Annotated in this window: 54 protein-coding genes and 1 pseudogene (1 of these 55 cut by a window edge); 21 read left to right on the top strand and 34 right to left on the bottom strand. The window is 41.9% G+C overall.

Features of this window, described 5'->3' with window-relative positions; all coding sequences use genetic code 11:
* On the bottom strand, positions 1-196 hold the 5' portion of the coding sequence (locus tag EGC86_RS02040; protein ID WP_123776470.1) for a peptidylprolyl isomerase. The gene continues 389 nt to the left of window position 1, outside the view; 196 of the gene's 585 nt are visible here — the first part of the coding sequence; the start codon lies at positions 194-196; the stop codon falls past the left edge of the window.
* Between the two features lie 59 nt (positions 197-255).
* Positions 256-822: a YajG family lipoprotein gene (locus EGC86_RS02035; RefSeq protein WP_011638554.1), complete on the bottom strand. Its 567-nt coding sequence runs from the start codon at positions 820-822 to the stop codon at positions 256-258.
* Positions 823-1051: 229 nt separating this feature from the next.
* Here EGC86_RS02035 and EGC86_RS02030 point away from each other — a divergent pair, with 229 nt between their 5' ends.
* On the top strand, positions 1052-2119 hold the full coding sequence (locus tag EGC86_RS02030; protein ID WP_123776469.1) for a DUF2804 domain-containing protein: 1068 nt from the start codon (positions 1052-1054) through the stop codon (positions 2117-2119).
* A gap of 235 nt (positions 2120-2354) precedes the next feature.
* Entirely contained in the window at positions 2355-3233 is an 879-nt protein-coding gene (locus EGC86_RS02025) for a sterol desaturase family protein (protein WP_123776468.1), read from the top strand.
* Positions 3234-3263: 30 nt separating this feature from the next.
* Here the strand turns inward: EGC86_RS02025 and EGC86_RS02020 are convergent, their stop codons facing one another.
* The gene (locus EGC86_RS02020) at positions 3264-4037 is read right to left on the bottom strand and encodes a class I SAM-dependent methyltransferase (RefSeq protein ID WP_123776467.1); all 774 of its coding nucleotides are present in this window, start codon (positions 4035-4037) and stop codon (positions 3264-3266) included.
* A gap of 187 nt (positions 4038-4224) precedes the next feature.
* Positions 4225-4479 (bottom strand): annotated as a pseudogene (locus EGC86_RS02015) (carbohydrate kinase family protein); the annotation flags it as partial.
* A gap of 488 nt (positions 4480-4967) precedes the next feature.
* On the opposite strand from EGC86_RS02015, the gene EGC86_RS02010 reads away from it, so the two are divergent.
* Complete coding sequence (locus EGC86_RS02010) at positions 4968-5735, top strand: FadR/GntR family transcriptional regulator (protein ID WP_123776466.1); 768 nt, start codon at positions 4968-4970, stop codon at positions 5733-5735.
* Between the two features lie 966 nt (positions 5736-6701).
* Here the strand turns inward: EGC86_RS02010 and EGC86_RS02005 are convergent.
* Positions 6702-7880, bottom strand: coding sequence for a methyltransferase (locus tag EGC86_RS02005; RefSeq protein ID WP_011638544.1), 1179 nt, complete (start codon positions 7878-7880; stop codon positions 6702-6704).
* Between the two features lie 331 nt (positions 7881-8211).
* Here EGC86_RS02005 and EGC86_RS02000 point away from each other — a divergent pair, with 331 nt between their 5' ends.
* Positions 8212-8622 (top strand): hypothetical protein, encoded by a 411-nt coding sequence (locus EGC86_RS02000; RefSeq protein ID WP_123776465.1) that lies wholly within the window; start codon positions 8212-8214, stop codon positions 8620-8622.
* Between the two features lie 28 nt (positions 8623-8650).
* Here the strand turns inward: EGC86_RS02000 and EGC86_RS01995 are convergent, their stop codons facing one another.
* Complete coding sequence (locus EGC86_RS01995) at positions 8651-9133, bottom strand: pilus assembly FimT family protein (RefSeq protein ID WP_165872321.1); 483 nt, start codon at positions 9131-9133, stop codon at positions 8651-8653.
* A 161-nt stretch (positions 9134-9294) separates the two neighbouring features.
* Between EGC86_RS01995 and EGC86_RS01990 the strand changes: the two genes are divergently transcribed.
* A complete protein-coding gene (locus EGC86_RS01990; protein WP_011638541.1) occupies positions 9295-11115 on the top strand; it encodes an ABC transporter transmembrane domain-containing protein in 1821 nt (606 codons plus the stop codon).
* 232 nt (positions 11116-11347) lie between these two features.
* Here EGC86_RS01990 and EGC86_RS01985 read toward each other — a convergent pair whose 3' ends face one another.
* A complete protein-coding gene (locus EGC86_RS01985) occupies positions 11348-12946 on the bottom strand; it encodes an AMP-binding protein (RefSeq protein WP_123776463.1) in 1599 nt (532 codons plus the stop codon).
* 459 nt (positions 12947-13405) lie between these two features.
* Between EGC86_RS01985 and EGC86_RS01980 the strand changes: the two genes are divergently transcribed.
* Positions 13406-16012 (top strand): TonB-dependent receptor plug domain-containing protein, encoded by a 2607-nt coding sequence (locus EGC86_RS01980; RefSeq protein ID WP_123776462.1) that lies wholly within the window; start codon positions 13406-13408, stop codon positions 16010-16012.
* A gap of 122 nt (positions 16013-16134) precedes the next feature.
* Here the strand turns inward: EGC86_RS01980 and EGC86_RS01975 are convergent, their stop codons facing one another.
* The gene (locus EGC86_RS01975; RefSeq protein ID WP_123776461.1) at positions 16135-16668 is read right to left on the bottom strand and encodes a thioredoxin family protein; all 534 of its coding nucleotides are present in this window, start codon (positions 16666-16668) and stop codon (positions 16135-16137) included.
* Positions 16669-16805: 137 nt separating this feature from the next.
* On the opposite strand from EGC86_RS01975, the gene EGC86_RS01970 reads away from it, so the two are divergent.
* The gene (locus EGC86_RS01970) at positions 16806-17423 is read left to right on the top strand and encodes a LysE family translocator (RefSeq protein WP_102037814.1); all 618 of its coding nucleotides are present in this window, start codon (positions 16806-16808) and stop codon (positions 17421-17423) included.
* Positions 17424-17619: 196 nt separating this feature from the next.
* Here EGC86_RS01970 and EGC86_RS01965 read toward each other — a convergent pair whose 3' ends face one another.
* Positions 17620-17946: a DUF3144 domain-containing protein gene (locus tag EGC86_RS01965; RefSeq protein ID WP_011638536.1), complete on the bottom strand. Its 327-nt coding sequence runs from the start codon at positions 17944-17946 to the stop codon at positions 17620-17622.
* A gap of 70 nt (positions 17947-18016) precedes the next feature.
* Complete coding sequence (locus EGC86_RS01960; RefSeq protein WP_123776460.1) at positions 18017-18568, bottom strand: prepilin-type N-terminal cleavage/methylation domain-containing protein; 552 nt, start codon at positions 18566-18568, stop codon at positions 18017-18019.
* Between the two features lie 88 nt (positions 18569-18656).
* Here EGC86_RS01960 and ung point away from each other — a divergent pair, with 88 nt between their 5' ends.
* Complete coding sequence (gene ung / locus EGC86_RS01955) at positions 18657-19319, top strand: uracil-DNA glycosylase (RefSeq protein ID WP_123776459.1); 663 nt, start codon at positions 18657-18659, stop codon at positions 19317-19319.
* Between the two features lie 117 nt (positions 19320-19436).
* Here the strand turns inward: ung and ispB are convergent, their stop codons facing one another.
* Positions 19437-20408 carry an octaprenyl diphosphate synthase gene (gene ispB / locus EGC86_RS01950; protein WP_011638533.1) on the bottom strand — a complete coding sequence of 324 codons (972 nt, stop codon included), beginning with the start codon at positions 20406-20408 and terminating at the stop codon, positions 19437-19439.
* A 403-nt stretch (positions 20409-20811) separates the two neighbouring features.
* Between ispB and rplU the strand changes: the two genes are divergently transcribed.
* The 7 genes from rplU to EGC86_RS01915 all read left to right on the top strand — a co-directional run bounded on the left by rplU (position 20812) and on the right by EGC86_RS01915 (position 24996).
* Positions 20812-21123 (top strand): 50S ribosomal protein L21, encoded by a 312-nt coding sequence (gene rplU, locus EGC86_RS01945; protein ID WP_011638532.1) that lies wholly within the window; start codon positions 20812-20814, stop codon positions 21121-21123.
* Positions 21124-21139: 16 nt separating this feature from the next.
* Complete coding sequence (gene rpmA, locus EGC86_RS01940; RefSeq protein ID WP_011638531.1) at positions 21140-21394, top strand: 50S ribosomal protein L27; 255 nt, start codon at positions 21140-21142, stop codon at positions 21392-21394.
* Between the two features lie 200 nt (positions 21395-21594).
* Positions 21595-22761: an Obg family GTPase CgtA gene (gene cgtA / locus EGC86_RS01935; RefSeq protein WP_011638530.1), complete on the top strand. Its 1167-nt coding sequence runs from the start codon at positions 21595-21597 to the stop codon at positions 22759-22761.
* Positions 22762-22781: 20 nt separating this feature from the next.
* Positions 22782-23540 carry a threonine/serine exporter family protein gene (locus EGC86_RS01930; protein WP_011638529.1) on the top strand — a complete coding sequence of 253 codons (759 nt, stop codon included), beginning with the start codon at positions 22782-22784 and terminating at the stop codon, positions 23538-23540.
* Positions 23540-24010, top strand: a complete 471-nt coding sequence (locus EGC86_RS01925; protein WP_011638528.1) for a threonine/serine exporter family protein — start codon at positions 23540-23542, stop codon at positions 24008-24010. The genes EGC86_RS01930 and EGC86_RS01925 overlap by 1 nt, the downstream gene beginning before the upstream one ends.
* A 19-nt stretch (positions 24011-24029) precedes the next feature.
* Positions 24030-24512, top strand: a complete 483-nt coding sequence (folA, locus tag EGC86_RS01920) for a type 3 dihydrofolate reductase (RefSeq protein WP_123776458.1) — start codon at positions 24030-24032, stop codon at positions 24510-24512.
* Between the two features lie 97 nt (positions 24513-24609).
* Positions 24610-24996, top strand: coding sequence for a DUF3718 domain-containing protein (locus EGC86_RS01915; protein ID WP_123776457.1), 387 nt, complete (start codon positions 24610-24612; stop codon positions 24994-24996).
* A gap of 473 nt (positions 24997-25469) precedes the next feature.
* On the opposite strand, the gene EGC86_RS01910 is transcribed toward EGC86_RS01915, so the two are convergent.
* The 7 genes from EGC86_RS01910 to lptD all read right to left on the bottom strand — a co-directional run bounded on the left by EGC86_RS01910 (position 25470) and on the right by lptD (position 34455).
* On the bottom strand, positions 25470-27491 hold the full coding sequence (locus EGC86_RS01910; RefSeq protein WP_011638525.1) for a HAMP domain-containing methyl-accepting chemotaxis protein: 2022 nt from the start codon (positions 27489-27491) through the stop codon (positions 25470-25472).
* Positions 27492-27645: 154 nt separating this feature from the next.
* Positions 27646-28464: a symmetrical bis(5'-nucleosyl)-tetraphosphatase gene (locus EGC86_RS01905; RefSeq protein WP_123776456.1), complete on the bottom strand. Its 819-nt coding sequence runs from the start codon at positions 28462-28464 to the stop codon at positions 27646-27648.
* 3 nt (positions 28465-28467) lie between these two features.
* On the bottom strand, positions 28468-28848 hold the full coding sequence (apaG, locus tag EGC86_RS01900) for a Co2+/Mg2+ efflux protein ApaG (RefSeq protein WP_102036413.1): 381 nt from the start codon (positions 28846-28848) through the stop codon (positions 28468-28470).
* A 48-nt stretch (positions 28849-28896) separates the two neighbouring features.
* Positions 28897-29703: a 16S rRNA (adenine(1518)-N(6)/adenine(1519)-N(6))-dimethyltransferase RsmA gene (gene rsmA / locus EGC86_RS01895; RefSeq protein WP_102036414.1), complete on the bottom strand. Its 807-nt coding sequence runs from the start codon at positions 29701-29703 to the stop codon at positions 28897-28899.
* Positions 29704-29712: 9 nt separating this feature from the next.
* On the bottom strand, positions 29713-30696 hold the full coding sequence (pdxA, locus tag EGC86_RS01890; protein WP_123776455.1) for a 4-hydroxythreonine-4-phosphate dehydrogenase PdxA: 984 nt from the start codon (positions 30694-30696) through the stop codon (positions 29713-29715).
* 9 nt (positions 30697-30705) lie between these two features.
* Complete coding sequence (gene surA, locus EGC86_RS01885) at positions 30706-32010, bottom strand: peptidylprolyl isomerase SurA (RefSeq protein WP_011638520.1); 1305 nt, start codon at positions 32008-32010, stop codon at positions 30706-30708.
* 144 nt (positions 32011-32154) lie between these two features.
* The gene (gene lptD / locus EGC86_RS01880; RefSeq protein WP_011638519.1) at positions 32155-34455 is read right to left on the bottom strand and encodes an LPS assembly protein LptD; all 2301 of its coding nucleotides are present in this window, start codon (positions 34453-34455) and stop codon (positions 32155-32157) included.
* 143 nt (positions 34456-34598) lie between these two features.
* Between lptD and EGC86_RS01875 the strand changes: the two genes are divergently transcribed.
* From EGC86_RS01875 to EGC86_RS01855, 5 genes are all read left to right on the top strand, one after another.
* Positions 34599-35627: an aminoglycoside phosphotransferase family protein gene (locus EGC86_RS01875; protein ID WP_123776454.1), complete on the top strand. Its 1029-nt coding sequence runs from the start codon at positions 34599-34601 to the stop codon at positions 35625-35627.
* A complete protein-coding gene (murU, locus tag EGC86_RS01870; RefSeq protein ID WP_123776453.1) occupies positions 35624-36322 on the top strand; it encodes an N-acetylmuramate alpha-1-phosphate uridylyltransferase MurU in 699 nt (232 codons plus the stop codon). The genes EGC86_RS01875 and murU overlap by 4 nt, the downstream gene beginning before the upstream one ends.
* A 59-nt stretch (positions 36323-36381) precedes the next feature.
* Positions 36382-37155 (top strand): co-chaperone DjlA, encoded by a 774-nt coding sequence (djlA, locus tag EGC86_RS01865; RefSeq protein ID WP_011638516.1) that lies wholly within the window; start codon positions 36382-36384, stop codon positions 37153-37155.
* Between the two features lie 46 nt (positions 37156-37201).
* Positions 37202-38155 carry a D-2-hydroxyacid dehydrogenase gene (locus EGC86_RS01860; RefSeq protein ID WP_123776452.1) on the top strand — a complete coding sequence of 318 codons (954 nt, stop codon included), beginning with the start codon at positions 37202-37204 and terminating at the stop codon, positions 38153-38155.
* A 272-nt stretch (positions 38156-38427) separates the two neighbouring features.
* Positions 38428-38694 (top strand): hypothetical protein, encoded by a 267-nt coding sequence (locus EGC86_RS01855; RefSeq protein ID WP_123776451.1) that lies wholly within the window; start codon positions 38428-38430, stop codon positions 38692-38694.
* 84 nt (positions 38695-38778) lie between these two features.
* On the opposite strand, the gene purT is transcribed toward EGC86_RS01855, so the two are convergent.
* The 14 genes from purT to EGC86_RS01785 form a co-directional block, all read right to left on the bottom strand.
* A complete protein-coding gene (purT, locus tag EGC86_RS01850; protein WP_123776450.1) occupies positions 38779-39969 on the bottom strand; it encodes a formate-dependent phosphoribosylglycinamide formyltransferase in 1191 nt (396 codons plus the stop codon).
* A 325-nt stretch (positions 39970-40294) separates the two neighbouring features.
* Complete coding sequence (locus EGC86_RS01845; RefSeq protein WP_123776449.1) at positions 40295-40930, bottom strand: peroxiredoxin-like family protein; 636 nt, start codon at positions 40928-40930, stop codon at positions 40295-40297.
* A gap of 125 nt (positions 40931-41055) precedes the next feature.
* Complete coding sequence (locus EGC86_RS01840; RefSeq protein ID WP_059744719.1) at positions 41056-42357, bottom strand: DEAD/DEAH box helicase; 1302 nt, start codon at positions 42355-42357, stop codon at positions 41056-41058.
* A 570-nt stretch (positions 42358-42927) separates the two neighbouring features.
* Positions 42928-43806 (bottom strand): F0F1 ATP synthase subunit gamma, encoded by an 879-nt coding sequence (locus EGC86_RS01835; protein WP_123776448.1) that lies wholly within the window; start codon positions 43804-43806, stop codon positions 42928-42930.
* The gene (locus EGC86_RS01830) at positions 43803-45356 is read right to left on the bottom strand and encodes an alternate F1F0 ATPase, F1 subunit alpha (protein ID WP_123776447.1); all 1554 of its coding nucleotides are present in this window, start codon (positions 45354-45356) and stop codon (positions 43803-43805) included. The genes EGC86_RS01835 and EGC86_RS01830 overlap by 4 nt, the downstream gene beginning before the upstream one ends.
* Entirely contained in the window at positions 45340-46176 is an 837-nt protein-coding gene (locus EGC86_RS01825) for a F0F1 ATP synthase subunit B family protein (protein ID WP_123776446.1), read from the bottom strand. The genes EGC86_RS01830 and EGC86_RS01825 overlap by 17 nt, the downstream gene beginning before the upstream one ends.
* A gap of 3 nt (positions 46177-46179) precedes the next feature.
* Positions 46180-46461, bottom strand: coding sequence for a F0F1 ATP synthase subunit C (locus tag EGC86_RS01820; protein ID WP_011638498.1), 282 nt, complete (start codon positions 46459-46461; stop codon positions 46180-46182).
* Positions 46462-46492: 31 nt separating this feature from the next.
* Positions 46493-47233, bottom strand: a complete 741-nt coding sequence (locus EGC86_RS01815) for a F0F1 ATP synthase subunit A (protein ID WP_123776445.1) — start codon at positions 47231-47233, stop codon at positions 46493-46495.
* Positions 47230-47574 (bottom strand): ATP synthase subunit I, encoded by a 345-nt coding sequence (locus EGC86_RS01810; protein ID WP_123776444.1) that lies wholly within the window; start codon positions 47572-47574, stop codon positions 47230-47232. Before EGC86_RS01810 ends, EGC86_RS01815 begins: the two co-directional genes overlap by 4 nt.
* A gap of 92 nt (positions 47575-47666) precedes the next feature.
* Entirely contained in the window at positions 47667-48044 is a 378-nt protein-coding gene (locus EGC86_RS01805; protein WP_123776443.1) for an AtpZ/AtpI family protein, read from the bottom strand.
* Between the two features lie 196 nt (positions 48045-48240).
* Positions 48241-48651, bottom strand: a complete 411-nt coding sequence (locus EGC86_RS01800) for a F0F1 ATP synthase subunit epsilon (protein WP_123776442.1) — start codon at positions 48649-48651, stop codon at positions 48241-48243.
* A gap of 36 nt (positions 48652-48687) precedes the next feature.
* Positions 48688-50112 (bottom strand): F0F1 ATP synthase subunit beta, encoded by a 1425-nt coding sequence (atpD, locus tag EGC86_RS01795; RefSeq protein ID WP_123776441.1) that lies wholly within the window; start codon positions 50110-50112, stop codon positions 48688-48690.
* Between the two features lie 669 nt (positions 50113-50781).
* Positions 50782-52137, bottom strand: coding sequence for an NCS2 family permease (locus tag EGC86_RS01790; protein WP_123776440.1), 1356 nt, complete (start codon positions 52135-52137; stop codon positions 50782-50784).
* Positions 52138-52906: 769 nt separating this feature from the next.
* Positions 52907-54694 (bottom strand): aminopeptidase P family protein, encoded by a 1788-nt coding sequence (locus EGC86_RS01785; RefSeq protein WP_123776439.1) that lies wholly within the window; start codon positions 54692-54694, stop codon positions 52907-52909.
* A gap of 271 nt (positions 54695-54965) precedes the next feature.
* Here EGC86_RS01785 and EGC86_RS01780 point away from each other — a divergent pair, with 271 nt between their 5' ends.
* A complete protein-coding gene (locus tag EGC86_RS01780; RefSeq protein WP_123776438.1) occupies positions 54966-56180 on the top strand; it encodes a M24 family metallopeptidase in 1215 nt (404 codons plus the stop codon).
* Positions 56181-56713: 533 nt separating this feature from the next.
* Here the strand turns inward: EGC86_RS01780 and bamJ are convergent.
* Positions 56714-57184 (bottom strand): BamJ family beta-barrel-assembly machinery protein, encoded by a 471-nt coding sequence (bamJ, locus tag EGC86_RS01775; RefSeq protein WP_123776437.1) that lies wholly within the window; start codon positions 57182-57184, stop codon positions 56714-56716.
* A gap of 104 nt (positions 57185-57288) precedes the next feature.
* Entirely contained in the window at positions 57289-57639 is a 351-nt protein-coding gene (locus EGC86_RS01770) for a DUF1294 domain-containing protein (RefSeq protein ID WP_123776436.1), read from the bottom strand.
* Between the last annotated feature and the right edge of the window lie 32 nt (positions 57640-57671).

Genomic DNA, 57671 nt, shown 5'->3' with positions numbered 1-57671 from the left:
ATTCGCCTTTAACCACATAGGTTAAAAAATTATCTACGGTAAGTGGTGCACGAGTGCGATCTAACTCAACCACTATTTTCCCCATAGAGGTGTCAAACTCTACTTGTGGATATAAAGTGTCTTTTTGAATGTCGACCGCAGCGCTGGAACTTAAACTGGTCAATAACAGTAGGCAAGTGGATAACCATTTCATCATAATGTGACGTCCTTTTTTATTGGCATCTCTCGATGCCAATACCTGATAAAGCGGGGAGATTAACGTTGAATAAATTGGTGTAACTCTTCATCGTTAAGAATTTCAGTGGTGAGCTTATCAACGAGTTTGGTGATATCTAATTCAAGAGTGGCAAAATCTGGGCTTAACGGGCCTTTTAAATAGCCGTTAGCGTTATAGGATTTGGTGAACTCTTGTTGTGAGTTTTTAGCCAGTACATTGATAACTAGACGTGTTTTTGATTCGTAACTGAACGTGGTGTCCGTGACGTCAGCTAACAAGTAATTTAGCTGAAACTGCACTGAATTGCGTGCGGCAGGGTCAATAACATAACCCGCTTTGTTCATACCATTACGGAACAGTGTATCTAACTGTTGGCGGATAGGCTCACTGGCGCTGACTAATCTTGGTGATTTGCCTTCTTCATTAAAACGCACCACAAAGCTTGCTTCGCGAGTATCGATTGTGTCGACCAGTACAGGGAAATCGACTTCAGTTTGTAACTGAATCGGACCCAGTGTGGGATTAAGACCAACATGAGTCGGCTCATAACTTGCGCAAGCCGATAACAATAATGTAGACAGTAAAATAGGGATCAATAACTTCATGAGACAACAATAACCAGCAAAAGGTAGATAAATGATACCAGAATTTGTCTGGGTTTCCAGTATCGCTAAGGTTATGTTGCTATAAAGATAACGAGAGTGATATGCATCACTCTGTGTGCAGGTGTTGTCACTCATCAATATGTGTTTTTAACGCCATTTTAGCTCCGATTAACGGCAACAATATTACTTGGTTGTTGACATTAATGGCTGATCAATTCAGGTTAGTGTTATGCAACTTAAGTTTGATAAACAACATGATGTAGGTAATGTAATGCAACATAAACAGCCGCAGTTGGCTCCTGACAAATTGATTAATGCCAATGGCCAGCCAGTATTTGGTATTTTTGATGGGATTGTTGATTCACTCAATGTTAATCAGTTTGCTTATTCGACGGTAATGGACAAACCTGCGTCGGCAATGGCTAAGCATTTTGATTTTAAGCAGTTCCAATTCGTTAGCATCATCACTCCTCATTATATTATCGCCCTGGCGATAGCCGATATTCGTTATGTCGCCAATGGTTTTTGCTACCTTTATGACATTAAAACCAACAAGTTGACCCAAACGCAATGGCTAACACCATTCGGATTTGGCTGCCAACTAAGTGACTCTCCTAAGCGTGGTCGCGCCGACATTGGCCGTAAACACAAAGGTATTGTTATCGATATTGTCGACGGACAATGGCAAGTCGAGATTAACCTTGCAGACATACAAGCCAATCTACGTATTCTGCCTGCACCGTTGAGTTTACCCATCAGTTTGTGTACTCCAACGGGTTATAACGGTTGGACCTATACACAAAAGCACAATGGCTTAGCCGTAACAGGGCAATTAACCATTCATCATGAACCGCAACCTTTACAATATGCGTTGGCGGGTTATGACTTTTCTGCCGGATTTATGCGCCGAGAAACCAGTTGGCGTTGGGCTTCAATTAATGCCCAAACTGACGATGGAGTTATTGGGCTGAATTTAGCTGCAGGCGTTAATGAAACCGGTCAGACAGAAAATGTGATGTGGATAAATGGCGAACGTCATCTATTAGGCGGCGCACAGTTTGATTTTAAACGGCACTCACAACAAGATGTGTGGCATATCACCACTAATGATGGCAATGTTGATTTGCATTTTAGACCATTGAATCAACGTAGCGAAAAGCTTAATTTAATTTGGTTAAAAAATAATTTTAGACAATATATTGGCTATTTTAGCGGTGTGATTTGCGACAACAATGGTAATCAATATAAATTAACCAATCAGTTAGGCTTAACTGAAGATCATTTTGCCAAATGGTGATGAATACCAACCGTGCCTTATAGGTGAGTAATTTTCAGCCTATGGTCTATTAAAAAAGAATTACTAAAAACGAATTATTAACAACTGATTATTAACGACAGATTATTAAAATGACCTATTAAAAGCGGTTTACTCAAATGGGTTTCGCCAAAAGAGCACTTTGATTAGGAACCAGAAATAGTGAACCACTAGTACAAACATTGACTCAATAATAATAAATAGAAATGGATAACATATGGACATGGATTTACTGATAGCTCACCCAGAGTGGTTATTACTGGTGTTAGCCCCGATTTTTTTCGGCTGCATTTTACTGGAATGGTGGTTTGGTGTTCGCGCCCAGCGATTACCGAGTAATGCTCAATATCGCCCTGCCGAAGTATTGTGTAATTTTGTATTAGCAGGCATGCATCAAGTGGCGGACATCATCGCTGGCTTATTGATTGCGAAGATATATTTACACTTTTTCGGTTGGCGCTTATTTGATATTGAAATGACATTATTCACTTTTGGTTTATTGCTCATTGCTCAAGACTTTTGTTATTACTGGTTCCATCGTGCTAGCCATCGTATTCGCTGGATGTGGGCTGCGCATGTGGTGCATCACAGCTCAGAAAACATGAACTTCAGCACCGCCTTTAGACAAAGCTTAATGTACCCGTTGGCAGGCATGTGGTTGTTTTGGTTACCGCTGGTGGTGATTGGCTTTGATCCTAACTGGGTGGTGTTTGCGGTGTTGCTCAACCTTGGATTGCAGTTCTTTGTTCACACCCAAGCGATTAAATCGTTAGGACCGTTAGAATTGATTTTCAATACACCGTCCCATCATCGTGTGCATCATGGACGTAACCCACAATATATCGACAAAAATTATGCCGGTGTGCTGATTATATGGGACAAAATGTTTGGTACGTTTGAGCCTGAAAATGAAACTGTGGTGTACGGTATTACCAAACCGGTAAACAGTTTTAATCCGTTAGTGGTAACGTTTAGTGAATGGCGCGACATGTGGGGTGATGTTACCCAAGCGCAATTATCTCTAAAACAACGTTTACGGATATTATTTGCACCGCCTTCAACACATCAACAGTCATCCACTAAAACCGATATTTGAGCCCGCTGTAAACAAGCTTCAGGCTAGTACTTATCCCACTTTACTTGCTTTAATAGAGTAAATAAGTGGGATGAGGTGGTCTTGATGTTTTAGCTGGTAACCTTTGCCTACCACAAACTCCAAACCTTCAACGCAGTTGTAGGGACTGTAAGGGTGTTCGTTAAACGCTTCGATACTGAGTCCTGCACTAATAAGTGCGCTAATGACTTCACTTATCGGGTGCGGCCAAGTGACCACCGTTTCAATTTGGTCGTTGTGGTTTTCGGTGTAGGTGACTTCATCTTCGATATCCGGTTGTGTCTGTGGAAAGTAGCCATAACCACACAGCACATCATTAAAAGGGTGGAACTCAACCAAATGAAATTCACCGCCTGGACGTAATGCTCCTGCAATGGTTTGCGCCCAGCGAGTTAAATCGGGTAACCAAGCTAACACCCCATAAGAGGTGAGTACGATGTCATATTGCTCTGTATTGTGATCACCAAATTGATAGATGTCATTGTTGATGAATGTTGCTGGTAAGTGTAATTGAGCAGCCAGCTTTTTTGCAGTTGCAATCGATTCGCTTGATAAATCTACGCCAGTGACATTGGCGCCAAGCCTTGCCCACGATAAGCTGTCTTGTCCAAAGTGACATTGTAGGTGCAACAGGCTTTTGTGGTGCACATAGCCGACTTGTTCAAGTTCAATGGGGTTTAATGATGACTTACCTTGGATAAATGCCTCTAAGTCATAAAATGTTGAGTCGAGGTGGATTTGGGTTCGCTCGTTCCATGCGTGTTTATTGATGGCTAAATAGTCCATGTTCAATGTCTTCTTATTGCTTTAATAGGGTAAATTATCGAAATGATTCAGTAATATTACTTGTTTTGAAGCTAAAACACGAATGGCTCAACAGGCGATATATTACTTTTTCTTAGCAAATAAAAAGGCTTGATAACTCAGTGTTATCAAGCCTTTTTAAAAGCGACAAAAGATGACTCTTAAGCTGTTATTGCATGATTAATTTTTGACGTTCAATAAATTGATGGAACTCAATTTTAGGTGCAATGGCACCTTTATGTTGGATCACAAATCCTGCTGCTTGAGAGGCTAATTTTATCGCTGTGCTGATATCTGCGCCAGTTAAGCGTGCGCCTAAATACACCCCGTTAAATGAGTCACCCGCTGATGTGGTGTCGACAACATTCGTTACTGGTGTGATTGATAAATGCTGTTGCTGGCCATTAATCAGATAATTAATGCCGTTTTCACCAGTAAGCGTAACCTAGTCCAATTACCTAGCATTTAAGAGACTGTGACGTGCTGTTTTTGTATTGACTCGTTTGTCACTATTGCAGGTTCATGATTGGTGAATAGAGATATTAGTGCCGCGTCGTAAATTACTGATCTTGATTGCGACTTTAATCCTGTTAATCTCAAAGTATTGCTTGTCTTGGTAAATTTCACGTTAACCTCCCCCAGATTAGTTGATTTCCTTTTCTTTACGAACACACAAAATTTAAATTATTCTGTTAAATGATTATTTGCGCTTGAATAGAAACTAACCAATCATTAAGATTATGTCAATAAATTGTTTTACCAATTGTTAGGGTTTTGCATTTTTAGTCTATTACCAATATGTTTAAAGGTATGACAATGTGCTATTCTTTCTATATTGAGATTAACATAACATGTAATTTAGTTGTTTGCTGCTAAGGTATTAACCGATAATATGTCAGCATTAACCAGTAAATTGGTTTTACTTTTCGAAGGAAGGTATATGAAAACCGTCGTTTATTTTGGCGAATAGTCGATACGATTGAAGCCGCTATCGCCAGTGGCGAGTATCCGGTAGGCAGTCGTTTACCCCCAGAGCGTGAGCTTGCTGAAAAGTTTGAAGTAAGCAGGCCAACTATTCGTGAAGCTATTATTGCACTAGAAGTGCGTGAAAAAGTGGAAGTGAAAACGGGTTCTGGCGTGTACGTGGTTGATCATCAGCAAAAACCGGTAGCGGTTAATAATGTTAACGCATTTGAATTAACCCAAGCACGTGCTTTAGTTGAAGGTGAAATAGCTGCTTTAGCAGCAAAAACCATTACTGCAGAAGAGCTTGAAAAACTCCATGAAACATTAGTAATGATGAAAGATATGCAAAATGTCGAAGAAGCAGACGAGCTGTTTCATCAGATCATCGCATATTCTACTCGTAACGGCGCGTTGATAAATTTGTTTGAAAACATGTGGGCACTGCGTTCATCAAGTAATGAAATCATTGAAGATTATAATATTGTTTGTAACACAGACAATAATAAAACCTTAGCAGAACATACCGCAATTTATCAGGCATTATCACTGCACGATGCCGCCGAGGCTCGTTTAGCAATGCATAAGCATTTTAATCGCTTAATCAATGTGTTGTTTGATAAATTAGAACAGCAGGCATTAGAAGAAGTTCGTCGGAAAAATAGTGCTAATCGCGACTTGTATTCAATTGAGAGTTTATTAAAAACAAAAGGTTAATTGCTTTTAAAGCGGATTAGCTCATTGCGATAAAATTAACGCGCTCACGCTTAAGTGTTAGCGCGTTTTTTATGAGAGATATTATGAGGGATGTTGACCATAATATCGGTAAAGATGACTTCATGATTTCAACTGCCAGCTTGAGATAACAAGCAATTTAGTTAACGCCATCAATAATCCTACCCCCAATGCAATGATGTGTCGCATTTTCAGCGGCCACTTTAGCTATTTGTTATATGATTTTTTTGCGCTATTGAAGTTGTAATATTCCACATAAATAGCGACCAATTAAGCAACTTGGTTAGTCAGTTGATGTTCTTTATGTTCAACTTACTCAGAAAATAAGCTGTTAAATTGGACTTTAAAAATATAAGAAATATCATAATTAGCTTCAATATTATTACAGGAGTTTATCCTCATTAGTTAGTGTAGCGGCTGTTCTATCTAGATAAATATGATTGAATTGTGTTGTTACCACTACCCATGCTCATTTTGGTAATGTCATTATAGGATTTAGTTTATTTGTGCGCTAACCAATTATACCGACTTGGTAATACCGATAGTGAGTTATTAAGCGAGGGAAGGTATTGGTCATAAGCTCAGTGCTTATTAATCATTCTGTTCACTTATCATTGCGGCTATTGATGCCTCGTTATTGCGAACGAGTGATCAACACAATCGGACATATAGTTATTTATTCAAGGGATATGAACATCACAAATCGATTTGCTTTTAGTTACAACAAAAAGAGATTTGTATCGCCGTTCACACTAATGAATGTTCAATGGTTATTTATGCTCGTTAATGTGAGTGTACGAAATAAACAAGGTGTAGTGAGTTGAATTACATACGAGTGAAAGGCTGCACATAAATTGTGCCGGCCCTCGCTCGTTACTATCAATATTGGTTTGGTTTTATATGCAGGGTCATGTAGGGGAACATGAACTTAGTACCTCATTCAGGACATTATTTTATTGCTTGTAAAATGACAAACTTACCATTAGAGGCAACCGTGGTGCAGTTTTTAAAAATGCGATTTATTTTAACGTGGTAGGCTAAATGTCGATTACCAACGATATGTAATAAACCGCCTTTTTTTAGGCGCTTATGCGCATCAACAAACATTTGCCAAGCGATATGGTCAGTAATGGCTTCACCTTGATGAAACGGAGGGTTACATATCACTAAATCTGGTTCAACATCCGCGGGTAAATTACTCAGGCAATCGTCCCAATGGAAAAAAGCTTGTGGCATTTGTTCAGTTTGAGGATCTTGGGATTGAAGATCTTGAGATGGAGTGTCTAACTCGTTCGCTTGCCAATTATGCTTTGCCGAGGCGATAGCCATATCAGAATCATCCACAAAGTGGATTTGCGCATTGGGATAACATTGCTTTGCGTGCAATCCTAAAATACCGTTACCACAGCCTAAGTCTATAATGTGCTTGAATTCACCTTTGGGCATGTTGTCGAGCATAATCCTTGCGCCAATATCGAGCTTATTGGCCGCAAATACATTAGCAAGGTTACTGATAGTGAGTTTGAGCTCATCGACATTCCAACTCACCGCTTTCGCTAATGAGCGTTTTTTACCATCGCTAATACAGCTAATTACCCGTGTTTTTTTCCACGCTAAACTGGCGGATGCGGGACCTAGATTTTTTTCAATACTGGCCAATAATGCTGGATTGATTGACTTGGCTTTAGCACCAATCAGAATTTGGGTTCCTGCTGGAAGCACCGTTGATAAACGCGCAAGTTGCTGGCCAAAATAGTGTAGGTTTTTCGGCAACTTCATCAGCACTAATTGAATATTTTGTGGCAGCGTTTCGCGGCTATTTAGCCAATGTATGTTGGTTGATGCGAGTTTGTTGTGTAATAAATTTTGCTGATAACCTAACAAGCTGGTTTTAGCATCCGTTTCGACAAGCAATTCACTGTGTGGATATTGCATGGTTAATGCACATGTGAGAGCCCCAAAGTTGTCATTTAGAATGGCGGTAGTGGTTGCTGTTATTTCGGTGTCGATTAAGTACTTTACTAGGTGTTCATCAGCGGCATCCCATGCTTGTAAGTTTGATGCTTGTTGGCTTGGATAACGAAAAAGCTCAAGCTCTATACCTGAACAAGCAAATTGGGTTGTCATGACGGTGTTACCTAATAAAAAGAATATCGATAAAATAGCCCGATATTATCTCAGATAACACTTACTAGCGCGAGGCTTAGGCTTAAACAAGTTGATAGGGATAATTTTGTGGAGTGCCTCTAGTTAACTGATTATCAAAGCTTCCTTGTTTAACTCGTGTTAAGCGACATGTTGAATTTAGGATACAGAACAAGGTGATATTGATTTTTTAACTTTGAAACTAAAACCTAACGTCACGACAATGGCTGTGCTGCAGAGATGATTGCTATTAATTGCACGCTTCAGTAACATCAATATATTGACTTAAAATAATGGTTTTCAAGGGATATTGATGAAAGGTGCTGGTGGAACGTCAGGTGGAATGGGTCAGTTCTTTATTGGGCTAGTGATGATGTGCGGTGGCTTTTATATGCTATTAAATGCCATTAAAGTGACAAGCTCATTTGGCTTTAGCAGCCATTTATATCAGCTGGGCGGCTTTGGGCTTACCAGTGGAATGGTGATGATATCCTTTATGTTTGGTGTTGGATTGATGTTTTATAATGGCAGAAACATACTTGGGTGGTTACTGACATTTGGCTCGTTAGTGGCACTGATTTTTGGCGTGATAAGCTCGATTAATTTTCGATTTTCTTACATGAGTGCATTTGATTTAATCGTTATCTTGGTACTTTGTGTGGGGGGTATAGGGTTGTTTTTACGATCGCTGAAAGCGATTGAAAAACGTTACCCTGAGTCTTAATGTTATGTTTTTTTAAACCTATTGGTGCTTAACATCCGCTTGTTTGAACATCTATAACAGGGCGTGCGGTGGCTGATGTTACTTGCCTGTAACGTAAATAACATGCAGCAACGCCCGCATCCTCTTTAATGACTCCATGCCAATATACCCATGCAGTTATAGGCAAAGTACTTTTGCGTTGTTGCCAATCACCTTCGGGAATATTCATTAGCATTGCAATACCTGCGGCTGTTCCGTCGGGATAGCCATAAGCTAAGTTAACATTGACCCCATCAATATTAAGCGTCGTAGTAGCAAGTCTTTTTACTCCAGCAATAGCGGCTTTTGAATAGGTTAAGGTCGCAGCTGATTGCATTGCTGTTTCCATCCCTCCCATGGTAGATACAATTGCATCTTTGCGTAAGCTAATGAATTTACTGCTCGCGACAACGGCCAATAAGGCCAAAATAATAATCACAACAACCAACTCTATTAATGTAAAGCCGTGCGATGGTCTTATATTATTTGTCATGCTATTTTTCATTTTATTACTCATGCTGTTTTTCATCTTATTTTTTATTTGATACTAGCATCATTTGTTCGGCGGTCGTAAACCTGCTGTGTCGACGTCTTATTGTTAAGGCATCTACAATGTGGTGTTTTGTTGGTACTATCAGGACATCTTAGTTATATATGCTGGTTAATACTGTGACGAATCCAACGACGACTTCAACAGAGTCTATATCTTCTGCTAAACCTCCTTTAAAACATTCTGTTCTACCTTGGATTTTACAATTTCTGTCTCCTTATCGTACGAAGGTAGTGGCGGCGATTGTATTTCTATTTATTGGATCGCTTGCATGGCTATCGCTTGGGCAAGGGGTACGGTTAATGGTCGATGAAGGATTTATTGCCGATAATGCAGGGCGATTGAATGAGATCATGTTGTTTATTATTGCTATTACAGCAATCAGTGGAACTGCGGTTTTCTGTCGTTTTTATCTGATGACTTGGCTTGGTGAGCGGGTTAGTGCTGATATTCGGTTACAGGTTTACAATCATTTATTGTCATTATCGCCAGCTTTTTTTGCGACTCAGCGTACCGGTGAGGTTATTTCACGTTTTACGGCAGACAGTACTTTGTTACAAAGCGTTGTCGGCTCAAGCTTATCTATGGCGTTGCGTTCAAGTGTGACCGTGATTGGTGGCATTGTTATGATGGCATTTACCAGTGTTAAGTTGACAGCATTAGTGCTGCTAGCCGTTCCTTTGGTATTAGGCCCGGTGATCTTTTTTGGCCGAAAAGTCAGAACCTTGTCGCGTAAAAGTCAAGATAGGGTAGGCGATCTTGGCGCTTATATTGATGAAACATTGCATGAAATTCATACTGTTCAAGCGTATACCCATGAGTCTAAAGACCGCCAGCTATTTGCTGACAGAGTCGAGGCGGTTATGGATGTGGCTAAAGGCCGTATTATGTATCGTGCGCTGCTTATTTCAACGGTGATGTTTTTAAGCATTGCTGCAATTGCTTTTGTTACATGGATTGGGGCGCAAGATGTGATGTCTGGCAGTATCACCGGTGGCGAGCTGTCTGCGTTTATGTTTTATGCCGTAATGGTTGCAGGTGCTGTAGCCACTATCAGTGAAGTGTTTAGCGAAATTCAACGAGCTTCTGGTGCAGCAGAGCGTTTAATTGAGTTAGTCAAAACACCGATTGATATACCCGAGCAAGTGACCCCCAACCAAGTCGTGCTACCTGTTAAAGGTTTACTTAGTTTTGATAACGTATGCTTTGCTTATCCGTCAGATCTTGAGCAAGACGTGATCCGCCAGTTGTCGATGTCGATTACTCCTGGTGAAAGAGTCGCTTTAGTGGGGCCTAGTGGAGCAGGCAAAAGCACCTTATTTGAATTGATGATGCGTTTTTACCAGCCTAAACAAGGACGGATATTATTAGATGGTATTGATATTTCTACTTTGGCATTGGCAGATTTACGCCAACAGTATGCACTTGTGCCGCAAGAGTCGGTGATTTTTGCCATGAACGTACTCGATAATGTGCGCTATGGCCGCTTAGACGCCAGCGATGAAGAGGTGAAACAGGCTTGCATTGCGGCTAAAGCGGATGAGTTTATTCGAGAATTTACTGATGGTTATTCGACTTATTTAGGTGAACGTGGCGTGCGTTTGTCTGGTGGGCAAAAGCAACGTATTGCTATCGCAAGAGCGATTCTTGCCGACAGACCAATATTACTGCTTGATGAAGCGACGAGTGCGTTAGATGCGATAAGCGAAATCAAAGTAAAACAGGCTCTGGATTCATTAATGGCCAAACGTACAACAGTGATTATTGCTCATCGTTTAGCTACCGTTATCAATGCAGACCGGATTTTCGTGATAGATAAAGGACAACTAATAGCCAGTGGTACTCACAACGAATTAATGGCCAGCAATGAGCTATATCGCGAATTTGCCAGTTTACAGTTATTGATGGATAACGAGCCGTCATAATGGTTACTGCTTTGTGCAGTGAGTGTGTCGTTGAGAAATAAAAAAAGATGCCGAAGCATCTTTTTTATTTTCGAATCAATTAACTTTTTTCAAATGACATTAATCGCAGTTTGATAATCAGTTATTGCTCAGGGTTGAGGTAACTTACATAGCGTTTAAGCACATTAAGATTTACCTGCTTGGCTCATCTCTTGCTTGCGTAGTACTTACCTAGCTCTTATTTACCTAGCTTTTATTTACGTAGTTCTCGACGCAAAATTTTCCCGACAGCACTTTTCGGTAACTGTTCAGTAAACTCAATAATGCGTGGAACTTTATAAGCAGTCAGTTGGCTGCGGCAGTAATCATTGATCGCCTGTTTGACCGCCTCGATATCCGCTGGCGGCTGTTTTAATACAATCACGGCTTTTACTGCTTCGCCAGAACGTTCATCTTCAACCCCGACGACAGCACACTCTAAAACTAACTCATTAGTTGAAAGTACGTCTTCAACTTCATTAGGATAGACGTTAAAACCAGAAACAATAATCATGTCTTTTTTACGATCAACAATGGTGTGATAACCATCTTCGCTGGCAATGCCAATATCGCCAGTTTTAAAGAATCCGTCTTTTGTCATGACGTTAGCGGTTTCTTGTGGTTTATTCCAATACCCTTGCATAACTTGCGGACCGCGCACTGCGAGTTCGCCAGCTTGACCGATAGCCACTTCATTATCATCCATATCGAGTACATGAACTTCAGTGCCCAATACAGGTTTGCCAATAGTACCGAGGCGTTGATGCCCTGGTGCATTAAGGCTGACAACAGGAGATGTTTCAGACAAACCATAGCCTTCTGAAATCATACATTGGGTGGTTTGTTGCCATAAGTTAGCTGCTGCACTCGTTAATGCAGTACCACCCGAAATGGTTATTTTCATTTTACTGAAATCTAAGGCTTTAAATTCTGGCTGATGACATAAGCCAACAAATAGAGTGTTTAAACCCGCAAACCCAGTAAATGGATAGGCTTTCATGGTATTGATTAGCCCTGCAATATCACGAGGATTGGGAATTAATACTGAACAGCTACCTGATTCAAAATACAGCACCAAATTAACCATAAATGCATAGATATGGTAAATCGGTAATGGCGCGACAAACACATCATGCCCTTCGGTCATGGTGCTAGCAATTCGTGATTTTACTTGACCAGAATTAGCCAAAAGGTTGCCATGATTGAGCATAGCGCCTTTCGATAAACCGGTTGTGCCGCCAGTGTATTGCAGAGCAATTAAATCATCATGGTTAGGTTTTATTGCCAGATAAGGATGCTTAGCACCTTCAGTGAGCACAGAGGTAAATGCCACTTTTTTAAAAGGGGTTTCAGGCTGAGGTTGCGGTTGGATAAGATCCATTGCGTGGGTCGAAATCACCAACTCTACTGTTGTTTTGTCGATCACGTTAGTTAATGTAGGTAGTAAATCCGACAATACGACTAAGGCTTTTGCACCTGAGTCGTTAAATTGATGAATAAGTTCACGTTCCGTGTACATCGGATTGGTATTGACTAGCACCATACCTGCTCGAATTACCCCATAAGCCGCAATCACAAACTGAGTAATATTAGGCAATTGTATCGCTACTCTGTCGCCTGGTTGCAATGAAGTGCTATGTTGCAAATAACTGGCAAAATCGCGCGAGCCTTGTTCTATTTCGCGAAAGGTAGTGCTTTTCCCAAGACATGCATATGCAACATTATCAGCATACTTGTCACAGGCTTTTTCGATCAAATCAACTATGGATGTGTATTGGTGTAAATCAAGTACTGAATCTGCATCATAAGCCATGCATACCACCTTAGATATTTTTGGTTATTATTATAAATCAAACGTCCGTTTAGATTATTTTTACTAACTTACACGGGTCAATATCAATTGGCAAAGATTCACTGAAATTGAATCAACATTAGATTACTCATTTAATAGATCGTCATCAAAACACGATTTAGAGTGTAAACAAATAGTTACACTTGTGTTTTGTGTTGATTTCGTTAAAAAAGTTTACTTCTCAAAAATAATTATATATGTGATCTATGTCACCAAAAATCAATTACTTAGAGTATTTTTTTGTTAATTGCTATTTAGCGCTTACTTATTTATCCCAAAAAGTGTTAGCAATTGTTTTTCAATTGTTATAAAAATGTAGTCGAGATAGGGAGTGTTTCGATAGGGAGAGACATGTTTTTCATTCATTTTGTGAAAAATATCGTCGACAAACAACAATAATAAGCAGTTGAGAACATAATAATGATGCAATCAAAAAAATCTAAATTTGGTATTAGCTCTTTGAGCTTAGCCATTTCATTTGCACTTGCCGGATCTGTTGTAAGTGCTCAAGCATTCGCAGCCGATGAAGAAGTCGCAAAGAAAGAAAACGTTGAAAAAATCGCAGTAGTCGGTTCACGTGCAGCACCTCGTTCAATTGGTGATTCACCGGTTCCAATTGATATCATTAGCAGTGATGACCTAAAGAAAAACGGTTCGACCGACATGATCGACATGTTAGTGACATCAGTGCCTTCTTTTAACTCTCGTGCACAACCGATTAGTGATGCAGCAACGTTAGTTCGTCCGGTTAACTTACGTGGTTTACCATCTGACAGTACACTTATTTTGGTTAACGGCAAACGCCGTCATCGTGCGTCAGTTATTGCTTTCCAAGGTGGTGGCATTAACGATGGTGCACAAGGGCCAGATATTTCGGTTATTCCTGGTGTGGCATTAAAGCAAGTTGAAGTATTACGTGACGGTGCAGCAGCTCAGTATGGTTCGGATGCGATTGCTGGTGTGATGAACTTTGTATTAAAAGATGCCTCTGAAGGTGGCTCTATCACTGTCAGCCAAGGTGAATACTACGAAGGTGACGGCGCAGCAACAACAATTGACGGTAACATTGGTTTACCTTTGACTGATGATGGCTTTGTTAATATCAGTGCACAATATAAAACCGCAGATGCGACTAGCCGTAGTGTCCAGCGTCCAGATGCAGCAGCCATTGCTGATGCGGGTAATACCTCAATTCTTAATCCTGCGCAAACTTGGGGTAATCCAGAGATCAATGATGATTTTACTGTATTCGTAAACTCTGGTTTTGATATCAATGATAACACTCACTTGTATGCATTTGGTAACGTGTCATCACGTGAAGCAACAGGCGGTTTCTATTATCGTAATCCACATAACCGCGGTAACGTTTATTCAGTAGATGGTGGTGAAAGTTTATTAGTTGGTGATGTTGGTTTGGCCACTGATGGTGTCGCAACATGTAACAACATGGATGTTCCTATTCCTAAGATAGATACCGATGGTGATGGTATTCCAGATCAAGATGGAAACGTGCTAGGTACTGACGCTTATCAAGCAATGGTTGCAGATCCTAACTGTTTCTCAATGAACCAAATTCGTCCAGGCGGGTATACACCACAATTTACCGGTAAAATTGAAGATATGTCTTTCTTCGCTGGTGTTAAAGGTGAGCTAGGCGAGTGGATGTATGATGCCAGTGCGGGTACTGGTAGCAACAAAGCCAGCTTTGGTTTAAAAAATTCTCTTAACCCATCATTGGGTTTAGACACGCCAACTGACTTTGATACCGGTTCTTACGAGCAAGTAGAAACAACTGTTAATATCGACTTTAGCCGTTTCGTTACTATTGGTAGCTTAGAAGATATTAGTTTTGCTACTGGTTTTGAATGGCGTGAAGAATCATTCGAAATTGGTCAAGGTGATGACGCCTCTTGGACTGCAGGCCCTTATGCCGATCAGGGATTCAATATTGGCTCACACGGCTTTAAAGGCTTTGGCCCTGAATCAGCCGGTAAAAACGACCGTAATAACATTGGTATTTATACTGACGTTGAAGCGTATTTAACCGAAGATTTCTTATTAGGTATTGCACTTCGTTATGAAGATTTCTCTACTTTTGGTGACACACTAAACTACAAGTTAACCGCGCAGTATGTTGCAACCGATGAATTATCATTCCGTGCATCACACAGTACTGGTTTCCGTGCGCCAACTGTTGGTCAAGAAAACGTAGTTAACACTCAAACATCGATTGTTAACGGTGACTTGATTCAAACCTTCATTGCTCCACCAACAAACCCATTAGCGGCTTTCTATGGTGGTGAAGTTCTTAATCCTGAAGAGTCTGTTAGCTTTGCAGCAGGTTTCGTCTACCAATATGATAACTTGTTCTTAACTGTTGATTACTACAACATTGAAGTTACTGGTCGTATTGCACAATCTAGTCAAATCTCGGTTGAAGCAAGTGACTATGATGCATTACGTGCTGCTGGTGTTGAATTCCCTGAGTTGATCTCTGCGGTAACCTTCTACACTAATGACTTTGATACAACGACTCAAGGTGTTGATGTTGTAGCGTCTTATACTACAGAAATGCTATCAGGTGATGCTAAGTTCAGTTTAGCTTATGGTTGGACTGATACCAGTGTTGATAAATATGACCCTGAAACAACAGATGCAGGTAAAGTTCGTCGTTTAGAAGATGGTATTCCTGCACACCGTGCAACCCTTACTTGGGGCCAAAGCTGGGATGATTTAAGCATGTCAGTTCGTGGTAATATGTATGGTGAATATTACGCTACACACGCTGATGATACCTCTGATTGGGGTTCTGAAGTGGCAGACGCTGCAGTGACTATCGATCTTGAAGTGAGCTATGCGGTACTTGATAACCTAACGGTATCAGTGGGCGCAAACAATATCTTCGATCAAGAAGCGCAGAAGCTAAAAGATGGCACTTTGGGTGAATTAGGTGCAGTGTACTACGAGAGTGGTCCATTTGATTACAACGGTGGTTTCTACTACGGCCGTGTTAATTACCGCTTCTAAGCGTTAGCGACATTCAAAAAACCAATCAAAAACTAAAAAGACTGCTTCGGCAGTCTTTTTTATTGAGAGCATTTTTTAAGAATTTTTCTTGAAGACTAAATATTTTTTGAAGATTAAGTATTTTATTTGACGACCAAAGCCAATGCTCGATACACATCGTCGATAATCAGCGCTTTAGGCAACTCAATACCCTCAGGGTAGGATGAGCCGTAGATTTTATTAAACGGCGTGCCAGCAGCCGCTTGCTGTCCCATATACTGTTCAATGACGGTATCTGCTTGAGTCCAATTACCTTGCATGAGGATAATGTGTTGTTGGTTTAATTGATTTACGACTTGTTCGCGATGAAGCACGTTGGCTTTATTGGTTTGGCAAGGGACACACCAGTCGGCTGTAATATCAACAAACACAATATTGCCTTGTTCAACATAGGTAGCAATTTTTTCAGGTTCAAGTGGCTGCCAATTCAATGTTTGATATGCTTGATAGTCTTCACCTTTATTAACAAATGCTATGATCCCCGCAAAACAGAACCCCATGAAAATGAGCATGGCTATCACTAAGGTCGGAATCGATTTGCCTTTTATTTTAGCCCAAATCAATATCACTACAGCGCTAAAAATAACCAAGAGTAATATCAGCATTAATGTGGTCATAGGTTTCCTCGGTAAATACGTTATCATATTCATCACTTAATAAGTGACGCGACATTAACAGCGCATACTTAACTGGTTGTTAAAATTGTTTTTGTACAAAGATTATAGATAGACTAACTGTAATTTAAAGAGGTGTTATGACGTTAAGTACTTGGCTGGGACTATTAGCGATATGCTGTTTGGGTGCTATGTCTCCAGGCCCGAGTTTAGCCATGGTAGTGAGGCATACACTCAGTGGTGGAAGATTACACGGTGTAGTGTGTGCTTGGGCGCATTCAATTGGTATTGGCGTGTATGCGCTGGTGACTTTATTAGGCTTAGCGGCAATATTAAAAGCATCTCCATTAATTTTTAATGCCATAGCGATAATCGGAGCAATTTACTTAGCTTGGATGGGTATTCAAGCGCTGGGTTCCAAAGGCGGGATGCAGCAAAAGTTAGCCGCTGGGGAAGCCACTAGTTTATGGGTTGCAGCTCGTGACGGGCTAGCTATTTCACTGTTTAATCCTAAGATATTATTGTTTTTTCTAGCCTTATTTAGCCAATTTGTCTTGGCTGCACAAACGACCACTGGCCAAGCATTAATTGTATTTACCCCGTTAATTATTGATGGCTTGTGGTATACCGTTATCGCATTTGTGTTATCACATTCTGCTGTACTACCTAAGTTACGTGAAAAGGCAAAGTTGATTGATAGACTCTCAGGTATTGTATTGATTTTACTTTCTATTAGGGTTATTTACACGCTGTTATAACACCGATGTCTAATCGGGTTACTGTGATTAATTATGCTGGTTATGCATAGGTTTAGTTGTTAAAGCGAACAGAGAAAATAGTAAGTAGTGATGGGGAGTGTTAAATGTGCCTGATTTTAAAAAAAGTAATCCCCACCAGATCTCTGGTAGGGATTATTGATTAACGGCTAATTATCAGTGACGTTGTTAGCGAATGCTAGGCACCTTTAAACATTTGCACGCTATCATCGCTTTTTTGCTCTTGTTGCGGTGCCGCTACAGGAGGATTAGCAATATGATCTTCTAAGTTTTCTTTTAGCATGGCTTTAAATTCATCAGAGAACCAAGCTAATGCATGATCTTTTTCAGCAGCAAGATCAGCTGATTTAATTGAGGCTTCGAACGCATTAAAGCGTGCTGAAGCAAATCTCATTGCTGTTCCCACTTTACCAATATCATTTTCTTGTTGGCTTAGTTGATTGGCTAGGGCAATAAATTGGTCAGCTATTTGATACATTGTTAATTCTGGTTTGGCTTCAGACATCAGATCCACTTTTTGTGAGTTAATTTTCCATTGAGTGTAACGTTTTTATTGGAAAATATCAGGTAAAAAATTAGCTATTGGGATCTGAATCTACCAAGACCTGGCCGTTACGTGAGTCATAATATATCGACATAAGTGATAGCGAGTTGTAGTTATATCGGCATTGATCTGGATTGATATATTCCGCTTGGTAATCAGATGAATCTTTATCTGCACTACTCGAAACGCTTGGACCATCCTGCAACAGAGTAGGCCAGACGGAAAGGCAGTCATTAACGTTATTCAGTCTTGGAGAGGCTTCGTAAGGTGGATAATTCTGTGCAGGATAGCCCCATTGGTTCATATCCAGTTCGCCATCGGTTCCGGCTTGACTGAAAATAGCTAAATTATCTGCTGGGCCAGAATACCCCATCGCGGCCCACTTCAAATGAGCCAAGGTTATTGCTGAAGAAAATGCTCCGCCAGTTGCTTTTACATTGGCGATTTTAGCATCTTGGCCTAAATCGATGAATTTCGGCAAAGCGATAACAGCGATGATCCCAAGTATGATAATAACAACGACGAGTTCAATAAGGGTAAAACCACTTTTAGCGGTGCTTTTATTATTACGTAATGGCATCATATTATTCGTAATGGTGATTAATCTGTTAATAGTAACTAAAGACTGAGCCGTTCACTAATTTATCGCTTACTTTTAAGGAATTCATTGAATGACCTCCCATTGGCAAGAGTTGTTTGAGCAACAACAATCTCAGGAATATTATCAACATTTGCAACACTTTATAGCCTCTCAAAGGGCCGATAATAAAACCGTTTATCCGCCTGATGATGAAGTGTTTACTGCTTTTGATTTAACGCCGCTTTCAGAGGTTAAAGTCGTGATACTGGGGCAAGACCCTTACCATGGGCCTAGTCAAGCTCATGGGCTTTCTTTTTCGGTTAAAAAAGGTATTAAACCGCCTCCATCATTAGCGAATATCTATAAAGAATTAACTGATGATATTGAAGGCTTTGTGACTCCCGAACATGGCAATTTAAGCTCTTGGGCTGAGCAAGGTGTTTTACTATTAAATACGGTACTGACGGTAGAACAGGGGTTAGCTCATTCACATGCTAAATCTGGCTGGGAGACATTCACTGATAATGTATTGCTGCGATTAGACCAACAACCTTCGCCGATTATATTTGTGTGTTGGGGAAATCATGCTATCAAGAAAGGTCGTTTGATTACGGCATCGCATCATCATGTATTGAACGGCCCGCATCCATCGCCATTATCTGCTTACCGAGGTTTTTTTGGTTGCGGTCACTTTTCAAGTATTAATCAATTATTAATTGAACAAGGCAACCTAGCCATAAATTGGCAAGTTTGATCATAAAAAAAGGTGTGAATTTAGTATTCACACCTTTTTATGCATCAACATCAAAAATGAATTCATGATGGATTATGCAGTTAATAACTGATTGTTACTCACTACTGTTAATTACTATTAACTGCTGCGATTAACCGACAGATGAGCTAACGAAATGAGTGCTTGCTTGTAGTCGCTGTCAGGGAAAACAGTGAGTGCATCGATGGCCTTCTGTGCTTCTGCTTGAGCTTTCTCCTGAGTATAAACTAATGCACCAGACTCCTCTAATGCTACTAGAATTTCATCAATCGCTTTGGTGCCATCACTTTGCTCAATAGCATCTCGAATCAGTTTTTTAGCTGTATCAGAACCGTTTTCCATGGCATAAATTAGCGGTAATGTTGGTTTGCCTTCAGCAAGGTCATCACCAATGTTTTTGCCTAGTTCGTCAGCGTTAGCTGTGTAATCCAGTAAATCATCAGTTAATTGAAAAGCTGTGCCGAGATATTTACCGTAATCAGCTAATGCTTGTTCTTGCTCTGGGCTCACATTGGCTAATACGCCGGCTAACTGAGTTGCCGCTTCAAACAATTTTGCAGTTTTACAGTAGATAACCCGCATGTAGTTAGCTTCAGTGGTATCAGGGTCATTACAGTTCATTAACTGTAACACTTCACCTTCTGCAAGTACGTTAGTGGTATGAGCAAGGACTTGCAGCACTTTCATGTTTTCGAGCTCGGTCATCATTTGAAATGAACGAGTATATAAAAAGTCACCTACGAGCACGCTAGCGCTATTACCAAATAAGGCATTGGCGGTCTCACGGCCGCGACGCAATGTCGACTCATCAACGACATCATCATGTAACAAAGACGCAGTATGGATAAACTCGATGATCGCCGCGAGTTTAAGGTGATGCTCGCCTTGATAGTCAACGGTTCGTGCGGCTAATACTGATAATAACGGACGTAAACGCTTACCACCGCCATTGATAATGTAAAAGCCTAATTGATTAATTAGGGCTACATCAGATTCAAGTTGTTTGTATATCAGCTGATTGACTGCTTGCATATCAGTGTCAGCCAGTTGACGAATGGCGTTTAAATCCATAATAGTCTCTGGTTGTTGGGCGACAGGCTTGCACCCTTAATTAGTCATATCGAATTAGAGCGCATATCTTACAGGATATCAGTGCTATTTTTCAAAGTATGTATTTCCACAATTGAACATACAGAATCCTGATTTTACGATAGTTAGTAGGATTCTGACCAATTTAATTATAAAACTTAGGTATAAATGAACATGGCCATGTTAACTAAATTTTAAAGAAGGCACATTAGCTATTAATGAATAGTGTGCAGTAATAAGGTCTTTTTTATTTGATAGTGAATTAAGACTTGCCTGATGATAATTCTTCGCGTAGAATCCGCGCCCATTGTCATTAAAAGTTTTTTAGCACCTAGTCTCGTCAATAATATGAGTTAGTGTGTTAGTCATTTGGAGTAAAATAGCCATGTATGCTGTTTTTCAAAGTGGCGGAAAGCAACACCGTGTTGCTGAAGGTCATACAGTTCGTTTAGAAAAATTAGAAGTTGCTACTGGTGAAACCGTAGAATTCGATCAAGTTTTATTGATCGCTGATGGTGAAACAGTACACGTTGGAGCTCCTTTAGTTGCTGGCGGTAAAGTGGTAGCTGAAGTAGTTGGCCACGGTCGCGGCGAAAAGGTAACTATTATCAAGTTCCGTCGTCGTAAGCATCACGATAAGAAGATGGGCCACCGTCAGTGGTTCACCGAAGTTAAAATCACTGCGATTAGCGCATAATTTAGGAGTCTAACTCATGGCACATAAAAAAGCTGGCGGTAGTACTCGTAACGGCCGCGATTCGGAAAGTAAACGTCTTGGTGTTAAGCGTTTTGGTGGTGAATCAGTTCTAGCTGGTAACATTATCGTTCGTCAACGTGGTACTAAGTTCCACGCTGGTGTAAACGTAGGTATTGGTCGTGACCATACTTTGTTTGCATTAACAGACGGTAAAGTAAAGTTTCAAGTTAAAGGTCCTAATAACCGTAAGTTTATTAGCATCGAAGCTTAATTCTTTCTAAGCTAGATCTCGAAAGCCCTGCCTATGGTGGGGCTTTTGTGTTTTTTATATCATTAAACTGTTGTTGATAGTTTGATGATTTTGTTTATATGCAGTAGGCGATATCGTGATGAATGCTATCTTCAGCGCTTTCCTGCAAATTCCAGTGATTTGGGATTATAATTACAGATTAAGTGGCGTCAGGAGTCAGTATGAAGTTTGTTGATGAAGCGAATATTCGCGTAGAAGCAGGTGACGGCGGAAGCGGTTGCGTGAGTTTTAGACGCGAAAAATATGTACCAGATGGTGGTCCAGACGGTGGTGATGGCGGAGATGGCGGCAGTGTATACCTGCAAGCTAACGAAAACTTGAACACGCTGATTGATTATCGTTTTACTCGTTTTCATATGGCTGAACGTGGCACCAATGGCCGTGGTCGTGATTGTACCGGGCATGGCGGTAGTGATTTGGTTCTGCAAGTACCAGTAGGTACTCGTGCTATCGATCAAGAAACAGAAGAGTCACTTGGCGATCTTACTGTAAATGGACAAAAGCTTCTTGTTGCTAAAGGTGGTTTCCACGGTTTAGGTAACACCCGTTTTAAAAGTAGTACTAACCGTGCTCCGCGCCAAAAAACATTAGGTACCCCAGGTGAAGTACGCTCAATTAAACTTGAGTTATTGTTACTTGCTGATGTGGGTTTATTAGGAATGCCAAACGCAGGTAAATCAACCTTTATCCGTTCAGTATCACGTGCTACGCCTAAAGTTGCTGATTATCCGTTTACGACTTTGGTGCCAAACCTTGGTGTGGTTAATCCGCGTCCAGGCCAAAGCTTTGTTATTGCCGATATTCCAGGTCTAATTGAAGGTGCTGCTGAAGGTGCTGGCTTAGGTATTCGTTTCTTAAAGCATCTTGAACGCTGCCGTATGTTGTTACACATTATCGATATCGAACCTATTGATGGCGTAGACCCAGTTTATTCTGCTCGTGCAATTGTCGGTGAACTTGAGAAATACTCTCCAAAGCTAGCGGCAAAACCGCGTTGGTTAGTATTTAATAAAACCGATTTACTGCTAGATGAAGAGATACAAGCTAAAATTGATCGTATTGTCAAAGAGTTAGATTGGCAAGGTGATGTTTATACTATGTCAGCTTACAATCGAACTGGTACTGAAGAGTTAAGTATCAAGATGCTTGACTACATTAGAAGTTTACCAGCTATTGTGGAAGAAATTACCGCAGATGCTGATGTTGAATTCAAATGGGATAATTATCATAGCGCTGAAGATGAAAACGCTAATGAAAATTATGATGATGACTTTGACGAAGATTTTGATGATGATGACTATGATGTAGAAGTTATATATCAGCGTTAAAGAACTCATTTGAGGACATCGTGTACGAAGATAGCCAAAATGAAATTACCCGCCTTGTAGTGCGCTGTGCGCAGCTATTACTGGCATATGGTGCTGAGTCTGATCTCGTTGAAGAGATTAGTCAGCGCCTTGGTAAAGCGCTCGGTATTGCTAGCATTGAATTATCAATATCATCCAATGCATTAGTATTAACTAGCTTGGTACACGGTCGATGCATTACCACAACCCGTCGTATTCGTGCTCATGGCATTAATATGATGGTGATTTGTGAGCTTCAGCGAATCTGTATACTAGCCGAAAAGGGCATTTATGGTGCCAATGAAGTTCGTAGACGTCTCGCTCATATTTCTCCTAAAACATATCCCGCAATTGCTGTAGTTCCTATGATAGGTTTGTCATGCGCAAGTTTCTGTCATTTATTTGATGGGGACATGATGGCCTGCTTAATCACATTTTTTGCCTCATCGGTTGGAATGATAGTACGTCTTTTTCTGGCATCTCGACATTTTAATTTATTGGTTAACTTCTCACTGACTGCATTTGTGATCACGGCTATTGCTCAAATCGGCTATCTTGGCTCTCTCTCTGAAACACCTCAAGCCGCAATGGCGGCAAGCGTGTTGATGCTAGTACCAGGGTTTCCGCTTATTAATGCCATTTCTGATATGGTTAAGGGCCACATGAATGTGGGTATTTCCCGTTGGGGTCATGCAACCCTATTAACCTTAGCATCGGTTATTGGCATTACGATCGCGATGCAAATGGGAGGGATTTTTTAATGTTATCCTTTCTAAGTTTGTTGCTGCATGATGCATTTTTTTCGGCGATACCTGCGGTTGGTTTTGCGATGGTGTTTAATGTCCCTAAACGCTATTTAATTTATTGTGCCATTGCAGGTGCTATCGGCCACAGTTCAAGAACTTTTTTATTACATTTTTCAATGCCAATTGAATGGGCGACATTTATCGCAGCAGCTATTGTTGGCTTGATTACTATTCAGTTTGCTAAACGTCACCTTGCCCCACCATTAATGTACGCTGTAGCTGCCATTATTCCCATGGTGCCAGGAACGTATGCATTCAATACTGTCATAGCATTAATTCAACTCACGGCACAAAGTCAGGTTAGTCCCGAACTAACAGCTCAGGTCATCGTCAACGGTTTAAAAACAGTATTTATCCTAGGCGCGCTGGCCGTAGGGTTAGCGTTACCAAGTTTGCTTTACTACCGCACCAGACCGATTATTTAACCATAAGGATTTAGCTTCAATGCGTATCGCAATGATTGCCGCAATGGCCAACAATAGAGTTATAGGTAAAGACAATAAAATGCCTTGGCATTTACCTGAAGATTTACGCCACTTTAAAGCGATGACCTTGTCTAAACCTGTTGTTATGGGGCGTAAAACCTATGAGTCAATTGGTCGACCATTACCGGGGCGCCACAATATAGTGATTAGCCGTAATAGTCAGTTGAGTATTGAAGGTATTACCTGTGTAAAAAGTTTCGATGAAGCTATTATAGCTGCGGGTGATTGTGAAGAAATTGTGGTGATTGGCGGTGGTCAACTTTACCAACAACTATTGCATCAAGCTGACGTATTATATCTAACGCTAATTGATGTCGATGTCGATGGTGACACGGTATTTCCTGCTTGGGATGATGGTTCTTGGGATTTACAGAACTCAGTAACTGCAACAAACGACAAAGGATTGCAATATAGCTTTAACACTTTAGTTAAAAAATGTTAAATTAGTCGGGTTTAACCCTGAAATTAATATGTAGAAGTGATCTAAAGCATGATCTCTATACATAGCTATATAACTATAAAATATAAAGGAGTGTCAGATGCGTCTATTGCCTGTAGCTATTGCAGCCCTGATTGCAGCATCTTTTGTGTCAGCCCCTGCTATTGCCGATACAGATCAATTGGTTGCAAATATTTGTGATTATGTAAAATCAGACGACAAAAGTCGTTTACGTAAAAAGATGAAAGAAAGTCGTGTTAAATTACGTAATGTTTATTCAGGTATTTCTTGTGATGGCAGCAGTTTATTGCGTACTGCCTACAATTCAAATGCCAATGATGTCGGTGAATTTATCGCAAAGCGTCTACCTTCAACTGATTTAGCTGTTCCTGAGGCTGACGGCAAAACCATTCTTGAATGGGCTCTTGCTAATGGTCATGATGGTAGCCCGATTACTGCCGCGATTAAAGAGCGCGTTGGTGGCTAATTCTGGCGATGTGTAATCGTATAAGTCAGTCAATGTAAATTAAAAATGCCGATAAGTAATTATCGGCATTTTTTTATGTCGATAATTCACCCATTATGTTGATTAGCAATAACTATAATACCCGTCCTATACATGTCTATTTATTCTTTTTGTTTTAATTTTTAGTCTGCTTACTATCAATCTGCCATTTGCCCATAAATTCGCTCTAAAATTCATTTTCTATCAATCCAGAAGCAAACTATTCATTCAGGGTTGAGCTATCTATTACAGTAAAGGCTTACTACGCGTTACGAACAGAAGTTAAAAGCACACTCAGTTGGCTGCTCTGCTACTGCTTCAGGCATCATATTCTGCTATCTATAAATCTATTTATTTCATTTATCATCTGAGTGTAAGTTACCCGTAATCAAATATTACAGGCAATAAAAAGGCCCCAAAGGGCCTTTTGTGAATACTAACTTATATTGTATAGATTAAACCTTGAACTCGCGTACCGAGGCTTGCAGTTCTTCAGCAAGCATAGCGACTTGCTGACTTGATTGTGCGGTTTGATCTGCACCTATCGAGGTTTCTTCTGAAATAGAGGCAATATGTTCGAGCTTCTCTGAAACTTGCTGGCTAACGATATTTTGCTCTTGAGCAGCTTGAGCAATATGGTTACCAGAATCAAAGGCTCGGTGAACTGACTTACTAATGGTCTCTAAGGCTAGATTTGATTGTTCGTTCTTTTCAACACAGCTCTCTGCTTGAGTACGACCTAATTCCATAACCGCAACGGCTTCTTGCGTACCAAGTTGCAATACTTCAATCATCTGCTGAATTTCACTGGTTGAGTGTTGGGTGCGTGACGCTAAGTTACGTACTTCATCAGCAACAACGGCAAAGCCTCGTCCTTGTTCGCCAGCTCTAGCGGCTTCAATAGCAGCGTTTAGGGCAAGTAAGTTAGTTTGATCTGCAATCCCACGGATCACATCTAAAATAGAGCCGATTGACGCACTGTCGGAATGGACTTTATTAATAACAATACCAGCTTTAGCAACTTCTTCAGCAAGAGCAAGAATGGTATTTTTGCTTTCTTCTGCAAGCGTACGCATATGCTGTGTTTCTTGGTCAGCTTGTTTAATCTCATTCAGTGCTTGATCGGCGCTCATTGATACCTGTTGTGCACTTGAACTCAGTTCCGTGGTTGCCGCAGCAACTTGGTCCACTTGACTCTTTTGTTCTTGAATACCAATAGTGGTTTGCGAGGTAATCGCAGAGGTTTCTTCTGCCGCAGCAGCTAACTGATTTGAACGATCAACGATACCAACAATAAGGCTCCGTAGGCTGTCGACTAATCGGTTGCAGTTTTTGGCTAATTCTGCGAATTCATCATGGCCAGTGTCATCTAATTTATGGGTTAAATCACCCGATGCTAGAACATTTAAGGCTTTATTGACTTTCTCTAACGAGCGGGTCAGTGGTTTAACAACAGCAATACTGACAATAATGGCGACGATGATGGCGGTTAATACCACCAGTAGCGTTTTAATGGCTGCAGAATCAATAATTTCTAATGCTGTAGTGCTGATATCTCCCGCGAACGTGTCGATTGATTTTGCTAACACGGTCATTTTTTTGTTGACGTCTTTGGCTGAGCTTTGCGTATCTGCTAACTGTTTAGCAGCAGCAAACTCATGATTTAATTGTTGTTGTTTTAGGGCTAAAAGTGAGTCGCTGCCTTTTAGTAACTTAAAGACTTTTGCACTTTCTGTGGTTAAATCTTCTAAAATTGAACTGCTGACAATACCACTGCCTTGACGGCCAATATGATCCAATTTGGATGAAGCTTCACTGACCATGTAATCGAGTTCTTTGATGATTAGGTCATACTTGCTTTGTTCGGTTGAGGCGACTAAATCATAAATTGTGGTAATGATATTGATAAATGTACTATCAACGAGGCTGGCTGATGCGGCCAAACTGCGTTCAGTTTGATCTTCACTAGTTTCTAGGTCGATGATGTCTAATAAAATAGATGATGAGTCGTCTGCAGCATTTTCAAGGTTACTGCGCATTTTGAGTAATTTTTCTTGCAAGCTTAGGGCACTTTCGCGCTCTACGAGCATTTTTGTAGCACTCGCTTCATATACTGCGTAGCTTTTAGTTAACGCTGCCAACGGCGCAGTAAGTTGATTCTGTTTGCTTACTAAATTATTTAAGCGAGCTAGATCTTTTTCAAATGCGTTATCTAAGTCAGTGAGTCTTTTTTCTATTGCTGGAATTTTTGATGAATGAGTACTGTAATAAGCAAGTAATGCTTCAATTTGTTGGGTGCTTAAATTCTCACTTAAGATACTCGTTGATTCAAGTGCAGGTAGGCTGATCGTCTTAAGAATAGTCGTCCCGTCTTTAATACTGTTGTTACTCAGCATAGTCACGCCACCGAGGACCATCAATAACAGTGTCACCACGGTAAAACCGCCAATGACTCTGGTCGCTACATTAATTTTCATACAGTACTCCGGCTATTATTATTTGATCCTGATTTTTATCTTGTATGTGTTATCGCATATCACGATATTGAATTTATTAAAGGGCGATTGTTTCTCAGGCAAGCGTAATAAATTCTACATTTAACTATCGGCTAAATGGTACTTTAGTTTAACGTTAAATTAACCTTTTTTGGGTAATTATTTCATTCTTTTCAAGATGCCATAATGTTAAATGCTCTCCCCAGCAGCAACCTGTATCTAATGCGACAACGTGCGGTTTACCTGTTTGGCCCATTAACGCCGCCCAATGACCGAATATAAGGGTGTTTTGCGGCGCTGTTTTAGATGCAAACTCAAACCATGGGCGTAACTCGGTAGAATGCTGTTCGCTAGGCGGTAATTTGCATTTAAAATCAAGACGACCATCAAGGTGTAAAAAACGCATACGTGTTAATGCATTGATACAATAACGTAGTCTGTCGATACCGTGCAAAGATGGAGACCAGTGCTCAGCATTTTCTGTGTACATTTTGGCAATTAATGCGCTTAGATAATCATCTTGCTGTAATGCAAAACTGACCTGCTCAGCTTCATGTTCAAGGATTGCTATATCCCATTGTGGAGGCACACCAGCATGGGTCATGATGATATTGTGTTCAGGTAAGGTTCTGACTAAGGGTTGTTTGCGGAGCCAATTGACTAAATTATCAATATCAGGAGCGTTGAGTAATTCATCAAGATGATCTTGTGGATGGGGCCGCTTCAATTTCCCGTGCAGAGCCAAAAGATGTAAGTCATGATTGCCCAGTACCACTTTTGCTGAATCTTGTAACGACTGGAAGAAACGGAGTGTTGCTAACGATTCAGTACCTCTTGCCACAAGATCGCCCACGGCCCAAAGTTGATCTTTGGACGGGTTAAAAGCCACTTTTTGTAACAATAGTTGTAACTCTGAATAGCACCCCTGAATATCACCGACAAAATAGTGTGCCATGACTTATTGGAATATCCCAGGAACAGCAAGACGAAAAGGCGGAATCGTTGCTAAAAATCGCTCGCCTTTATGATTTTCCATACCATAAGATCCTTGCATAAAGCCCACTGGCGTTTCCATCACAGTGCCACTGGTATATTGGTAAGCCGTATTAGGTGCAATTGTGGGGGTTTCCCCTACAACACCGGGGCCTTTTACTTCATTCTGTTCGCCGTCAGCGTCAGTGATAATCCAATGACGGTCTTTAAGAGTCACCTTGTTATCACCCAGGTTGATGATGGTAATGGTATAGCTAAATAGGTATTTATTATCGGCGACATCTGATTGTTGTTCTAAGTATTGGGTGTCGACTTTAATTTTAATAGGCGATTCAACTTGGCTCATATTATGTCCTAAAGCAAAAGGGCATGCTCAATATGCATGCCCTTATAATTAATCTTTTTTGTCACACAGCATATTAGCCATTGCCACATATTGTGGGACACTAATTTGTTCTGGCCGCAGGCTCGCATCAATTTGCAGTGCTGCAAAGTCTTCGTCTGACAGTAAGGTTTTTAAATTATTACGCAAAGTCTTACGGCGCATATTAAATGCTGTCGTGACTAGGTGTCTTAATACATCAACATTTTTACACGGCCAAGGTTTGACTTCAAAAGGCAATAATCTTATCACTGCAGAATCAACTTTTGGGGCAGGGGTAAAGCTTGTTGGTGGCACTTCTAATACTGGTACTACTTGGCAATAATATTGTGCCATCACCGTTAAACGGCCATAAGCTTTGGTACCAGGGCTTGCTGATAAGCGCAAAACCACTTCTTTTTGCAACATAAAATGCATCGTTTCTATTTGTTCTGCAAACTCAAACAAATGGAACATCAGTGGCGTTGAAATATTGTAAGGAAGGTTACCGAACACTTTCATTTTCTTGCCAGGCTGTTGCAACTGACCAAAATCAAACTGTAACGCATCACCTTGGTGAATGGTCAGTTTGTCTTTAAGTACTGGGTGATATTGTAAGCGTTTCACCAAGTCACGATCTAATTCAACAACGGTTAGGTTATCAATCATATCTGCAACAGGTTCAGTTAATGCACCTAAACCGGGCCCAATCTCAACCATTACATGATCGTTATCAGGTGCAATAGCGCCGACTATGCTGCTAATTACGCCTTGATCAGTTAAGAAGTTTTGTCCAAAACGCTTTCTGGCCGTGTGGCCTAAATGTACTTTATTACTCATTAAAATGGGTTACTTACTTTTTGAGGCCAATTCGATGGCTTTGTTTAATGCACAGGTAAAACTGCCGCAATCCGCTTTACCACTGCCGGCCAATTCTAGCGCGGTGCCGTGATCGACTGAGGTGCGAATATAAGGTAAACCTAAGGTGATATTGACCGACTTGCCAAAACCTAATGATTTAAGCACAGGTAATCCTTGGTCATGATACATAGCTAATACTACGTCAGCTTGTTCAAGATACTTAGGTTGGAATAAGGTATCGGCTGGCAACGGGCCAACAATATCCATGCCTTGTTCTCGTAACTCGTTGAGCGCAGGTATGATGGTATCAATTTCTTCACGGCCTAAATGGCCGTCTTCTCCTGCATGTGGATTGAGTCCACACACATAAATTTTGGGTGAACCTAAACCAAATTTACTGACCAATTCCCGATGCAAAATGGTAATAATGTGATGCAGTCTGTCGCGGGTAATGGCTTTTGCAACGTAAGCTAATGGTATATGTGTGGTCATTAGCGCCACTTGTAACCCTGGGGCTGCAAGCATCATGACGACATCTGCACAATTGGCTTGTAGTGCAAAAAATTCGGTATGACCGCTAAACGGAATACCTGCTTGGTTAATAATGCCTTTATGCACAGGACCGGTAACAACCGCGTCGAATTCATTCGACATATTTTTTTCACCGGCGTAGCGCAAGGTTTCTACTACATAAGCGCTGTTAGCTTCATTCAGTACACCACACTCAACTTCTTCAGCTAATGCAAAAGGAGCAATGGTTAATGTGCCTGCCGTTTGCGGCTTCGGTGGTTGCGATGGTTGATACGGCCTGAGTTGTAAAGGCAGTCCAAGCATTTTTGCTCGTGTCATGAGTAAATTGGGGTCGGCACAAACAACTAACTCAACAGGCCATGCCTGTTGAGCGAGTTTGATGACTAAGTCGGGACCAATACTAGCTGGTTCGCCGGGAGTGATGGCAATACGTTTAGTCATTAATTTTGCTTAGCCTCGTTTGCTTTCTGGCTCAACGATTTCGATATACGCTTCAGAGCGCATTTCGTCTAACCAGTTTTGTAACTCTTCATTAAACTTACGACGGAAGATTAATTGATGAGCACGGTTACTGTTAAATTGTTCAGTTGCATCTGTTTTGCGACGCGATTCAAGTTGGACAACATGCCAGCCATGAGTAGTTCGGAAAGGCTCACTGTATTGGCCTTCCTGAAGACTGGCTAGTGTTTGAGTAAATTCTGGCACATACATGCTTGGGTCTGCCCAACCTAACTCACCACCTTTAGCTGCAGAACCAGGATCCTCAGAGTACTGAGTGGCTAATTTAGCAAAATCAGCATCACCTGCACGAACTTGAGCTAAAAAGTTAGCCAACATCGCTTTAGCACGATCTTCCGATAATATCGGAGATGGCTTTAACAGGATATGGCGCGATTTTACTTCTTCAACTTCTTGGGTTTGTAAACCACGAGTGTCGACTACTTTAATAATATGGAAGCCTGAACCCGATTTAATCGGACCGATTATGTCACCTTTTTTGGCGTTACTGATAACTTCAGCAAACAAGGTTGGCATTTCGTTAATGTTCATAAAGTCCCAGATCCCGCCTTCTAGCGCTTTAGGACCTGATGAAGACGCAATAGCGGTACTACGAAAATCATCGCCATTGTTTAAACGTTTAAGCACGATTTCTGCACGGCGGCTAGCACCTTCAAGTTGTTCGCTCGTTGGGTTGCTTGGTACTTCAATTAGAATGTGACCAATTTGAAACTCAACATCTTTTAAGCCTTGTTCTTGAATCAATTTCACTAAACCACTAATTTCTTGTGGTGAAACCTGAATACGGCGTTGCACTTGAATGCGCTGAATTTCACCTAGGGTGACTTCTTGACGTAACTGTTCGCGATATTGGCTAAAGCTCGTACCTTCGCTTTCAATAGTCTGCTGCATTTGCGCAACGGTTACTTTTTGTTCTTTAGCAATATTTTCAATCGTTTGGTCTAATTGTAAATCACCAATTTGCAGGCCGATACGTTCAGCCATTTGCATTTGCAAATGAGTTAAAATGAGACGTTCGATTACCTGAGTGCGCAAGGCATCATCAGACGGTAAGGTTTGATTCGCTGCTTTAGCATTGGCTTTAACAGTTGAAACCATGTTGGTGATTTCACTCTCAAGAATAATGCCATCATTAATTTGTACTGATACGCGATCTAATGGCATTGGCGCAGCCATACTGGTGTTACTCATAGCTAACGCTAGTAATGCAAAAATTATTTTTTTACTGTGTTTCATCCACAAAATCCTTGGCACATTCGATTCAATATAAACTGGCAATACATCGCCAAAATAAGGTTACTACTTCATACTCAACAGCATGTTTGTTGTTATTGGACTATGAGTTTGTCGCTAGGTTCAGCAATCTATCACAAAAGAATGCTAATTCCTCAAGTAAAGTGGTTTACGGTAGTTAAATAAGCCTTCATTTAACATGTCGTCTACCCCTAACGGACCTGAACCACCTAAACCTTTAATGACAAAGTTTAGGTAAACACCGCTTTCAAACTCTTCGCGTCCATCAATGCTTTCTGATAAATCATCGTCATAGTTGGTTTTGATACGATAATGATAACTTAAGCGCAATGCCCAGCAACATGACTCATATTGTACGCCTGTGTAAGTTTCAATATTACGAGATTCATTGAGATCGTAATAGTAGTTGCCGACAAAATATAAGTTGTCACTAATAGGCCACGAGGTACGTACGCCAGCTTGGGAAATATCAACTTGGTCATTGGTGTTAGTATTTAATAAGTCGGGTACATATCGGTAGCTTAACTGCAATAATCGGTCGCTACTTGGACGATAATCCAAAGTGACTTCATTCTTTTTGTTTTCACCCGTTTCTGTGTCGTGTTGCACTGAACCGCTCACAAACCAATCGTTGTATAATTGGGCATCTAATTCAGCCGCTAATACCGATGTTGACTGGGCAGTTTCTTCGTACGTATCGTCAATACTGACTTTAGAGTCTTCTAAATACATGATTTGACCTACGCTAAACTTGAGTTTTTCGCGGTTAGTTTGATCAAATAAACGAGTAGTAAAACCTAAAGTAAATTGGTTGGCATCTGCAACACGGTCTAAGCCTGAATATTGGCGATCGCGGAACAAACCATAATAGTCTTCTTGCAATTGTGCTGTGTCATAAATACCAATATTGGATTGGTCTTCATAGCCGACATAAAGATATTGAATTTGAGGTTCCAGGGTTTGACGGTATTGTTCATCAAACAATTGGGTTGCTCGCTCAAAATTCACCTGGCCATGTAAACGCGCTTGCGGGATCGTACGGCTTATACTGTCGTTTAATGTTGAGTCTTCGTCTATATTTTGCTGCCAATACTGAGTTTGCAGTAATTTAACTTCACTGGTAAATGAACCTGCAGGCCCTTGTATCGGCCAAATTAAGCTTGGCACTAAATGTAAGCGGGTTGCGGTATTATATTCGTTATCTTGATGGCGGAAATTGGTCAGTTCTGAATTAAATTTAAAATCGATAGTGTTAAAAATGTCTGCAGAACGATAATTAAAGTTTAACTGTGGCATTACTTGATATGGTTTTTCATCTTCGCCAAGCACTTTAATATCTTGCACGCGCATGTTGAAGTCCCAGTCGCGTTCAAAATAACTGGCTTCACCGATCCGTGATAACTGGTTATCGGTTGATTGATTAACGTCAGAATTTAAATCGTTGAAATAATTGTTATCGGACACATCGGTATAGTCTGATCTCACTCGCCAGTTTTTGTTAACTGCGCCTTGATGGCTCCAGTGATACAAATAACGGTCAGCATTAGACGTTAGCTTACTATCGCTGCCTAAATATTCAACATTGAACTGACCATTTTGCTGTTCTCCAGCAAGATAGCGAAACTCTGTTTTGGTATATAGCCCACGCGAAGACATGAAGTCTGGTGTGAAAGTTAAGTCAAACTCTGGCGCGATATTCCAATAATACGGAGTACTAACTTCTACACCGTTAGTGGTGCTGGTACTAAAACTTGGGAATAAGAAACCAGTTTTACGTTTATCCGATACAGGTACAGTCATATACGGAATATATAACACTGGAATATTGGCAATACGCAGCTTGGCATTCCAAATTTCACCCCATTCTTCTTTGCTGTCAATTTTGATCATGTCAGCTTCGAGTAACCATGATTCGTCACCAGGAGGACAGGTAGTGAAGTTAGTTTTTGTTAGCAATAGATTATTGTCTGAAGTGATTTGTAGTTTTTCAGCATCGCCATGCACTTGTTGCCCATGTAGCCAATATTGAGCGCCTTTTAGGGTGGCGTTATTGGTGCTCATCTGGGCTTCTAAGGTATCTGCCGTAACGGTAAATAACTCGTCTTTAAAGATAAGGTTACCGTCTGCATTTAAGCGTTGTTCTTTTTGATCTAATACAGCGTTATCAGCCGCAATATGACGAAGTCCTTGGCTGAAACTGACATCACCCGAAAACTCAGCTTGATTATTGTAAGCAACGCTGGAGTGATCACTAATGATAACAATTTGATCGTCTGATATGCCGGTTAATGCCTCACGGTCTTCGAATGAACGAGACACAGGAGGAGCAACAACGCATTGCAATGAAGGCGCTTCGGTCGTTGTTGGCTCATCAGCCAACACGATATTTGGGAGTAGGCTTAGTGCCAGAAAATAACGGATCTGCATTGTTGTCAATAATTTATGAATTCTGATTCCGGAAAGTTTTGGAGAGAAAAAGATACTCAGCTAGATGAAACATTCCATTCTTTAGCTGTTTCCAAATGTTATGCTGGCTATAATAAAGCAATTTTTCGTTAAGAGCCATTGAGATGATTTTATCTGACCCAAGATTTGTCGCGTTAAGTAACTGGTTATACCAATATTTCGGCGATAAAGTTGCCATTAACTTGATCTGCGGCGATGCCAGTTTTCGACGTTATTTTCGTCTTCATCATCAAGGCATTGATTATATCGTTTCAGATTCACCTATCGACTTAGTACCCATAGCACCATTCTTGGCAATGGCTAAAGCTTATCAACATGCAGGATTACTGGTACCCGAAGTGCTTGCAACCTGCAATGATTATGGTTTTGTTTTACAAACTGATGTGGGCGAATTACAGCTCTTGTCGGTACTGAATAAAGACAATGTAACCGACTACTATAAGCAGGCATTAAACTTATTGCCGATCATTGCTACGGTAACGGAAACCGACAATGGACCGTTAGCAGATTACGATGATACTTTCGTGGCAAGAGAATTAGCTATTTTTGTCGATTGGTTACTAAAAGAGCATTTAGATTACGTATTAACGGACAATGAGCAGCAAATGATTGCGACCACGTTTTCCGCCTTAACAGACAATATACTCGCGCAACCGAAAGTGGGTATGCATCGTGACTACCATAGCCGTAATTTACTGATAAATGATCAAGCGCTAGCAGTGATAGATTTTCAAGATGCTGTGCATGGGCCAGTGACTTATGATGCGGTATCATTGCTGCGCGATTGTTACGTGCGTTGGCCGGACGATATCGTTAATCACTTGATGCGATATCATTATCAGCTTGCTATAGATCATCAATTGATTGATGAAAATGTTGATTTTGCTTCCTATACAAAGTGGTTTGATTTAATGGGGTTACAGCGCCATATCAAAGCTGCGGGGATTTTCGCGCGGTTATATCATCGTGACGGTAAGCGCGGTTATCTGGCTGATATTCCATTAACCTTGCAATATGTCGTAGATATTGGGATGAAATACCCACAAATTGCCGATTTTAGTTTGTGGATCCACAAGGTGATTTTACCGTTAGTAAACCACAAAAATACTCATGAGGCGGTAAGCCAAACATGAAAGCGATGATACTGGCTGCAGGTCGTGGGGAGCGTTTGCGCCCGTTAACAGACTCCTTACCTAAACCATTAGTGAGTGTTGCAGGTAAACCTTTAATTGAATATCACTTAGAAAAACTCGCGTTAATTGGTGTGACTGAGGTCGTGATTAATCAAGCTTGGTTAGGGCATAAGTTACCTGAAATGCTAGGTGATGGTAGTCGATGGGGTTTGCAGATTAACTATAGCGAAGAAACCACAGCGTTAGAAACTGCTGGGGGTATCAAGCAAGCATTACCTTGGTTGGGGGACGAACCTTTTTTGGTTATCAATGGTGATATATTTATCGATCACTTGCCCGACGTCACCTTGGCTTATCAGCGCGTTTGCCAAGGTGAAGCACAAGCTTATTTGTGGTTAGTGGATAATCCAGAACATCATCAACAGGGTGATTTTGCTATTGATGCTCAAGGGAAATTAACCTTGAGCGATGAACAAAGGTTAACGTTTGCTGGACTGGGGATTTATCATCCTCAATTATTTAGTCAGTTGCCTGAAGGTAAACAGGCTTTGGGTCCTTTGCTTAAACAATCCATTGGCCAGCAACAAATACAAGGTGAGCATTTTGATGCTTATTGGTGCGATGTCGGCACACTTGAGCGATTGGATAAATTACAGCGTCGCTTGGTCGATATAGAGACTCTGTTACCGCTTTAAGCTACGCCATCTGATGATGGCTAGTTATGTATTAATTATTAACCGTAGTGGAAAACAACATGCGAATTTGGGGTAAAGTTTTTGGGTTTATCATTGGGTATATGTTCGGGCGGTTTTTTGGTGCGATTTTAGGATTATGGTTAGGCCATGCTTTTGACAGGCGTCAAGGACTAACCTCGATAATGCGCAAAGGCAGTGAACGTCAGGCGATGTTTTTTAATTCTACATTTGCCGTAATGGGCCATGTTGCTAAAGCGTCAGGGCGAGTGACTGAAACTGATATTCGTATTGCTACCATGTTAATGGATCAAATGAAGTTGTCTGGTCAGTCACGTATCGATGCGCAAACGGCTTTTCGTCAAGGTCGCCAAGCAGATTTTGATTTGCTAAAGCAGCTAGAACTGTTTCGACAAGCCACTCAAGGGCGGGTTGAGCTAGCGCAAATGTTCTTGGAAATCCAAATTCAAACTGCCTTGGCCGATGGTGAATTACATGCCAATGAAAAGCAAATATTGTCTGTTATTGCCACTAAGCTTGGCCTTGCTGCACAACTGGATGCTTTACTGGCGCGTTGGCAAGCTGAGTTTAGTCATCATCAGTCGCCGCAAGGTAATAAAATGCCGCTTACTGATGCCTATGTGCTGCTAGGCGTGCAAGAATCTGCTAGCGATCAAGACGTAAAACGAACTTACCGCAAGTTGATGAATGAACATCATCCAGACAAGCTTGTGGCTAAAGGCTTACCTGAAGAGATGATGGAATTAGCCAACACCAAAGCACAAGATATTCAAGCCGCTTATGAGCGCATTAAAACCTCTAGAGGAATGCGTTAGCGCAAGCCAATAACGTATTTTTGTAAGCAATGGAATGGGGCCGTAAATGAAAATAGTAGTATTAGATGGTTATACACTTAATCCGGGTGATTTGAGTTGGCAAGCGCTTGAAGCATTAGGCGAATGCGATATTTACGACCATACAACACTCGACCAAATCGTCAGTCGTTGCCAAGGTGCGCAAATCGCACTGACCAATAAAACCCTATTGAGTACCGCGACCTTAAAGCAACTGCCCGCATTAACCTATATCGGTGTTCTAGCCACTGGAACCAATGTGGTCGATGTTGATGCAGCAAAAGCGCAGGGGATTGTTGTCACTAACATTCCTGCTTATGGCCCCGATGCCGTAGCACAAATGGTGTTTGCCCATATTTTACATCATAAGCAACAAGTTGCTTTACATGATCAAGCCGTAAAACAAGGACAATGGGTAACGCAACGAGATTTTTGTTTTACCTTATCACCCTTAACTTCATTAAAAGGCCTCACGCTGGGTGTTGTAGGTTATGGTGATATTGGCCAACAGGTTGCTCATTTAGGTGCCGCGTTTGGTATGAAAGTGTTGATTACCAGTGCTAAACCTAAAACCAATTTACCTGATGCTATTCAATGGTGTGAACGCGACGCTGTGCTTCAACAAGCCGATATTATTTCGCTGCATTGTCCGCTGAGTGCCGCAACCAAATCCATGATCAATAGCGACAGTTTACGCTTACTTAAACCGGGCTGTTTATTAGTGAATACCGCTCGCGGCGACTTGATTAATGAAACCGATTTAGCCCAGTGGTTAAATAATGGTAACGGCTTTGCGGCAGTTGACGTGTTATCGACAGAGCCACCCAGTAGCAATAACCCACTACTTAGTGCAGCCAACATTACTATCACGCCGCATATTGCATGGGCGACATTACAAGCTAGACAAAATCTACTCAATATTGCGGTTGAAAATGTACGCCATTTTCAACAAGGTAAAGTGTTGAATCGAATTAACGACTAAACACGAGCACTCATCACTCACTTTGAATGTGTTGAGTGTAAAACTTTAGTATTCAGCATTGAGCCCTGAACGGGATCTGCACATGTCACTCTGAAAATCTTGTTTGATTTTGTCGATAAAGAACGTACAAGATTTGATAACGTGCTTCATGACACTCATGCACTGCAATTTGAAATTGAATCGAATATTCATTTTATTGTGGATGGCTTGGTGCAAAATTCAGTGCTGCCGACATTATCAAGGGGCTAGAAACTCAAGCGTTTGATAAAGCGATGCTGTCGGGATTACATATTCGTCAGGCTAAGTTAGTACCGCGAACTATTGACGGTTATAAAGAGTTCGATAAATACCTAGGTGAGCCAAGCGGCGTGTTGATTAAAAAACTGTACATAAAAATAACGGTACTGAAAAAACTGATTCACATGGGTAAGCTTGATCAAGATCTTAAACTTAAAGCGCTGTTTCGATTATTGATGTTAGTGCACTTTCATTTAGCGGATAAACCTCTACCTAAACCAATGCCTAAAGCAAAAAACTAAGCCGCAGATATTCCACGGCTTAGTTCATCATTAAGTTAGACGTTAAAATAATATCCAGTGACGTTAAAACAATATTCAATGACGTTAAAATAGTACCTTGATATGACTGGCAACGGTTTTCGCTTTTTCGACCGCTTGTTCTACCGAGTTATCGCGGGCTAGCGCTACACCTAAGCGGCGGCGGCCATCAATGTCTGGCTTACCAAACAAGCGTAATTGAGTATCGGCTGGCGCTAAGGCGGCAGCCATACCCTGGTAACGGATATTGGTGGATGTGCCTTCGGCAAGAATAACCGCAGAAGCACTAGGACCATGCTGCACAATATTGCTTATTGGTAATCCTAAAATCGCACGTACATGCAAGGCAAACTCAGATAAATCCTGGCTGATTAAGGTCACTAAACCTGTATCATGTGGCCTTGGCGACACTTCAGAAAAATACACTTCATCACCTTTTACAAACAACTCGACTCCAAATAAACCATAACCACCAAGGGCTTCAACCACTTTTTGACTCATAGCTTGGGCTTTTTGTAGCACTGCCGCCGACATCGCTTGTGGCTGCCATGATTCACGATAATCACCATCTTCTTGGCGGTGACCTATTGGCTCGCAAAAGTGAATCCCATTGACGGCACTGATAGTCAGGAGGGTAATTTCATAGTCAAAGGGAATAAAAGCTTCAACAATCACTCGTCCTTTACCTGCACGACCACCTTCTTGGGCGTAAGCCCATGCTTGCTGAATGGTTTGTGCTGACTTAATCACACTCTGGCCTTTACCAGACGAACTCATTACTGGCTTAACCACGCATGGAATGCCAATGTCGGTAACGGCCTGTTCAAATTCAGCTAGAGTGTCACAGAAAAAGTACTTTGATGTTGGTATTGATAACGTTTCTGCCGCAAGTCGGCGTATACCTTCACGATCCATGGTGAGTTTAGCTGCGTTAGCGGTTGGTACTACATGCAAACCTTGCTGCTCTAGTTCCACTAACGTTTGGGTGGCAATGGCTTCAATTTCTGGAATCACTAAATCTGGCTGTTCAAGCTCGATAACATCTTTTAATGCTTTTGCATCCAGCATGTTAATCACATGAAAACGATGGGCAATTTGCATTGCAGGGGCATTGGGATAGCGATCAACTCCGATAACTTCAATTCCGTAACGTTGTAGCTCAATGGCAACTTCTTTGCCGAGCTCTCCGCAACCTAATAGCATCGCCTTAATCGTGCCAGAAGTATTTGCTGTGCCAAATGTAGTAGTAATAGACATGGTAATTTACAGCCTCTGTGTAGGGATATTCTTATATACAGAACAGTGTAACGAGATGAGGTATTAAAAATCCAATATAAAAATCAATCATTGGCTAGAAGCGCATGTATTTCGAGGTTTTTTGTGATGAAAGATTGTATTTTATTACGATAAGTCTAGATGTATCGGTGTTTAGAAGGGTAATTGTTGAAAACACCAAGTGTGATTGGGTAAGTGCCATAACACTATAGTGTTGAATTAGAGAGTGCTGACTCAAAAGAGTAAGTTAAAAAAGCCAACATTATTGAATTAATGTTGGCTAGATTCTATTTGAATTTGGCGTTAACTAAGGTTTAACGAGTAACTCAGCAGCGGTTAAAATTAGCTCTGGCGCAGGGCGAACCTTGTAGTTTGGATTCACATATTGAAAATGAACTAAACCACTTTTATCTGCCAAATAGACAGCAGGCACGGGTAACACTAAGCGTTTGTCACCCCCTGGGGTAGTAAACAGTTCATTGGTTACCGCTAAACTGGCGGTATATTTTTTAGTGATATCTGCACTGGTGTAATAGGCTAAACCAAATGCTCGCGATGCCGCCATTGACGTATCTGACAGCAATAAATAATCGAGTTCTTGTTTATTTATCGACGCGCGCATCTTTTCTGGCGTGTCAGGTGAAATGCCTACTAATTGAAAACCCATCTCAAGTAGTTTTGGTTCAATCGCTTTTAACTGACCCATTTGCGAATTACAAAATGGACACCAACCGCCACGGTAAAAGAAGAATATAGTCGGCTTTTGGGACACAAGTTTACTGAGTTCAACCGCTTTACCATCTACATCTAGCAGGGTTACTGCAGGTATTTGGTGACCATTGAGCAGTGGCATGACATTGTTCTCGTCACTGGCAATGGGCTTAGCCACACTGGCTAAACTGGTTAACGTAAGTGCTGTGGCAATAAGCAGAGTTTTTAACATGATAAGTCCTTATAGAGTAATGTCCCGACTAAAGTAGACCTCATAATCACACAATTTATTTCATTCAAACACAAAAAAAGCGCCTAAGCGCTTTTTTCGATTACCATTAACTCTTTCGAGTTGAGTTATTTAATCTTTTTGTATTTAACCGTGCTGCTGACTTTACCCACTTTAACACGACGTCCGTCCATATTTTTCTCAGCAATCATCTGGGCGCCAGCGTTATCACCACGTTGTTGTTTTTTAGCAAAACTACGACGCTTTTCAATTTGCTTAAGCAGTACTTCACGGCTACCGACTTCATAACCCGGTACTGTCACTCGGCGAATTGGTTGACCGATTAGCTTTTCAATATCAGCTAAGGTGCGTTCTTCTTCGCGGCTCACAAACGAAATTGCCACACCGGTTTTACCTGCACGGCCTGTACGGCCAATACGGTGCACGTAATCTTCGGCTAAAAACGGTAAATCATAGTTAACAACGTATTCAAGATTTTTAATATCAAGTCCACGAGCGGCGACTTCGGTGGCCACTAATACGCGAATTTTACCTTCAACAAATTCACGTAACGCACGACGACGGCTGCCTTGTGCTTTCTCGCCATGAACCACACCCGATGGAATACCATCTAAGTTAAGCTCTTTGACCAATTTGTCTGCTGCGTCACGAGTTGCGGTGAACACCAACACTTGTTGCCAGTTTTTGGTACCAATAAGTTCAGATATTAATTCACGCTTACGGCGCTGCTCTACTGGATATACCACCTGGCTAACGGTGTCGGCAGTAGTGTTTTGTTTATCAACAGTAATCACTTTAGGCTTTTCAAGCATGTCATTCGCCAGCTTTTTAACCTCAGAAGAGAAGGTCGCAGAGAACAACATGTTTTGACGCTTTTTGTTTACTGCCTGGAGAATCTTTTTAATGTCAGCACTAAAGCCCATATCAAGCATACGGTCGGCTTCATCGAGTACTAAAAACTCAACATTCGACAAGCTTAAGTTGCACGCCACAATGTGTTCAAGTAAACGACCTGGTGTAGCAACAATAACGTCGGCACCGCGTTTAAGTTTTTGTGACTGGGTCTCTATTTTAACGCCACCATAAATGGTTAATACCGTTAAATTAAGATGCTTACTGTAAGCGCTAATGTTGTCTGCAACCTGTGCGGCAAGTTCACGAGTTGGAGTAAGAATTAAGGTGCGAGTGTTAGACGGCATCGTCTCTTTTGGGTTATCACACATTCTTTGTAATATAGGCAGTGCAAAAGCTGCTGTTTTACCGGTACCTGTTTGAGCGCTTGCTAGGACATCTTCACCACGACGGATCGCTGGGATCGCTTGTTGTTGAATTGGCGTCATAGATTGATAACCGCACTCAGCGATCGCGCGTAATATTTCTGGGGCGAAGCTAAAAGATTCGAATTTCATGGTGCGGTTCCTGTATGTACATCAAAACAAAGCGATTAAGTTGTAGCAAGCTAAGTTAGCTGCACAAGGTCAATCTAGAATATTTGGGCCGATAGCCATTATTAAATGGCTGAACTTATGCTTAACTGGGTTGATTAACGTCTTAGGATAGTTGAAAAACGTTAAGCTTGAATGATACACCCAATTGAGTGCCATCGATAAGCGGCCGCGGAGTATAACAAACTTTTGTTTAAATCCTGAACTTTATCTGTGCCTAACGATAAGATTTTTTAGCCGAGAATTGTTTAGGTGATATGGCGTTATAGCAATGTTATTTACAGCCTATAAAAATTTAGGACTGTTACTCGTGATTGGACAAAAGTGTATTTAAGATATGGCCGCAGGCCATAAGTACAACTATAAAAAACAAAGCTGGATTCTGGCTCAAAAACATTGCCGGAATGACAAAGTATTTGGCCCGTGCAGGGTGGAACCTTGCAATGTTAGTCTGGTGTGGGTGAAGCGTCACGACGTCAGTGGCGCAGGGCAGAAAAAAGAATCGTTCACGGCTCCTTGATATTCAACCTATTTTTATTCCATTGTTCCAAATCCACAGATGACATCAAACAATTCCGCGTCGATACCACTTTGACGTAGGCAATGAAACCGTTGCTTGAGGCTGGCATGCAGCTCGTCGATGTTTTTTTCTGCCCGCTGCATTGCAGACAAGCGACTGGCATTTTCACTGGCAAGTGATTCTGCGCAAGCTCTAAACAGACTGACAAAAAGATATTCGCGCACCATAGCGCGTAACGTTTGCTCCCGCTCAGGCATGACCTCGGGTAAGTTATTGGTCGGCCAGTGAATGCTAGCAAGCTTATGGCGCCAGTGGTGATCCAGCGGTAAAAGTTGTTGGCTTACTGGGGTGTATATTGAACCAGAATGTGGGCGATGATGAAATAGATAAACTCGGTCGATAAGCCCTTGCTCTCGTTGTGATTCTATTTCAATTAATATTTTCCCGACCAGTGTAGAAATAGTACTAATGGAATTTGGCAGCACAAAACCCTGCTCCAGCGTCAGCTTGGTGTCTGCTAAACGCGACTGAAGACGCTCACCCACAGCCCATAGGGTTTTATTGCCAGGCAACTTCATTAATGAATCGCTAACAAATTTTACCATCACTTCGTTGAATTGACCGACCAACCCCTGATTCGAGCCAAATACGATTACCGCAATGGCTGCTCTATCTGGCTGTGTTTTTTTAGCTATGGCGCGGGTGGATTTATGTTGCTGGAAACAGGCCGTTAACCCAAGTTGTACGGTACGATAATAATCATCTAACGAGCGAACTGCGTTTTCGTATTGGCTGATATTCGACGACGCCATGGCTTTCATGCTGCGCACTACGGATTCAAGTTCTTCCGCACTGTTGATTTGGTGACGTAGACTGGCAACGCCTTCACTCATGTGATTTCCTTTAGTTCTTTACTAGGCGTAAATAGAGTTAGTGCATCACGGACTGGCTGCAAAATTGCGTTGCGATCTTCATCTGTTAATTTTCCGGTGCTTGCTAATCTTGCGGTAATTTCAACAGGGATATCGGCAGTGGCCGCGCGTACTGCAAGCTCGGCTTGGCTCATTTCATCTAAAGGGACTTCATCAAATAGATTAGCGGTTAATGCCAGTAGTACAGCAATTTGTTCAATCATCGAAATGGGCGTGGACTCTGCTTGTTTCAGGCAAGCGCGAATGCGTCGGCCGTGGTCGATAATTTTTAGTGTGCTGTCATCCAATCGTGCGCCAAAGCTCGCAAATGTTTCCAGTTCTTCAAACTGACCGTAAGCCAGTTTTAGGTTTGATGCTACTGCTCGGTAAGCGGCTCGTTGAGCTTTGCCACCGACACGAGAAACCGATTTCCCGACGTCGATAGCGGGCAGCACGCCCAGTTCAAATAACGAGGGTGAAAGGTATATCTGCCCATCGGTAATTGAAATAAGATTTGTTGGAATATAGGCGGAAATATCCTGCGCTTCGGTTTCAATAATGGGTAGCGCGGTTAATGATCCTCCGCCTAAATTTGGGCTCAAGTGAGTTGCCCGCTCTAGCAATCGCGAATGGATGTAAAAGATATCGCCGGGAAAAGCTTCACGACCGGGCGGCCGACGTAACAGCAGAGACAACTCTCGATAGGCTCTGGCATGGTGGGTCAGGTCGTCATACACAATTAATACATTGCGGCCTTGCTGCATAAAGTATTCTGCAATACTGGTCGCTGCATAAGGGGCAATATAAGCAAGGCCTGGAGGATCATTGCCTTCGGTAACCACCACAACGGTATATTCTAAGGCGCCTTGTTCATGCAGTGTCGCAATCACTTTTGCCACACCTGAGGCGCGCTGACCAATCGCGCAATATACGCAGAGTACATTTTTGTCACGCTGATTAAGTATGGTATCAACGGCAATGGCGGTTTTACCCGTTTGCCTATCACCGAGGATTAATTCACGTTGCCCAAGGCCAACAGGAATAAGCGCATCGATAACTTTAATGCCGGTTTGCAAAGGCACACTAACAGGTGCTCGATTCATAATGGCAGGAGACGGACGCTCAACGGGTAAGCGTGCACTGGCAATCAGTCTGCCTTTGCCATCTAAAGGCTCACCGATAGGATTGATAATACGGCCGAGCAGGCCTTCTCCCACAGGCACATCAACTAGATGCCCACAGCGTTCGACTTCATCACCTGCTTGCAAATGCCAGTAATCCCCAAGCAGTACCGCGCCTATTTCATCTTCATCAACATTAAAGGCAATGCCAAAAATATCACCGGGGAATTTCAGTACTTCTTCAAAACCGACCCCAGGTAAACCTGACACTTTTGCTATGCCAGTAGCAATACTGGTAATGGTGCCTATTTCTCGTGGTTGCAGTTGTGGCGAAAAAGACCGTCGCGCTTGCTGCAGAATCGAAAATGTCTGCTCAAATGTTGCTTGCAGTAAATCAGGCGCTAGCTTCATGACTGTCTGTCTTTGTTGTTGAGTGTGTATCGTCAGCTTGTTCAATATCCATAGGGGATAGCAGTAACTCGTCAACCCGTTTTGCCAATGAACTGATGTATTCGTTAATACTCCACGAGATTTTTTGCCCTTTGATACTGAGTTCAATTCCACTGATGACATCGGGCTCTATTGAAAATTGGATTGGTATGTCGTGACCCAATATTTTTTTAATAGCCGTTTCAATAAGTGAACACTGCGGTGTTGGAAGTGCAAAGGCGGTTCGAATTAAAAGAGGTTGTGCTGCGGCATTAATTGCTGGAGATATTGCTGATTGTAGCGAGGCTATTTCCTCATCGTTTAAGGTATTCAAACGGCGAATGAAAATATCTGTCATGGATGCTTCTAGAGAGGTACCAGCAAGATCGCCAAGTACCTTACGCGCTATCGAGAATATTTCTTCCCGTGCACGTTGGCTGATTGCCACTTGCAAATTGAGTTGCTCGTTTTTAAGCGCTAATTGTAATTTTTTTCGCAGGCCTTGTGACTCCAGTCTTACAGCTTCAAGTAAACGAACACGTTCGGCTTCTGTTTCATCTTTTAGTTTATTTATACGAGTGGTTTTTTGTTGCTCAAAATCGGCATTTTTTTGCTGGAATTCTTCTCGTTGAAGCTCTGCTTCAATTCTTTTAGCCTTAGTATCTGCTATTTCCGCGGCAATTCGTTTTTCACGGGCATCGATGGAATCAAGAATGGGCCGATATAAAAAACGCTTCAGTAGCCACACGAGTACCAAAAAATTTATCACTTGCGCAAATACGGTAAACCAATCGATTAACATAGCCTATATACCCGCAGCTTGGTCGATCACGTAATTCCAAAAAGGGTTAGCAAATAGCAGTATCATCGTTACCACAAAACAATAGATCGCAGTTGATTCTATCATCGCCAAACCAACAAACAGTGTGCGGGTAATGGTGGCTGATGCATCTGGCTGCTGGGCCAAAGAGGATAGAGCCGTCGCTACCGCCTTTCCTTCACCGAGTGAAGGTCCAATAACACCGATGGTGATGGTAAACCCAGCGGTGATAATCGATACCATTGCTATAATTGTTATGCTGTCCATAATCACTCCTAAATCAATTTAAGGTGTTGGTTCATTGTTGAGAGCCCATTTTTGTATCTTGTTTCTCGGTGGTGGCCGAGCCATCTTGCGCAAGTTCGCGCTCCGGTTGTTGAACGCGAGTCGCCGCAGCGATGTACACGGTTGCTAAAATAAAAAAGATGTAGGCCTGTACCATACCAGTGAGCAAACCGAGCAGAGTCATGACAATAGGAAACAAAAAGGGAGTAATGCTCAACAGAATACCGAGGATCATCACTCCACTCATCATGTTGCCAAACAGTCGCACCGCTAAGGCCAGCGTACGCGACACTTCACTGATAAGGTTAAATGGCAACATAATGACAGTTGGTTTGGTGTAGGAGGCGAGGTAGCCGCGAAAGCCTTGCTTCTCTATACCAAACATAGGTACTGCTACAAATACACATAGTGCCAGCGCTACGGTACTGGAAAGTGAACCCGTAGGCGGTTCGAAGCCGGGGATCACCGTACAGATAGCTGAGGTGGCGATAAACAAAAATAACGAACCGAGAAATCCAAGATATTTATGAGGATTACTCAAACCAACCTCTTCAATCTGTTTGCTAATGGTAATGACCACCACTTCCAGCAAATTTTGCCAGCGAGAACGCTGCATATCCTTGGATAACTTTCTGGTAATCAGGAGTGAGCCAATCACCAATAGCATCATTACTACCCAAGTAAATACAATGGTTGCGTTGAGCTTTACAAAGCTCATTTGCCAGAAAATAATTTGGTCTGGGCTAAGGTTCATAAACGGTCTTCTTGTTTATTGACTATGAGTGTTTTTCCCAACGATTGAGCCTGCTCTACCTGCAGTGTGTATCGCGTTGCCATGAGGCGCACTAACATAAACCCGAGTAATCCGGCTAATAAATGGTATCCATTGTCGCCAGCGATAAAATAGAAGCCAGCGATCACAATGGCGGAGCGAAATAACAGACTGGCGATAAATAACAACGCAACATGTTGAGTCGATTTTAGCTGGCGAACTGTCCACCAAAGTCCGGCGAAAAAAAATATCCCTAGCAATGCACCTGCCAGTAATGCCAATGCGAGCTCTACAAATATGTTGTCTACCAATACATTTTCCATAATGACTTTTCCATCAAGTACTTTTCTATTGTGTCATTTGCTATCAACTAATTTTGCATCAATAAGTTGCATCAAATAAGTGGCCTACAAATTCAATCAAGTTCATCACCTCGGTGAATTTCCTTATCTTCTTTATCAACCCAATGCCAAGCATTGAAACAACCCAGGCATAACCCGATAATCAATAACATTAAGGTTCTGGAATGTTCGCCAGGATAGTGTTTATCCAGCCATATTCCGAGTACTGCACCAAGCACCGTTGGGATTACCACCGACCAACCAATAAGCCCCATCATCCCAAAACCGGTCCAGACGGTTTTATTGATATGTCGCTGCGCCTTCAGTTTTCGTGTCGCCATGTCTTCAACTTGCTGGCTAAACTTGTCGTTGTTGGACTTATCTTTTTCAGGTTTTGGCGGTTCGGAATGTGACTCTTCCGGAGTGATGTTTTCCTCTGGTTTATGATTCATAGTGAGAGCCTGTTGTTTTCCATATTTAATATGTGTCCTAAGGTCTAACTCTTCAGATAACATTGCGACACTAACTCTGTGTGGTGTCTTGTCATTTAAGCCAATAGCCAACACTCAACAACCATTCTGCGTTTAAAAACACTAAAGCGTTAAGCCTAACCTTCAGGCAGCATTCATCTTGATAGAACGATAGGCCCTAAACTCTGTCATGATGGAACTCAGTCAGGCGTCGCATGAAATTACTTTCCATCTTGATCAGTACCGAACGTAATTGCTGTTCTTGTTCATCTAGGTGCATAAATTCTTGCTCAACGGCTTGATGTAACTCGCTTAACGCCAAACCGCCTATGGCATTACGCACCGAAATCAGTACATCAAAGCCCGTTTTAACCAGTACACCTTCATCAATAGCAACATACACCTCATCAGCACCATCGCACTCAAACACCAATAACCCAGCTGTCAGTGACGCCACGCAGTCAAGCCGATGTGGCAAGATGCCAAACGAACCTTGATGCGTAACCGCGACAATGCGCACCACATTTTTCTGCTCAGCAAAAACCTTATAAGGCAGCAAAATTTTCAGGTTCATGTGTGCAGGTTGCATATTCCGGTCCTTGTTTGTCTGTTGACTTGGCCACGACTACTGGCTGTTTACTCTGTCGATCTTAGGGCGATACTTGCTAATAGCTTCATCAATTGAACCAATCATATACAGAGCACTTTCTGGATAGTCTTTAAATTCATCGTGTAAAATTCGTTCGCATCCATCCAGAGCATCATTAAGACTCACCAGCTTTCCGGGCATACTGGTGAACTGTTCGGTAGTAAAAAAAGGCTGGGTAAAAAAACGTTCGAGACGACGAGCGCGCGCCACAATTTTATGGTCTGCTGGCGATAGCTGTTCCATGCCTAACATTGAAATAATGTCCTTAAGTTCAGCGTATTGTGCCAACGTGCTGCGTATTTTCTGCGCTAAGTCATAGTGCCTTCGGCCGATAATGCTCGGTGTGGCCATTTTTGAATTAGATAGCAGCGGATCAATGGCTGGATAAAGGCCTTCACTGGCCCGTTTTCGCGATAGCACAATTGATGCAGAGAGATGCGAAAAGGTATGTACCGCAGCGGGATCGGTAAAATCATCTGCTGGTACGTATACTGCTTGAATGGATGTAATCGCGCCGCTGTCAGTATTGGCGATACGGTCTTCGAGTTGCGACAACTCGGTGCCCAAGGTTGGCTGATATCCTAAACGGGCTGGCATTTGTCCCATTAAACCGGACACTTCCATACCCGCCTGAATAAAACGGAAAATATTATCAATCAGTAACAGTACATCGCGATGTTCATCGTCGCGAAAATATTCGGCCATGGTTAATGCGGCATGGCCTACACGAAAGCGTGCTCCAGGTGGTTCATTCATCTGACCGAACACCATTACCATGTTATCCAACACGCCTGCGGTTTTCATCTCACGGTAGAGTTCTTCGCCTTCACGACAACGCTCACCAATACCGCAAAAAATACTCACACCAGCATGTTGGCCGACCATGTTGTGGATCATTTCTGTCAGTAATACCGTTTTACCTACACCAGCACCACCAAATAACCCCGCTTTGCCGCCACGCTCAAGCGGCATTAACACATCGATCACTTTGATTCCGGTTTCGAATACTTGGGATTTAGTCGCCAGTTGAGCGATGGTCGGCGGTTCGTTATGAACTGAACGCCATTGAGTACCTATTGGGGGGGCTTTACGATCAATGGCGTTACCAAAAACATCAAACATGCGCGATAGAATGGTTTTACCAACAGGTGCCATTAAGGGGCCGCCGCTGTCTTCTACCAACATGCCTCTTGCTAGCCCTTGTGTTGGTGTCAGCGCGATGCAGCGCACTCGATGTTCATCTAGTTGCGAAAAAACTTCGATTAAAATTTGCTGCTGGTGCCCAGTAGTTAATAAGGAGCGAATAGGAGGGAGTTGCTCAGCAAACAGAATATCGACGACACTACCGCGTATCGCTATAACTGTACCTGAATTGGGTGAGGCATTTTTTCTATCCATCATATTCTGTCGATTATCTCCGATAACCAGATTGAAGTGCATAGAGGTAAATAATAGAAGACTTACAGATTTGTCAGCATCGCTAGACTTTGATTAAGTGTCAGTCTCCATTTATGGACGTTAGCCAATTAATTGTTCTATTCGAGTGTTATTGGCCTATTAGTTATAGTACTAGCGGAGCCGTTTTACCATGCGATTGGCGATGACCAGTATCAGTAAAAATCAAATACGGACGTTATTATTTAAAGGTGTCAACAAGCCTAGAATAGACCAACGCATTAGCTCAACCAAACACATATCCAACGTAAAACTGAGTAATCAATCCTGACAAAATGCTTGCAAATATTTAGCCCATTACTTTATTAAAAACCTTTTGGCGTGCTTTGCGTTGACGCAGATCAATTCAGAGTAATAGAGCGGTTCAACCTCTGCTTAACCTTATCTAAGAAATGAGTAATAACGGCACTGCTGGTGGTTAGTAATGAGGTTGAAATGATTTATTGAATAATCGACAAGTTAGCGATGTCTGCTGTCGTGACTTTGATTGCCATCTTTCAGATATTGGGGCGGGAGATAAACGCACTGTCGTTGTCAATATTTCAGTCGACAACAAAAAGGCCAGCCTCGACGGCTGGCCTCAATATTGAATTTATAATTGAGTTTACAATTGGGTTAAATTGCCCAACCACCCATGTAAAAGGCAACTAAACCGAGAGTGATTAAGATAACCCCAAGTCGCAGTTTACGCCACTCGCCACTGCATATGCGGCCAATAACCAAGGTAACAAACCCAAGCATAATCCCAGTAACGATATTACAGCTTAAAATAATAAATACCGCGCAGGTTAAGCCTGCCATTGCATCCACTTTATCGTCAAAATCAAGCTTGGTGACGTTGCTTAACATCAGTAATCCAACATACATCAGCGCAGGCGCAGTCGCATAAGCAGGCACTAAAAAGCTTAACGGCGCTAAGAACATCATCATCAAAAATAACAAGCCAACGATGGTCGCGGTCAGGCCCGTTTTACCACCTGCAGCGGTTCCTGCTGCGGATTCAATATACACCGCTGCTGGTGCACCGCCGACTACGCCTGCAAAAATACTGCTGACAGAATCGGATGTCAGTGCCTTGCCACCGCCAACAATATTGTCTTTATCATCGAGAAGTTCCGCTTGCCCTGCAACCGCTCTAATTGTGCCAGTTGCATCGAAGATAGCGGTCATCACTAATGCCAACACAATAGGCAGTACCACTGGGTTCAGTGCGCCCATAATATCGAGCTGGCCAATGAGCGATGTTTCAGACATCAAGTCAGGCAAAGCAAATAGGCCTTGATAAGTTACGCTAGGATCAAATATTAACCCAAAGATCGATAACCCGACGATGACCAGCAATATGCCACCAGGCATGCCTCGGCGCTCAAGCCCAATCGTCATTGCAAGACCAACAATTGTAGCGATAACCGGTAAGCTATTAATATCACCGAGTTTTACGGGTAAACCGGCATCGTTTGATACAATCAATTTCACGCTATTGGTCGCAATAAGGAGTAAAAACAAACCAATACCAATACCCGTACCGTGAGCAATACCGGTTGGCAGGTTAGTGAGTACCCATTGACGAATACCGGTGACACTCACAAGTGTAAACACGATACCCATTAGGAAAATAGCGCCAAGGGTGACAGGAATCGATATTCCCTGGCCTAGCACCATACTAAATGCAGTAAATGCAGTGAGTGAAATTGCACAACCAATGGCCATTGGCAAATTAGCCCATAGCCCCATGAGCAACGAACCAAACGCGGCAATTAAACAGGTAGCGATAAACACCGCCGCAGGGTCAAACCCAGCAGTGCCCAACATGTTTGGCACTACAATTACCGAATAAACCATAGCCAAAAACGTTGTTAAGCCAGCAATGACTTCACGTTTTAAGGTACTTCCTCGGGCAGAAATATTGAAATAGCGATCCAAAAATGAATCAGAGACAGCAGTGTTAGAGAGAGTCTGTTCAGACTTCATAGTGATGATACCTTTTGATCTCTTAAATGATGAGTTAACCAATGGTCATTCATTGGCGACACGGCTATGGCAGGTAGAGCCCCAAACGAGAAATACTTGGGTGAGAGATCCACTTGGCGCATATAGCGTTAGTGACCTGCGAATATTGTGATAAACAAATTTGTTATACACATGTCTGGTAAAATTTACTCTTACCAACACAGCCTTTGTCGGCGCGGAGTTTACAACAATCAACAATGGGGAAATAGGAAGCGGCTAACATTTTTTGCTATATGAGTAAAAAATGCACCCCAAAAACAGATTGCTCGTATATCTCACCATAAAAGTTACTCGCTGTTGTAATCACTGCCTTTGAGTATTCAACACTTATAACGGATTACCGCCCTTGGTATAGCAATTTAATACCATTGTTTAGGGATAATTGTGTTTGCTGTGAGTAGGTCGATTAACTGGCGCTAGTTCAAGATCTACTTTGGTCATCCTAAGCTGTTATTGCTGAGTATTAGTGGCGAAGTCGTATTGGTGAAGTCGCTGTAAATCGTTATGAGTAAGCTCGGTAGAGGACATTTTCGAATGCTCAATTCATCGCAAATCTGGCAATAAGTATGTTGGTTATGACGAGGAAAAGTATTGCCGCGGAGATAGTGCCCTAGCATTTTGGGTGACTTAGTTTGCACTTGATGGTGCTTTAACAAAAAGGGCTTTGGACGTGTTATTGGTCCAAAGCCCTATATTTAATGCTAACGCGTTATGCTGAATTGGATGGCGCTTAAATCGCGACAGTCACTTTATTGAGCCATGCTAACTCGTCACCTTGCATTAATGGCGCTAAGGTTTGACGAACTTTTTGCTGATATTGATTAAACCAGTTCACTTCAAAATCAGTTAACAATGACTTATCGATTAAGCGTGCATCCATTGGAATATGGGTTAATACATCAAACTCATACATTTCACGCTCTGCACCTGCCAATGCTTGGCAATGTTGCACTGTGACTAGGTTTTCGATGCGAATACCAAAACCATCGGCGCGGTAATAACCAGGCTCATTCGACAATACCATTCCTGGTAGTAATGCCACGCCATTGACGTTTTTACCAATGCGCTGCGGGCCTTCGTGAACACTTAGAAAGTGACCGACACCATGGCCCGTTCCGTGGTCATAATCAAAACCATGCTGCCATAAATACTGACGAGCAAATGCATCGAGTTGCACACCAGAGGTGCCTTTAGGGAAGCGGGCTGTATCAAGGGCTATGTGGCCTTTTAATACCAGGGTGACCATTTTCTTCTGTTCATCGGTCACTTTGCCAATGGCAATGGTGCGGGTAACGTCGGTGGTGCCGTCTAAGTATTGCGCACCAGAATCGACCAAGTAAATGCTGTCCATGGTCATTGTGCTTGGGGTGCCATTATTGTGATTGTAATGGCACATAGCGGCATTGGCACCAGTGGCTGAAATAGTGTCAAAGCTTGGCTCGCGATATAGCGAATCTTGTAATCTAAAGCTTTCTAATTTGTCAGCCAGTTGTGCTTCATCGTGCATAATGTTTTGTTCAACTTGGCTGTCTAACCAGGCTAAAAAACGGCTAACGGCAGCGCCATCACGAATATGACACGCTCGCATACCAGCTAATTCGGCGTTATTTTTTTGTGCTTTAGGTAATGCAACCGGGTCGGTACCCACAATCAGTTTAGCGCCACCTTTTTGTGCCAGTAACTGCGAATAGGCGTTGGCAGAATGTGGATCGGCCAATAGCTTAACGCCATTCATTTGCGCTAATACGGTTGCCAGTTCTGCTTCATCTTTAAAGCTCACGCCAGCACCTACATGCTGTTCAATATTTTGCGGCACTTTAGTTAAATCGGTAAAAAAGGTCATATCGCCATTGGTCGATAATAATCCGCAGCCAAGTATGACGGGGAAGCGTGGAACGTCATTACCACGGATATTCAGTAACCAACAACATGAATCTAATGCGGCAATAAGGGCAACATCGGCGCCTTGCTTGTTAACCAGCTGACCAATTTGTTGACGTTTCTCGACGCTATTACGTCCTGCACCTTGGTGGCTAAATAACGTCATGGTGGATGCTGATGGTGCTGGGCGGTCTAACCAACTCACATCAATCGGGTTGTTATCCACTTCAACTAAATTGATTTGGGCTTTATCAAATTGCGCTTTAGTTTGTTGATACCAAGCTAGGGTATGTAAGCGACTGTCTATGCCGACGCTCGAGCCTGCTGGTAATGTATCAATTAACCAGTCAATTTGCGGGTCATCATACAGGCTTAAATATTCAAATAAGTTACCGTCTACTTGTTGGCGTACTTGCACTGTGTAACGGCCGTCGGTAAATATTGCTGCGCGGTCTTTTAACACGATTGCCATGCCAGCAGACCCCGTAAAGCCAGTGGCCCAATGTAAACGCTCGTTACGAGCAGGCACATACTCACCTAAATATTCGTCAGCGCGGGGAATGATGAATGCGTCAATTTGGTTTACTTCAAGCTGTTGGCGAATGGCGTTAAGACGCGTAGCAATAATATTGAACATGGTTTCTCCGTTGGAGGCGACTGATGAACTCAGCTCTGTAGAATGAACTGCGATTATCGCAAGCGTGACGGCAAACTGGCAAGTGAAGTCGCTGACATAATGTGGAGTAAGCAGTTTAAAATTGTAAACTTATATTGTATACAATGGTAACAAAGCGATACAGGCGGTATCCTTGTCGGTATTGATTACCTTGTATATTTAAACAAGGTAAGACGATTTGATTTCCACAGACTCTAGATAAATAACAATAAAAATAACCAAAGGAAAACCTATGACAATCGGTGTCGGCGGCGTTAGCCCGCAACAAGCATTAGCCACACTAACTAATATGACTCACGGTGTAGCTGCGATAAGTGATGATGAATTTAATCAACGAATTCAACATGCACAACGATTGATGGCGCAACATGGTTTAGAAGCAATCTATGTGAATGCTGGTACTAATTTGTACTACTTTACAGGTACTCGTTGGTTTTCTAGCGAGCGTATGGTGGGTGCTATTATCCCCGCTGTGGGTGAGGTTCAGTATATTGCACCTGCATTTGAACTCGACACGTTACAGGGTTATATGACCATTAAAGGTCAAGTAAATACGTGGCATGAAGATGAAAGCCCATATCAATTATTTGCCGATGTGCTGGATAACATCGGCTTGAGCCAAGCAAAAATCGGTATTGATGAGTCAACTGCCTTTTTTATTAGCGATGGCATTGCCCAAGCAGCTCCACAGCATCGATTTGTAAGTGCGACAACAGTAACGGCAGGATGTCGGATGATTAAGTCGGTTGCCGAAATTGCCTTAATGCAACGCGCTAAAGACATGACACTTGAAGTGCATAAAGCCACCGCCAGTATCTTACGTGAAGGCATCACCACTACGGAAGTGGAAGACTTTATTAACCAAGCTCACTATGCCGTGGGCGCAGCCAAAGGTTCATATTTTTGTATCGTGCTATTTGGTGAAGATACTGCTTATCCGCATGGGGTTAAATCACCTAAAGCGCTTGAGAAAAATGACACGGTATTGATTGACACCGGTTGCCAGTTACAAGGCTATAACTCTGATATTACACGTACTTATGTATTTGGTGAGCCTAATGCTCGTCAGCGTCAATTATGGCAACTTGAGCAAGATGCACAAATTGCTGCGTTTGATGCTGCTACCTTAGGAACCCTGTGTGGTGACGTCGATGCAGCTGCTCGTGTCGTGTTAGAAGCCGCAGGCTTTGGCCCAGACTATAACGTGCCAGGTTTACCTCATCGTACTGGTCATGGTATCGGTTTAGATATTCATGAATGGCCATATTTGGTGCGTAATGATGTTACGCCACTGGCAGTGGGTATGTGTTTTAGCAACGAGCCAATGTTATGTGTACCTGGGGAGTTTGGGTTCCGTCACGAAGACCATTTTTACATGACAGCGCAAGGGCCTAAATGGTTTACAGCGCCTGCGAAGTCGATTGATGATCCGTTTTATCTAGCATGATATTTTTTTAATTATCACTGACAAATATAGTCAGCTTAACGTCGTGGCGCTTCGCCCACACCCGACCAAGAAGGGAAACACTGCTTTCCCCTCTTGGATCACCCCAGCAGCTCCGACAAAGTGTTGATCCTCATAGCATAACAAAAATCGCCTAACGGCTCAGATGGTACATCTGATGTGAATGGACTGACGAATGTCGTGATGACATGGATGTCACTGAACGACCATGTACCCCTGAGTCTGTGTCATATCTGCAAGACAGGAGTCTAAATGCCTTGAAACACATGGATGTGTTATAAAGGCCATGATGTCACTACGGCATTTTTATCACGCTATTTCGGACACTTCGGACGGAGAATCCTTGAAGCTGCAGATTTATGAGTTTTTATTAAGTTGTTTTCGGGGAACTGGAGGATTAAGAAAAATTAGCTAAGTGGTATGAGTCAAGCAATAGCAAAAAGCCTCCGCTACGGAGGCTTTGGGTTTTTGGTGTAGTTCTTAGTGTGAAAACTATGTCATCTATTATTTAATTTTTAGTTGATTTCAAATAACTCAACATCAAAAATCAGTACTGAGCCACCTTCAATTTTACCGGTTGAGCGATTGCCGTAAGCCAATTGGCTTGGAATATAAAAACGGAATTTATCGCCAATACTCATGAGTTGTACACCTTCGGTCCAACCGGCTATTACTTGGTTTAAGCCAAAGCTGATTGTTTCGCCGCGATCAACAGAGCTGTCGAATACGCTACCGTCAATGAGTGTGCCGTGATAATGCACGGTAACTTTGCTTTTTGCGCTAGGGTGTTCAGTATTATCGCTTTTAACGAGCACTTCATATTGCAGGCCAGATAAGGTTTGGATTACACCTTCGCGTTTGGCATTTTCAGCTAAAAAAATCTTACCTTTCTCAATGTTTTCTTTGGCGGCTTTAGAATTGTTAGATTGAGTGAAAAAATAAAAAATAACGCCCGCAATGACCAGAACGGCTAAAATCATACGCATTTAATTGATCTCGAATTGTTGGGTAGATAGTGCGACTAGTTTAGCGTAAAAATTGCTGGGCTAATACTCATCAACACGATTGAAGCGATAATTGAACCAACAGCTTAACGGTATGCATCAAATAACGGATGCCACTGCTGATAACACAATAAGCTGACTCCAACTGAGTTGAGTACGATGCAACACCACAATATCCGTTTAAAAGACGATTTTTGGGTTTTATGACGTAAGTGATACTGGCCGAGTAGCGCTGCTGGCCAGCCGCCAATTAAAGAAAAAAACTGTAAGGTGCTTTCTTTTATGCGCCATTGCCCCTGTTTAGCGGCCGATTTATCACGATAATACAAACTAAAAGTGACCAGATTAATTAAGCCGTATACCCCAGCTAACCAGGGCTGAATAGTTGCAAAAATAGCGCTAATGAGCAGCAACATCAACCAAGCAAACTTATTCATTTTAGTGCCTGCTCTGTGAGATTAATTTTATC

This window comes from Shewanella frigidimarina, from assembly GCF_003797125.1.
GTDB lineage: Bacteria > Pseudomonadota > Gammaproteobacteria > Enterobacterales > Shewanellaceae > Shewanella > Shewanella frigidimarina.
The sequence above is the reverse complement of the archived record's forward strand: the minus strand, read 5'-3'. Positions and strand labels throughout refer to the sequence as shown.

Bases quoted from the DNA above. Each gene is read 5' to 3' on its own strand.
- lptD (WP_011638519.1), bottom strand. From the start codon at position 34,455: ATGCAGATCCGTTATTTTCTGGCACTAAGCCTACTCCCAAATATCGTG.
- EGC86_RS02035 (WP_011638554.1), bottom strand. From the start codon at position 822: ATGAAGTTATTGATCCCTATTTTACTGTCTACATTATTGTTATCGGCT.
- EGC86_RS01990 (WP_011638541.1), top strand. From the start codon at position 9,295: ATGCTGGTTAATACTGTGACGAATCCAACGACGACTTCAACAGAGTCT.
- EGC86_RS01780 (WP_123776438.1), top strand. From the start codon at position 54,966: ATGACAATCGGTGTCGGCGGCGTTAGCCCGCAACAAGCATTAGCCACA.
- atpD (WP_123776441.1), bottom strand. From the start codon at position 50,112: ATGATGGATAGAAAAAATGCCTCACCCAATTCAGGTACAGTTATAGCG.
- EGC86_RS01960 (WP_123776460.1), bottom strand. From the start codon at position 18,568: ATGATGCCATTACGTAATAATAAAAGCACCGCTAAAAGTGGTTTTACC.
- EGC86_RS01855 (WP_123776451.1), top strand. From the start codon at position 38,428: ATGCTGTCGGGATTACATATTCGTCAGGCTAAGTTAGTACCGCGAACT.
- EGC86_RS01980 (WP_123776462.1), top strand. From the start codon at position 13,406: ATGATGCAATCAAAAAAATCTAAATTTGGTATTAGCTCTTTGAGCTTA.
- EGC86_RS01840 (WP_059744719.1), bottom strand. From the start codon at position 42,357: ATGAAATTCGAATCTTTTAGCTTCGCCCCAGAAATATTACGCGCGATC.
- EGC86_RS01835 (WP_123776448.1), bottom strand. From the start codon at position 43,806: ATGAGTGAAGGCGTTGCCAGTCTACGTCACCAAATCAACAGTGCGGAA.
- bamJ (WP_123776437.1), bottom strand. From the start codon at position 57,184: ATGCGTATGATTTTAGCCGTTCTGGTCATTGCGGGCGTTATTTTTTAT.
- murU (WP_123776453.1), top strand. From the start codon at position 35,624: ATGAAAGCGATGATACTGGCTGCAGGTCGTGGGGAGCGTTTGCGCCCG.
- EGC86_RS01825 (WP_123776446.1), bottom strand. From the start codon at position 46,176: ATGTTAATCGATTGGTTTACCGTATTTGCGCAAGTGATAAATTTTTTG.
- EGC86_RS02005 (WP_011638544.1), bottom strand. From the start codon at position 7,880: ATGACAACCCAATTTGCTTGTTCAGGTATAGAGCTTGAGCTTTTTCGT.
- EGC86_RS01860 (WP_123776452.1), top strand. From the start codon at position 37,202: ATGAAAATAGTAGTATTAGATGGTTATACACTTAATCCGGGTGATTTG.
- EGC86_RS01810 (WP_123776444.1), bottom strand. From the start codon at position 47,574: ATGGAAAATGTATTGGTAGACAACATATTTGTAGAGCTCGCATTGGCA.
- EGC86_RS01805 (WP_123776443.1), bottom strand. From the start codon at position 48,044: ATGAATCATAAACCAGAGGAAAACATCACTCCGGAAGAGTCACATTCC.
- EGC86_RS02025 (WP_123776468.1), top strand. From the start codon at position 2,355: ATGGACATGGATTTACTGATAGCTCACCCAGAGTGGTTATTACTGGTG.
- EGC86_RS02000 (WP_123776465.1), top strand. From the start codon at position 8,212: ATGAAAGGTGCTGGTGGAACGTCAGGTGGAATGGGTCAGTTCTTTATT.
- EGC86_RS02020 (WP_123776467.1), bottom strand. From the start codon at position 4,037: ATGGACTATTTAGCCATCAATAAACACGCATGGAACGAGCGAACCCAA.
- pdxA (WP_123776455.1), bottom strand. From the start codon at position 30,696: ATGACTAAACGTATTGCCATCACTCCCGGCGAACCAGCTAGTATTGGT.
- EGC86_RS01925 (WP_011638528.1), top strand. From the start codon at position 23,540: ATGTTATCCTTTCTAAGTTTGTTGCTGCATGATGCATTTTTTTCGGCG.
- ispB (WP_011638533.1), bottom strand. From the start codon at position 20,408: ATGGATTTAAACGCCATTCGTCAACTGGCTGACACTGATATGCAAGCA.
- EGC86_RS01785 (WP_123776439.1), bottom strand. From the start codon at position 54,694: ATGTTCAATATTATTGCTACGCGTCTTAACGCCATTCGCCAACAGCTT.
- djlA (WP_011638516.1), top strand. From the start codon at position 36,382: ATGCGAATTTGGGGTAAAGTTTTTGGGTTTATCATTGGGTATATGTTC.
- rsmA (WP_102036414.1), bottom strand. From the start codon at position 29,703: ATGAGTAATAAAGTACATTTAGGCCACACGGCCAGAAAGCGTTTTGGA.
- EGC86_RS01845 (WP_123776449.1), bottom strand. From the start codon at position 40,930: ATGTTAAAAACTCTGCTTATTGCCACAGCACTTACGTTAACCAGTTTA.
- EGC86_RS01970 (WP_102037814.1), top strand. From the start codon at position 16,806: ATGACGTTAAGTACTTGGCTGGGACTATTAGCGATATGCTGTTTGGGT.
- EGC86_RS01875 (WP_123776454.1), top strand. From the start codon at position 34,599: ATGATTTTATCTGACCCAAGATTTGTCGCGTTAAGTAACTGGTTATAC.
- EGC86_RS01910 (WP_011638525.1), bottom strand. From the start codon at position 27,491: ATGAAAATTAATGTAGCGACCAGAGTCATTGGCGGTTTTACCGTGGTG.
- EGC86_RS01975 (WP_123776461.1), bottom strand. From the start codon at position 16,668: ATGACCACATTAATGCTGATATTACTCTTGGTTATTTTTAGCGCTGTA.
- apaG (WP_102036413.1), bottom strand. From the start codon at position 28,848: ATGAGCCAAGTTGAATCGCCTATTAAAATTAAAGTCGACACCCAATAC.
- EGC86_RS01820 (WP_011638498.1), bottom strand. From the start codon at position 46,461: ATGGACAGCATAACAATTATAGCAATGGTATCGATTATCACCGCTGGG.
- EGC86_RS01985 (WP_123776463.1), bottom strand. From the start codon at position 12,946: ATGGCTTATGATGCAGATTCAGTACTTGATTTACACCAATACACATCC.
- EGC86_RS01905 (WP_123776456.1), bottom strand. From the start codon at position 28,464: ATGGCACACTATTTTGTCGGTGATATTCAGGGGTGCTATTCAGAGTTA.
- purT (WP_123776450.1), bottom strand. From the start codon at position 39,969: ATGTCTATTACTACTACATTTGGCACAGCAAATACTTCTGGCACGATT.
- EGC86_RS01815 (WP_123776445.1), bottom strand. From the start codon at position 47,233: ATGAACCTTAGCCCAGACCAAATTATTTTCTGGCAAATGAGCTTTGTA.
- EGC86_RS01995 (WP_165872321.1), bottom strand. From the start codon at position 9,133: ATGACAAATAATATAAGACCATCGCACGGCTTTACATTAATAGAGTTG.
- EGC86_RS01915 (WP_123776457.1), top strand. From the start codon at position 24,610: ATGCGTCTATTGCCTGTAGCTATTGCAGCCCTGATTGCAGCATCTTTT.
- folA (WP_123776458.1), top strand. From the start codon at position 24,030: ATGCGTATCGCAATGATTGCCGCAATGGCCAACAATAGAGTTATAGGT.
- rpmA (WP_011638531.1), top strand. From the start codon at position 21,140: ATGGCACATAAAAAAGCTGGCGGTAGTACTCGTAACGGCCGCGATTCG.
- ung (WP_123776459.1), top strand. From the start codon at position 18,657: ATGACCTCCCATTGGCAAGAGTTGTTTGAGCAACAACAATCTCAGGAA.
- EGC86_RS01830 (WP_123776447.1), bottom strand. From the start codon at position 45,356: ATGAAGCTAGCGCCTGATTTACTGCAAGCAACATTTGAGCAGACATTT.
- EGC86_RS01965 (WP_011638536.1), bottom strand. From the start codon at position 17,946: ATGTCTGAAGCCAAACCAGAATTAACAATGTATCAAATAGCTGACCAA.
- EGC86_RS01790 (WP_123776440.1), bottom strand. From the start codon at position 52,137: ATGAAGTCTGAACAGACTCTCTCTAACACTGCTGTCTCTGATTCATTT.
- EGC86_RS01800 (WP_123776442.1), bottom strand. From the start codon at position 48,651: ATGCAACCTGCACACATGAACCTGAAAATTTTGCTGCCTTATAAGGTT.
- rplU (WP_011638532.1), top strand. From the start codon at position 20,812: ATGTATGCTGTTTTTCAAAGTGGCGGAAAGCAACACCGTGTTGCTGAA.
- EGC86_RS02030 (WP_123776469.1), top strand. From the start codon at position 1,052: ATGCAACTTAAGTTTGATAAACAACATGATGTAGGTAATGTAATGCAA.
- cgtA (WP_011638530.1), top strand. From the start codon at position 21,595: ATGAAGTTTGTTGATGAAGCGAATATTCGCGTAGAAGCAGGTGACGGC.
- surA (WP_011638520.1), bottom strand. From the start codon at position 32,010: ATGAAACACAGTAAAAAAATAATTTTTGCATTACTAGCGTTAGCTATG.
- EGC86_RS01770 (WP_123776436.1), bottom strand. From the start codon at position 57,639: ATGAATAAGTTTGCTTGGTTGATGTTGCTGCTCATTAGCGCTATTTTT.